The organism is Micromonospora sp. NPDC005203 (assembly GCF_042872705.1).
Taxonomy (GTDB): domain Bacteria; phylum Actinomycetota; class Actinomycetes; order Mycobacteriales; family Micromonosporaceae; genus Micromonospora.
Genome location: NZ_JBIAKV010000024.1, coordinates 1 through 51376, shown reverse-complemented (window position 1 = coordinate 51376; position 51376 = coordinate 1). Strand labels below are relative to the sequence as shown.

Below are 51376 nucleotides of genomic sequence, written 5' to 3'. Positions count from 1 at the left end.
CAGTGCTTACAGACATCCGACATCATCAACCACCGAAAATCGGTACGACCCTCGACACCCGTCCCCCGGCCCGGCGGCTGCGCCCCCGGCATCCCGAGGAACTCCGGTCGCGGCCCGGCCGACATGCGCGCCGCCGCCGCGGGCGACCCGGTGGGCAACCCCGGGTCGGTCCCGGTGTCGACGCTCGTCAGCGCGCCGAGCGCCGCCGTCGCCGGGCTGACCGCCGGCCCGTCCGGGTTCTGCTCGAACGCGGGGGTCGCCAGGCCGGCCCGGCGGGGCTGCTCGACGAACGCGACGTGTCGCCACGAGTTCGCGGTCAGCGCGCCGGTGTTGTCGTACGACATGCCGAGCAGGTCCAGGCCGCTCTCCGGGACACCGTTCCACTCCTTGCAGGCCACCTCGCAGGCCTTGCAACCGATGCAGACGCTGGTGTCGGTGAAGAACCCCATCCGCGGCGGCGCGTTCTCGTAGCCGGCGTCCGACGCCGGATCCAGCGGGCCGTAGAGGGCGTTGGCGTGGGGCATGGGTCAGATCTCCTGGTCCGGGCCGCCGTCGGCGGAGTCGGTCGTGACCTGCGGTGGGTAGTGCGGGTTGAGGTCCCCGGAACGCCGCCGGTAGTCGACGACGAGTTCCTGGAGCTGGAGTCCCCGGGGGCGTCGCCCCGGCTGGATGTCGCAGGTGCCGACCTTGCTTTCCTGGATCAGGACGTTCGGGTCCAGGCTGATCCCGAACAGGTCGTTCGCCGAGTCGCCGGTCACCAGACCCTCGAACCCGAAGTGGTACGGCAGCCACACCTGGTGGATGATCCGACCGTCCACCCGCAGCGGGGTGAGCCGGTCGGTCACCAACACCTTCGCCTCGATGGCGGCGCGGGCGGTCACCAGGTGCGCCCACCCCAGATGGGTCAGCCCGCGCTCGACCGCCAGCTCCGGTGACACCTCCACGAACATCTCCGGTTGCAGCTCGGCAAGCGTCCGGACGGTCCGACTCATCCCACCGGCGGTGTGGTGCTCGGTGAGCCGGCTGACCGTGAACACGTACGGGAACACCTGACTGTGTGGCTCGGGTGGGCTCGGGTTGAGCGTGTTGATCGGGTGGGTGTAGACCTTGCGGGTCGGGTTGGCCTGCTGCCGGTAGAGCGGGTTACGCACCGGCGACTCCACCGGCTCGTAGTGGGTGGGCATGGGTCCGTCGAGCACGCCGGTGGGCGCGTACAGCCAGCCCTTGCCGTCGCCCTGGAGGATGAACGGGTCGTCGCCGGCGATGCCCGCCACGCCCGAGGCGTCCCTGTCCGGCCGGTACGACGGCGGTTTGGTCTTCTCGAAGTCCGGCACGTCGTAACCGGTCCACTCGGACTTCTCCGCGTCCCACCAGACGTAACGTTTGCGCTCACTCCACGGGTTGCCGTCCGGGTCGGCGGAGGCACGGTTGTAGAGGATGCGCCGATTCGCCGGCCACGCCCACCCCCACTCCGGGGCCACCAGGGACTGTTCCGCGCCGGGTTTGCGGCGGGCGGCCTGGTTGACGCCGTCGGCGTACACCCCGGTGTAGATCCAGCAACCGCCCGCGGTCGAGCCGTCGTCCTTCATCTCGGTGAAGGACGACAGGGGTCGGCCGGTCGCCACGTCGTACCCGTTGATCTCGCGCAGCACCGCCTCGGCGCTCGGCTCCGCGTGCGGACCGTGCGTGGGGTAGCTCCAGTTGAGGTCGAGCAGGGCACGGTCGCGCGGCTGGGTCGACGACGCCAGCCGTTCCCGGACGATCCGCCCGAGGTGGTAGAAGAACCACAGCTCGGAGCGGGCGTCGCCCGGCGGCTCGACCGCCTTCTCCCGCCACTGCAACAGCCGCTGCGTCTGGGTGAACGTGCCCTCCTTCTCCACGTGCGAGGCAGCCGGCAGGAAGAACACCTCGGTGCGGCACTCCCCCGTCAAGATCTCGCCGGTCTCGATCTCCGGAGCGTTCTTCCAGAACGTGGCGCTCTCGATCTCGAACAGGTCCCGGACCACCAGCCAGTCCAGGTTGGCCATGCCGAGGCGCTGCGCGCGACCGTGCGCGGAGCCGACCGCCGGGTTCTGACCCAGCAGGAAGTACCCCTTGATCTTCCCGTCGATCATGTCGAGCACCTGCTGGTAGGTGCCGTGGTCGCCGGTCATCCGCGGCAGGTAGCCGTAGCAGTAGTCGTTGTCGGCCGTGGCCGCGTCACCCCAGTACGCCTTGAGCAGGTTGACGCCGTAGGTGCGCGCGTTGCCCCAGAAGCCCTTCTGCCCGGGGTGCGCGATGCTGTCCACCCACTTGTCGAGCGTCGGGTGGTTGGCGTGGTGCGGCATCGGCAGGTACCCGGGCAGCAGGTTGAACAACGTCGGAATGTCGGTGGACCCCTGGATGCTGGCGTGCCCGCGCAGCGCCATCACGCCGCCACCGGGACGACCCACGTTGCCCAGCAGCAGTTGGATGATCGCGCCGGTGCGGATGTACTGCACCCCGACGCTGTGCTGCGTCCAGCCCACCGAGTAGACGAGCATGCCGGTGCGGTCCCGGCCGGAGTTCTCCGTCCACGCCTGAGCCAGTTCGAGGAACTTCTCCTGCGGGATCCCGCAGACCCGTTCCACCATCTCCGGGGTGTAGCGGGAGTAGTGCCGCTTGAGGATCTGGTAGACGCAGCGCGGGTCCTGCAACGTCTCGTCGCGCTCGGTCTGCCCACCGACCGGTGCGCCGTGCGACTCGTTCTCCAACCCGGCCGCGGTCTCCCGCTGCGTCTCGCTGTCGCGGGTCGTCTGGGTCTGACTGTGTCCCTCGTAGCGCCAACTGGCCTGGTCGTAGGTGGCGTTGTCGTCGTTGAAGCCGGAGAAGATCCCGTGCATGTCCTCGGTGTCGACGAACTCGTCGGTCACGATCGTCGCGGCGTTGGTGTAGGCGACGACGTACTCCCGGAAGTCCAGCTCGTTGTCGAGGATGTAGCGGATCACCCCGCCGAGCAGGGCGATGTCGGTGCCGGCCCGAATCGGCAGGTACGAGTCAGCCAGCGCGCTGGTACGGGTGAATCGCGGGTCGACGTGGAACACCTTCGCGCCCCGGCGCTTGGCCTCCATCACCCACTGGAAGCCCACCGGGTGCGCCTCGGCCATGTTCGAACCCTGGATGACGATCACGTCGGAGTTCGAAAGGTCCTGCTGGAACTGGGTGGCGCCGCCGCGACCGAAGCTGGTCCCCAGACCGGGGACGGTGGCGGAGTGTCAAATACGGGCCTGGTTCTCGATCTGGAGCGCCCCCATCGCGGTGAACAACTTCTTGATGAGGTAGTTCTCCTCATTGTCCAGCGTCGCCCCACCCAGGCTGGAAAACCCCAGCGTCCGGTTCAGCGGCCGACCCTCGACGTCGACGTCCTCCCAGGTCTCGTCCCGGGCGGCCAGGACCCGATCGGCGATCATGTTCATCGCCGTGTCGAGGTCGAGGTCCTCCCACTCGGTGCCGTACGGCCGGCGGTAGCGGACCGTGGTCTGCCGCAGCGGGCTGGTCACCAGGCTCCTGCTGGCCGAGCCCTTCGGGCAGAGCCGACCCCGCGAGATCGGGCTGTCCGGATCGCCCTCGATCTGGCTGACCTGGCCGTCCTTGACATACACCCGCTGGCCGCAGCCGACGGCGCAGTACGGGCAGACGGACCGGGCCATCGAGTCGGCGGTGTCGGTGCGGGAGGTGAGCGCCCGGGATCCGTCGGACTCGGCCGCCGTACCCCGGCCGAGCGGGTCGGTGCCGGTGAGCTGGCGGTAGACCGGCCAGCCCTCGATCCAGGTCCGCACCCCCATCGCCGTACCTTCCCGACTAATCACACCAAATGTGAACAGCCTGACAGTAGACGAGGCACCGACCCGATCGCAGCGAGATCACCAACAGTCATGCCTTCCCCGGCCTTCGTCAGCAGGCCGGGAAAGGCATGGTGGTGTACGGCGAGGGTCAGTTCGGCTGGAGTTGCCCGACCCGGTGGTCACCGAAGGCCCGGTAGCGGCGCAGCTCCCAGAGCAGCCAGCCGATGCTGATGATCGCCAGCACGACGAAGACCAGTGAACCGGAGAACGTGTCCCACAGCGTGTGCAGAACGACGACACCCAGGAACGTGCCGAGGAAGCCGAAGAGCCGGCCGACGCTCGGGCTGGCCAACAGCGCCCACAGCGCGCCGGCGGTCAGCCCGGTCCAGGCGGTGTGCCCGGCGGGCGCGGTCAGACCACGGATGAACAGGGTCTGCTCCACCGCGCCGATGTTGCCCTGCGAACTCAACAGCGCGGAAAAGGCGTACCCCATCGTCTCCAGCGCGGCGAAACCCATGCCGGCGGCGATACCGATGATCAACCCGTCCGAGGGCACCCGACGCCGATGCTGGGCCACCACCGTGAACAGCAGCACCACCGGGACGATCAGCTTCGCCGACTCCTCGATAAGTGCCACGAACAGCATGGGCAGGGCGCCGAGGCCGCGCAGGGTGTCGTACTCCAGCGTGCCGGCGACCACCGTGCCGATCACCCCGCCGAAGAACGCCGACGTCACCAGCACCGACGCCGGCACCTGCCATCGACCGGTACGCGCCTGCGCGAACGTCAGGAACGTCAACGGCACGAGCGTCGCCCCGAGCAGGATGAGCGCCGGTACGAAGTTCGGATTCTTGGTGCTGACCAGCGTCCGCAGCACCGCCAGGTAGAGAACCAGCCCGACGACCAGCACCCCGACCCACGCCCACCGGCGCCAACGATCACTCATACCGCGCAGTCTGGCGGATCCAGGTTACGAACACTAGCCACGGCCCCGAGATCCGGGGCGACTCCCGCGCGGGCCGCGAAGACCGTGAACGACAACTACGATCTCCGCACATGCGTCGCATGGCACCGTCACTGGCACTCGCAGCCCTGCTGGCCCTGTCCGCCTGCACCCCCAAGCCCGAGGAGACCGCTGACGTCGACGTGGCCGTCTTCCTCGCCAACGACGTGACGATGGCGCAGAGGAGCACCGTGGAGCAGCGGCTTCGATCGATGCCGAGCGTCACGCAGGTGTCCTTCGAAACCCGAGAGCAGGCGTACGAGCGTCAGAAGGCGGACCTGTTGGACAAGCCCGACCTGCTGGCGGCCCTCAAGCCGGAGTACGTGCGTGAGCTTGTGCACGCCACCGTCACCGACGCGTCGATCGCCGAGGCGGTCATGGCGGTCATGGCGGAGGTGGACGGCGTGGAGGACGCGACGCTCAGGATCGCGAGCGTCGACCCTCAGCCATCGCGGATCGGCGTCATCGTTCGGCTGAAGCCGTCGGCGACCGGCGAGCAACGGGCCGCCGTGGAAAGGACCGTCCGAGCGCTGCCGACCGCGAAGTCGATCAAGCTTGAGGACCGCGACGCCGCGTACGAGCGCCTGCGCAAGCGGTGCCAGGGCAAGGGTGACCTGTCCACGCAGCTCAAACCGCAGCTGACGCACGAGTCGTGGCGGTTCGAGATGCCCCTGAACAGAGAAGGATCCGCAGTGGGCGAGCTGATCGGGCTCGACGGCGTCGACGGCGTGACCCTGGCCCCGCTGGCGATGCTCTGACGCCTGCCGGGAGGTTACCCGGCGCGAGATCCGGCATGGGTGGCAAGCCAGTTTGGCGGCAGGGGGATCGTGTGGAACCACTCGCGCGATATCTGGCCGTAGAACGGCGCCTTCAGCACCGGTGTTCCCCCGCCGAACCGGGCGGCGGCTGCGGAGGCTCGCCGGACGTTGAACCACCAGCCGCCCCTCCCCCGGGACATGACGATTCGGCCACCCTGGACGATGCCCACGTGACGGGTCGTGGGTGGCAGATTACTTGTCGTCCACACCCGACCCTGGAAGTAGACGATGGCGTCGATGTTTGACCACTTCTCGCGCATCGCTGGCCGGCCGAAGTCGTCCGGGCCCAGGTAGACGCCCTGCTCGTCGATGGCGAAGAGCAGCTCGCGCCGCATCGCACTGCTCACTCGACGACGGGCCGTGGCGAGGAAGATGACCTCGAAGAGCACCCCGAGGATGAAGAACAGAAAGCGGACGCGCAGGTCCTGGAGGCCGATCACGATGGCAGTGACCGGCAACAGGCTGTACAGCGCCAACGTCAGTGCGGTCCGGGTCCGGCTCCGCCGAACCACGTACGCCGAGGCGGCATCCATTCTCATGGCTACAAGATACGGTGGCGATCACGAGCCGCCCGGCCGCGGCCGGCGGTCCCACAGCACCAGGCCGCTGAGCAGCATCGCGGCGCCCAGCCCGACCATCGCCAACGCCGCTGCCGTGTGTGCGCTCCCGCTGAGGTGACCGGCCACGATCCACCCACTGTCGATCCCGAACGCCAACGGCATCACCCCCTGCGGGACCACCGGGATCCACCCCACCGTGAGCAGTCCGAGTGCCCACGCGGTCGCCGTGTTCTCCCGGTACCACCCGGCGTCCCAGGTCAGCGGGAGCACCGTCTCCGGTGGTCGGGTCCGCTGGCCGGCCGCGGCGAGCACGTCGGTCCCGCGTCGGGTCAGGCGTTCGTCGGCCAACCAGACGCCGCCCCACCAGGCCGCGGCGCCGCTGAGCAGCCCGACCAGGGGCAGCAGTGGTGCCACCTCCGGCGGACCCCAGATCACCAGGGCGAGCACCGGCGCGGCGGCCACCAGTCCCGACCCGGTGGCGACCAGCACGCTGACGATGTCGGTGGGGTTGTCGGCCGACGTCGGGTGCCGTGGGTCGGCTACCGGCCGCACCCGCAGCAGCGACACCCACACCGGCACCGAGGCGCCCGCGCCGAGCAGAGCCGGCAGGGTGGAGAGCGCGGCCAGCGGGTCGACGTCGGGCGCGAGGAGCACACCGACGACGGCGAGCAGCACCCCGATCGGGGTGACCAGCATCAGCCAGGCCAGGGCCCGACCGCGGACCTCGGCCCGTTCGCCGCCCGGTGTGGTGAACGGCAGCCACAGCGCGGTGCCGTCCAGTCCGACCAGTCCGGTCGACATCGCCGCCGCGCCGAGCACGGCGAGCGACCCGGCCCACGGCAGCAGCAGGTACACGTCGGACAGCAGCGGTAGCCCGGCGAGCAGCGCCCCGTACACCACCGCGAACGCCAGATACTGCAACCGCAGCGGATGCCGCATCCAGGCCCGCAGCTCGCGGCCCGCGACCGCCCGCGTCGCGGCCGGCACCCACGCCCTCCAGCCGCGCTCGGGACGCCCGTCTCCGGCCGGTGACGCCGCCGCGGTCGTGCGCCGCGCGGCCGGCTCGTCGCCGTCGCGCCGCACGAGCGGGAACGCGGTGGTCCGGCGCGGCCGGAACGGCACGCCCGTCGTGATCACCCTTCGCACGAGCATGAGGTACGCGGCTGCGCCGAGCGCCACGATGCCCACCAGGGTCGCCATCAGGCGCACCCCCTGCCCGCCTGGTCCGGAGGCGGCGGCGACCGGCCAGGCGCTCGGCACGTACCCCATGGCCCGGACCACCTCGTCCGGCGCCCCGACGAGCAGGACCGACACCCAGGGGAAGACCGCCCAGAGCGACCCGGCGACACCCATCGCCGTACCGGTGAGGATGCCGGTGAGCAGCGCCCCGACCGGACCGCCGGCGTGGCCGACGATCTCCAGTGCGATCGCCGAACCGATCAACCCGAGCAACCAGAGCAGCAGCGCGCCGACGGCGGCGACGAGGACCGCGACGAGGCCGTGCCGAGCGGCGTGCACCGGCAGCGCGGCGAGCGCCACGAGCGAGACGGCCGGGCCGATGCCGATCGCCGACGCGGCGAGCAGACCGGTGGCGGCCGGGACGCCGCCGATCGGCTCCAACCGTAGGTGAGCTGGGCGTACCCGGCCGCGCCCGCCGCCGAGCAGCAGCGGCAACACGATCCAGCCGAGCACCCACGCCCCGACGAGCAGGGCGAGGGTGTGCTGGTCACCGCGCAGCGCGTACCGGATCAGCCAGACGGCGGCGAGCAGACCGGCCAGGCCGGCCACCGTGGGTCCCGGATGCTCGCGCAGCGAGCGACGCAGCATGGCCGCGCGCATCCGGGCCGGCACCGCGATCGTGTGCAGGGTGCCGGCGTGCGCGGCGTGCGGTTGCGCGCTCATCGTGCCTCGGTCAGCCAGTCCAGACCGGCACTGCCGGAGGCGTCGGCACCGACCAACTCGACGAACCGTTCCTCCAGGCTGCCGCCGGCGGCGACCTCGGCTACCGGCCCAGCGGCGGCGACCCGGCCCTGATGGATCACGGTGACCTCGTCGCACATCTGCTCGACCAGCAGCATCGAGTGGGTGGACAGCACGCAGGTGCCGCCGCCGCCCACGAACCGACGCAGCACCCGGCGGATGGTGGCCGCGGAGACCGGGTCGACCGCCTCGAACGGTTCGTCGAGCACGAGCAGCCGGGGCGCGTGCAGCAGCGCCTGGGCGAGGCCGAGCTTCTTGCGGGTGCCGGTCGAGCAGTCGGCGAGTGGTGTGCCGGCGCCCTTGGCCAGACCGAGCACCTCGATCAGCTCGGCGGCGCGTTCGGTGGCCGCGACGCGGTGCAGTCCCCGCAGGCCGGCGCTGTAGCGCAGCAGTTCGGCGCCGGTGAGGCGTTCCGGGAAGTCGAGGCCGTCGGGCAACACCCCGGTCAGCGCCCGGGTCAGGCCGCGGTCGCGCAGCGCGTCGTGCCCGAGGATCCGGATCTCACCGGCGTCCGGAGTGACCAACCCGACGGCCATTCCGATGGTGGTGGACTTGCCCGCACCGTTGGGACCGACGATGCCGTGGAACGTGCCCGAGTGGATCGTCAGGTCGATGTCGTCCACCGCGCGATGCGCCCCGAAGGTCTTCACCAGGCCGCGAATCTCCAGTGCTGGGGTGGTCACGCGCCGAGCATAGGGGACCCGATTGTTGCATGGTGGACCGATTGAGGCTCAGACGACGTGCGTCAGACGGCGGCGGGCGATCGACGCGGCTTCGGCCTGGCGCCGACCGGTCACGCAGTACACGTCGCCGGAATTCGTCAGGTGTGGCAGGTCGCGCAGGTGTGCCGCCATGTCACTCGCGGGCAGCCACCTCTCGAACGTCATCGACTTGTCGTCGCCCAGCGCGACGTCGAAGCCGTCGAAGCCGAGCACGGTCAGGCGATCGAGACACCGACCGGCGACCGCGCGCGCGATCGTGGTGAATTCGAACGAGAGCGCCGGCAGTGGCCCACTGAGGCCGGTCAGCACCTCGTCCTCGAAACCCTCCACGTCGATCTTGGTGAAGCGTGGCGTGCCGTACTCGTCGATCAGGGCGTCGACGGTGACCACCGGGACCTCGATGGACGAGTCCCACACCTCGCCCTCCCACCCGCCCGCGCCCCGGGCCGCCCGCACGAACTCGGGCGAGGCGGTCGACACGGTGGGGTTGGCGGAGTTCACCTGCAACCGGGTACGGCCGGGGGCCGCGCCACACGCGGCGTCGACGAGCCTCACCTGATCGTCGTCGGCGTAGATCGCCCGCAGGGCGCGCAGGCACAGCGGCTGCGGCTCCACGGCGACGACCCGGGCGCCGAGGCGGCGGAAGCTGCCGATGTGGTCACCCACGTGGGAGCCGATGTCGAAGACGAGATCCCCACCGGTGACGAACCGGGAGTAGAAGGCGTCCATCCGCGCGTCGCGTTCGGGATCGCCGTAGTAGACGTCCAGTGAGCGGTGCAGCGGGGACATCGCCGGGTCGCTCCGGAGCGCGGCGATCCTGGTGTCGGCGGTAGCCGTCATGCGTCTGGGTCCAGTCCGTTAGTGGGGTGCGACGGGGGCCGGGTCACGGTCCGAAGGCGGTCAGGAACCGGTCCCGGAAGGTGTCCATCCGCCAGACCGGCGCCTGCGGTCCCGGCTTGAGGCCGTCCTGCCAGCCCCACCCGGAGATCCGGTCCAGCACGGCCCGGTCCTTGGTGATGATCGTGATCGGGACGTCGTGGCTGGCGTCCTCACCGGTGACGACCGCGGCGGGCTGGTGGTCGCCGAGGAAGACGAACACGAGGTCGTCGTCCCCGTAGGTCTGCACGTAGGAGATGAGTGTGCTCAGCGTGTACTCGATGGACGTGCGGTAGTCCGCCCGGATCTCGGTGGTGTTCCGGCGCCGGTCGTCGTCCGACCCGTGCGCGGCGGCGGCGCGGTAGACCGACCCGTCACCGACGGCGGCCCAGTCGAGCATCGGCGGAACGGGGGTCCAGGGCGCGTGGCTCGACACCAGCGCCAGCTCCGTCATCACGTTGCCGTCCGGCTTCGCCTGCTCCAGGCGCTGCCAACTGGCCAGGGTGTACTGGTCCGGCATGGTGCCGAAGCTGAACTTCGGGCCACGGTACGCGAGCGCCCTGGCGTCGTAGAACCGCTGGTAGCCGAAGAACGACCCCTCCGGCCACGCCCTGCTGACGGCGGGCATCACTCCCACGGTCTGCCAACTCGCCCGCCGGAAGGCGCCGTTGAGGGTCATCCGGTCACTCGCCAGCAGGGTGCGGTGACGCTGGTCGTTGTCGATCCAGAGGCCGGAGAGCAACGTGTCGTGCGCGAGCCAACTGCCGCCACCGAACGTCGGCGAGGTGAGGAAGCCGCTCCGCGCGGCGAAGCCGGCCGCGCCCAGCCGGCTGGTGCCGCCGTCGAGGACGGCACCGACCTGCGGCGCGAACTCCGGGTCCTCGACGGCGTCGCGGCCGTAGCTCTCCACGAACGCGACCACCACGTTCTTGCCCCGCAGCGCGGTCAACAGCTGGTCGCCCGGGGTGTCACGGAACGGGTCGGCCTCGATCAGCGAGGAGAACGTCTTCCGGTCGTCCAGACGCAGGCGCACCTGGAAGCCGTGGCCGTTGGCCAGGGTCGTCGCGGACGTGTCGGCGACCGGCACGGCCGGCGTCACCCGCACGTCGAACGCGGCGCAGGCCACCCAGATGACCACGAGCGCGGCCACCACCCGGGTGGTCCCGGTGCGGTGCCCGACCACCAGCCGCCGCACTCGCCGCACCGACAGCGTCACCAGGACGGGCAGTCCCACGAGCACCACCGCCAGGAGGGCGGCGACGCCGATCGCGGCGGGCCGGCCGTACGACTCGCTGAGGAAGGCGAACCCCTCGTCGAGCAACGCCCAGTCGAGCACCGGGTCGAACGCCCGACTGAGCGCGGCCGTGAACCCCAGGTCGAGCACCTTCAGCAGGCCCAGCAGGCCGAGGGCCACGCCGGCGAGGGTGGCGACCAGTCGGCTGCCGCGCTGCGGCAGGGCGAGCAGGAGGGCCACGACCAGCAGCGCCTCCAGGGGAATCCGGACGAACGCGGCAGGGGTGAGACGGCCGAAGTCGTACGGCATGGTGAGGACGACCAGCACGAGCAGCGTGGCCAGGACGGCCGTCAGCCCGGCGGCGACGGAACGCCTCGCTCGACCCGCGCCCGCGGTGCCATCGTCGGCGGTGCCACCCGGGACCCCGTCCCGCATGGCCTTTCGTCTCTGGCTCGGCAGCTCACGTACTCGCGTCAAGAGCGACAACCCGGGCATCCTTCCATGGTCAGTGCGCGGTACGGGCGGCTCAGACGCGGGCGATGTCACCGCGGGTCGCGGTAACCGTCGGGCGGTGGCTGCTCACGTGGACCATCGTCGCCGCTACGCCCAGGATGCTGTGGAGCGGGGTGCGGCGACGGTGCCGGGTCACCCACAACCACCTGACGTCGCGGCCGAACGACTCGATCAGCAACGCCAGCGACGCCATCAGCACGACTGTCGTCAGCAGTCCGGGCAGCGCGTCCGCCAGGGCCACCAGCAGCACCACGCCCTGGATCGCCGCGACGACCTTGCGCCAGTAGCGCGGCGGCAGGGACCCGCGCATCCAGCCCAGCACCCAGCTCGCGGCGACGAAGACGTAGCGCATCGCGCCGATCGCGAGCACCCAGCCGCCCACCGCCGGAGCGACGTGGAGGCAGAGCACCAGCACCAGGAACGAGTCGATCTCCATGTCGAAGCGCGCGCCCAGCTCACTCGTGGTCCCGGTGCGTCGGGCCGTGTACCCGTCCACCGCGTCGAGGGCCAGCGCCACGGCGGTCAGGGCGACCATCAACGCGATCGGTGCCGGCCGGGTGAGCGCGTCCGCGGCCAGGGCCGTCACGCCGCCGACGAGGATCGCCCGGCTCAGGGTCACCCGGTCCGCCGGGCTCAGACCAGGCGCGGCCGACCGGGACATCCCCCGGCCGAGCAGGACGCACAGGCCCATCCCGTACGCCAGGCCGGCCGCCCATCCCGCCACGCCGAGGCCGACCGTGCCGGACAGCACCGCCAGGAGCGCGATCTGCACGATCAGTCCGAGGACCGGACCGGTTCGAACCGTTGACATCGTGCCTCCGCGACTCTGGTGGGGTGACCTCACCGGGAACACGGAAAATATGACCGATAGGTTCATTCTGAAACGCCCGCGGCACGGCCGGCTTGGCGGACGCGGGAGGAGATGCCTCCGCCGAGGTCTGCCGACAGGCGCCCCGGCCGCGACGAGGGAGATTCATGACCGCGTATGTGCTTGCTCATCTGCGCCGGGCACCCGTCCATGCCGAGGTGCTGGAATACCTGGAGCGCATCGATGCCACTCTGGTGCCCTTCGGTGGCCGGTTCATCGTCCACGGTGGACCCGTCGAGGTGCTGGAAGGTGGTTGGTCGGGCGACCTGGTCATCGTCGAGTTTCCCGATTCGGCCAGTGCCCGATCCTGGTACCACTCGCCCGCGTACCAGGAGATCAAACCCCTGCGGACGAGGCATCTCGAGGGCGAGTTGATCCTCGTCGAGGGAGTCGAGGCCGACCACCGCTCAGCGGAGTTGGCTGCCGTGCTCCGACGAGCAGTCGGTTCCTGACGTCGGGGTCAGGTCCTCGGCGGGGCGCGGCCCTCGGGTGCGGGCACCACGCGGAACTGGTCCCGGTCGGCGAGCGACCGGGACCAGTGGGTGACGCCGTTCAGGAGGCGGCGATGCCCTCCATGCCGATGCCGTTCTCGAACTTCGGCAGGCCCTCCACGGTGGTGACGAGCTTCAGCGAGCCGTCCTCGTTCACCTCGTAGCCCTGCACGTTGCCGGCGGTGGCGTTCTGGACGTACAGGAAGCCGTCGCTGGTGGTCATGTCGATCGATCCGCCGTTGGTGTCGGCGGCGACGTTCTTGACCACTTCGAGTTTGCCGTCGTCGTTGACCCGGTAGGAGCTGATGGTGGAGCTGCCGGCGTTGGCGACGAAGAAGTAGTCGCCGACGCGTTGGATCCAACACGGCGCCAGCTGACCGTTGGGCACCGACGACCCGACCTGGTCGAGCGTGCCGTCGTCCTCCAGCTCGAACCGGCTGACCGCGTTGGCACCCGACTCGGTGACCAGCAGCGAGTCCTCGCTGTCGAAGGTGAAGCCGAACGGGGTGTTTCCCGCGTCGCTGATGACGGGGTTAGGGGCCAGCTCGCCGTGGCGACCGATCTCGTAGCTGAACATGACGTTGGCGCCCTTCGTCGACACCAGGACGAACTCGCTGTCCGGGTCGATCTTGACCTGCGCCGGGGCGGTGCCGAATGCGGGCGGGTTGCCGTTGTGCAGCCCGAGCGACCGGTTGGCGTCCTCGATCCGCGACAGGCGGCCCTTGTGCAGCTCGAAGCCCTGCACCGAGCCCTCACCGCCGGCGTTGAGGACGTAGACGAGGTCGCCGCGGGCCGCGATGCTGACCGGCAGCAGGCCCCCGGACCAGATGACCTGGAGCTTGTGCAGCTTGGTGCCCTCGACGCCGAAGACGGTCACCGTGTTGCTGCCGGCGTTGACGGCGAAGAGCAGCCCCTTGTGGTAGATCAGGGAGCCCTGCGAGGCCAGCGCGTCGAGCGGCGCGCCGATGGTGAAGCCGCCCAGCCCGCCGGTCTCGTACTCACCCGCCTTGGTGAGACGGCCGTCCTCGTCGCGGTCGTACACCTTGATGGTGTTGCCCTCGGCCTTGTTGGTCTGGACGAAGACCGCGCCCTCGTCGTCGCCGTGGTGGTATTCACCTCCCTTGCGGTCGTCGTGGTATCCAGGGCCACCACCGTCGGCGAGAGCGGTCCCGGGGGCTGATCCGACGCTGGTCAGACCCGCCAGGAGGGCTGCCGCGAGCGCAACGCTGCGCTTCATCACTGACTCCTTTACGCACACGAAGGGAGGAATACGAGTTTTCCTCTGCTTCGAAAGCTATCGGAGGATGTAGTCATGATGAGCACCTTTACCCTAAAGCGGTAATTTCGTGCCGTTACCTAAAATGAGCAGACGTACGTGCCCGGATGGCATATCGAAAAGCGGACGGTGATGGCGTGCGCGGGCCACCGGATGGGATGCTGCACGGGTGACTCGCCGACACGCCGTCCGGCTCGGGCTGGCGATCGCGCTACTCGCCGGCTGCTCCGAGGCGGCGTACCCGCTGCCGGATCGAAACTCGGCCGACGTTCGGGCTGAGGAGGAGCGGCTCGCGACGCTCCTGCCCGGCGAGCTGCTGGGCGGACTCGGCACCTGCAAGGTCCGACTGCTCGGGCGCGACGGCTCTTCCTCGTATGCGTGGGCGCACTGCGACGCGGCCCCGGGGCCCGAGGGCGGTGGGAGCGTCTCCGTGCCGGTGCGAGTGGACGGCGATCGCGTGACGCAGCCCGGCGACGGAAGCGAATACTCCGCGAGTGTGCGCCGCATGTTCCCCGAGCGGCTGGCCAGAGTTGTTCTCGACGATGACGGCAAGCTGCGGCCCTGACGGACTCGGATGGCGACGACATCGCTGCCGTTTCGCGGATCTGGCGCGGCGCGGGGAGGTTCGGGGCCGACTTTCGCCTCCTACCCAAGGAGGAGGCCCGCTCCGACCGCCGGCCGCAACCGGGGCTCGCAGTCGGATGCTTTCGACCGGACCGGCCGCGAGCATCTACAGACATGACTACCGTGCTGCGTCGGGCGACGCACTGGAACCGCCCACTGATGGTCCTGGTCTGCGTGATGGCGGTGCTCACCGTCATCGCCGCGGTCGGCGTTCTCGCCGACTCGCGCGTCCTCATCGGGGCGCCGATCTGGCTCAAGCCGTTCAAGTTCGGGGTGTCCTTCGTGCTGTACGGCGCGACGCTCGCCTGGATGCTCTCCCTGCTGCCCCGACGCAGCCGGGCCACCGAGAGGGCGGCCGTCGTCATCGTCGCGGTGGCGGTCGTCGAGAACGCGTGGATCGTCAGTCAGGTGCTCCGCGGGGAGGCCAGCCACTACAACGTCACCACCCCTCTGAACATCGTGTTGACCGCGTCGACGGGCCTGGCGATCATGTTTCTGTTCGTCGCGCACCTCGTCATCGGTGTCGTCGTCCTGATCCAGCGGATCCCCGACCGGGCCGCCGCGACCGCCGTCGGGTGGGGGCTCGGCCTGTCCCTGCTGGGCATGCTCATGGCGGTACCGATGATCCTGCCGATGCAGGACCCGGGCATCGAAGGGATCGGCGGGGCGCACAGCGTCGGCGTGCCCGACGGCGGTCCGGGGTTGCCGATCGTCGGCTGGAGCACCACCGGCGGCGACCTGCGGATCGGGCACTTCGTGGGGCTGCACGCCCTCCAGGCGCTGCCGATCCTGACGATCCTGCTGACCCGGTTCGCCACGCGGCTGGACCAGCGCACCCACGTCCGCCTGCTGGTCGTCGCGGGCAGCGCGTACGGCCTACTCACCCTGCTGTTGACCTGGCAGGCGCTGCGCGGACAGCCGCTGCTGCGCCCGGACGCCAGCACTCTGGCCGCGGTCGCGATCCTGGTGGTCGCGACGACGGCCGCCAGCGGGCTGGTGCTGGCCGGCCGACGCCGCCCGGAACTGGCGTTGGCCGCATGACCGAGACGCTGTTCTCGCTGACGTTCACGGTGGCCGCGCCGTTCTGGGCACTGATGATCCTGCTGCCGCGCTGGTCGTGGACCGCCCGGATCATCGCCTCGCCGCTGATCGTGCTGCCGGTCGTGGTGATCTACGCCCTGCTGGTGATCCCGGCGATGGGCGACGTGCTGACGGCCGTGGGGTCGCCGACCCTGGACGGGGTGCGTGAACTGCTCGGCACCCCCACCGGGGCGGCGGCGGGCTGGGCGCACCTGATCGCGTTCGACCTGTTCGTCGGCCGCTGGGCGTGGCTGGACAGCAGGGAACGGGGGGTGCCGGCGCTGGTGATGGCCCCGGTGCTGCTGCTGACCATCCTGCTCGGACCGCTGGGCCTGGCCGCGTACCTCGCGGTCCGGCCCCGGTGGCGGCGGCCGGCGGCTGCCACCACCGACCCACAGCACCTAGGCTGACCACCGTGGGATGGCCGGCGCGACTGTTCGACATGCGGGACACGCTCGTGGGGATGGTGCTGCTCGACCTCGGCGGGGTCTGCTATCTGCTCTTCGTCGCCCACTCCACCCGGACATCACCCGCGACACAGTGGACGCTCGCGGTGCTCGCGTTCGCGGTGGCGCTGGCGACCCACCGTTGGCCGGTGCTCAACCTGCTGACCCAGGCCGTCCTGCTGGTGGTCGCGATCGGCCTGGTCGACGACTTCACCATCAACCAGGTCGGTGCCAGTTGGGCGCTGCTCGAGGTCACCATGCGGGCACACCGCCCCGGGGTCATCTGGCTCTCCGCCGCGTTGCTTGTCGCGGTCGACCTGACCGGCACGATCGGCGACACGGGCAACCAGGTCGCCTCCGGCGTCGTCGGACTGGCCCTGGAGGTTGGCGTGCCGGTGCTGCTCGGCCTCGTCATCCGCACCAACCGTCAGTTGAGTCGACAGGCCGTCGAGCGCGCCGTGGCCGAGCAGCGCCAACACGCGTCGGAGACCCGCGCGGCCCGCGCCGACGAACGCACCGCCATCGCCCGCGAGCTGCACGACGTCGTCGCCCACCATGTGGCGTCGATGGTCCTGCGGGTCGGCGTGGCCCGGCACGTGCTCACCGACCTGGACCCTCGGGTAAGCGAGGTCTTCGACGACGTACACGGCACCGGCACCGCGGCCCTGGCGGAGCTGCGCCGGCTGGTCGCGGTGCTGCGCAACCCCGACGGAGTACGCGGTGACGCGGCGCTGACCGCGATCGAACCCTCCGCGCTGCCGGCGGCGATCGGCACGTCCATCGACCGGGCCCGGCAGGCCGGCATCACCGTGGACGCCGACCTGGACCCGGCGATCGGTTCGCTCGACGCGGTCCGCGGCATGGCGGTCCTGCGACTGACCCAGGAGGCGCTGACAAACGTGGCCAAACACGCGGGGACGTCCGCGCTCGCGCACCTCGTGGTCGCCGTTCGCGACGGTGCCGTGCACTGGGAGGTGACCGACAACGGGCACGGTGGGACGCCGGTGGGCGCTCCGACAGGTGGCGGGCACGGCATCACCGGGATGCGCGAGCGCGTCGAGGTCCTCGGCGGTCGGCTGGAGGCCGGCCCGATCCCGACGGGGTGGCGGGTGCGTACCGTGCTCCCGTCCTCCGGCGCCCAACCGCCCGCCCCCGTGGTGCCCCGGGACCGCACGTCCCCCGCCGGTGCGCCCGCACCGGAGCCGGCGTGATCCGGGTGCTGCTGGTCGACGACCAGCACCTCATCCGCGCCGGGCTGCGGATGCTCTGCGACGCCCAACCCGACATCGAGGTCGTCGGCGAGGCCGACAACGGCCGGGAGGCGATCCCGCTGGCCGGGCGGCTGCTGCCCGATGTCGTCGTCATGGACCTGCGGATGCCCGGTGTCGACGGGATCACCGCGACCAGCCGGATCCTCGCCGACCGCCCCAGCACCCGCATCCTGGTGCTGACCACGTTCGGCGACGACGATCACCTCTACCCCGCCCTGACCGCCGGAGCCTGCGGGTTCCTGCTCAAGGACGCGCCCCCGACCGAACTGCTCGACGGCATCCGGCGGGCCGCCGTCGGTGACAGCCCGTTCAGCCCGGAGGTGCTGCGGCGTCTCGTCCAGCGCGCGGTGCACGCCCGACCCGAGACACCACGGCAGGCCCAGGGTCTGACCGCCCGCGAACGGGACGTGCTGGACCTGGTCGCCGAGGGCCTGTCCAACACCGAGATCGCCGAGCGGCTGCACATCGGTGTCACCACGGTCAAGACCCATATCACCAGCCTGATGACCAAGACCGACAGCCCCAACCGGGTACGCCTCGCCCTGTTCGCGCGCGGCGTCCGACCCACGCCCTAACGGCCGCAGGCGTAGCCCTGCATCCCCCGGGGATTCGCGCCGGCGGACAGCACACCCGTCGCCGGATCCCGGGTCACCGCGCAGAGCCGACCCAGGCTCCACCCGTCGGTGACCCGCACCTCGTGCCCGTACGCCCGCAGAGCCGCCCGCACGCTCTCGTCGAACCGGTCCTCCACCACCAGGACGCCGGGCTCCATCTCGCGGGGATAGAACGACTCCGGCAGGCTCAGCGTGTGCCACGCCGGCGCGTCGATCGCCTCCTGGAGCGGTTGGCCGGCGACGAGGTGCCGCAGCAGGAACGGCACCTGCCACTGGTCCTGCTGGTCACCGCCGGGGGTCCCGCAGGCCAGCACCGGCTCGCCGTCGCGGTGCACCATCGTCGGGCTCAACGTCGTACGCGGTCGACGGCCCGGCGCCAACGAGGACGCGAGCCCCTCCTCCAGCCAGCACATCTGCAACCGGCTGCCCAGCGGGAAGCCGAGTTCCGGAATGGTCGGCGAACTCTGCAACCAGCCACCACTGGGGGTCGCGGAGATCATGTTGCCCCAGCGGTCGACCACGTCCACGTGGCAGGTGTCGCCACGGGTCACCCCGTCCGCCTGCACGGTCGGTTCCCCGGTCGTGGGATCCGTCGCGTGTGCTCGCCGCACGGTGTCGGGTCGGACGTGGGCCGGCAGGCGTGGCCGCGAACCGTCCGGTCGCCCCGGCCGCAACTCCGCCGACGCGCGATCACCGATCAGGGCCGCCCGCTCGCGCGCGTACTCCCGGGAGAGCAGCGCCGCGCCGGGCACGTCGACGCCGTCGCCGTACCAGGCCTCCCGGTCGGCGAAGGCGAGCTTGAGCGCCTCGACCTGGGCGTGCACCCCCGCCGCGGTCGCCGGGTCGTACGCGCCGGGATCGTCGAGCGCGTCCAGGGTGGCCAGCGTCTCCAGCAACACCGGACCCTGGCCCCAGAAACCGGTCTTCGCCACCGAGTAGCCGTGCCAGTCGAGGGTGACGGGCGCCTCCCAGGTCGCCGAGTACGCGGCCAGGTCGTCGCCGGTGACCAGCCCGGCGTGCGGCCGTCCACTGGAGTCCTGGAACGGCCGCCGGCTGAACGCGTCGATCGCCTCGGCCACGAAACCCGTGCTCCAGGCCCGGCGCGCGGCCTCGATCTGCGCCTCCCGGTCCGCGCCGGCCGCCTGTCCCGCCTCGACCAGCCGGCGCAGGGTGTCCGCGTACGCCGGGTTGGCGACCAGCTCCCCCGCCTCCGGTGGCCGGCCGCCGCGCAGCCAGAGGGCGGCGGAGGTGGGCCAGTGCTCCTCGAACAGTGACCGGACGGCCGCCACGGTGGCACCGACCCGACCCACCAGCGGGTGTCCGGCGGCGGCGTAGCCGATGGCCGGCTCCAGCACCTCGGCGAGGGTACGTGTGCCGTGCTCGCGCAGCAGCAGGAGCCAGGCGTCCACGGCGCCGGGTACGGCCGCCGCGAGCGGCCCGGCGCCCGGGACGAGGTCCATCCCGAGGGACCGGAAGTGCGCGATCGTGGCGCCCGCCGGCGCGGGACCCTGCCCGCACAGCACCTTCGGCCTGGGGTCCTGCGCGGTGGCCACGATGGCCGGCACCTCGCCGCCCGGTCCGTTGAGGTGCGGTTCGACCACGTGCAGGACGAACCCGGCGGCGACCGCCGCGTCGAAGGCGTTGCCGCCGCGTTCCAGGATGCCCATCGCCGACTGGCTGGCGAGCCAGTGCGTCGAGGAGACCATGCCGAAGGTGCCCCGCAGCGTGGGCCGGGTGGTGAACGTCATGATCACACCTCACTCGGATCCACGGTGCGAACGCAAGACCTCCGGGTCCACCCGCGCACCGCCCCGCCCGGTGCTCAGTGCGCGGGCTCAGGTCCGGCGGTACTCAGTGCGCGGGCCGGTCCGGCTGCCGCGGAAGAGGCTGAGCAGGACGACCAGGGCGAGCACCGCCACCACCGCGCTGAAGATCTCGGCGGCAGGACGCAGACCGGTGCCCTGGATCAGCAGGCCCACCCCGACGGCGGGCACGCCGAGCATGGCGAACAGGATCGCGAAGAAGGTCGACACCGCCTCGGCCCGGTGCTGCGGTTCGGTCTTCATCGTGATCGTCGCGATGCCGTCGCCGACCGCCACCCCGGACGCGACCCCGATGATCGCCGCGCTGATGACGAGCGTCCCCAGCAGCGCCATCCACATGCTGAACGCGAGCAGGCCCGCCCCCACGATCAGACCGACGCAGGCGCTGGCCAGCGCGGCGCGCGAGGACAGGACGCGGGTCAGCAGCTGCCCGAACGCGGCACCGGCGAACGCCACGAAGACCACGAGCGCGGCCAGGGTGTGCGAGGTCTCGTGCAGGACCATGCCGAGGAACAGCCCGCTCACCGACGTGAGCACCCCGAGCGCGGCGAACCCGGCGCCAGCGGTGATCGCCGAACGGACGAAGGCGCCCCGGATGTTCGCCGGCACGTGCAACCGTTGCACCCGCAGCGTCACCGGCGAGCGTTCCCGCACCGTCTCCGGTACGCCGCGCAACGCGAAGATCGCGGCGACCGCCAGGAGCAGCACGATCACCCAGGGCAGCCGGAGCGGGTCGGGCGCCACGTCCGCCACGATCCCGGACAGCAGGGTGCCGGTGGCGAGGCCGCCCAGGTTCGCGAAGATCGAGACGGTCGCGGCGCGCTTCGGATGCCGAGGGCTGATCAACTCGGCCAGCGCCGCGGTCGCCGCGCCGATGATCAGCGCGGCGGAGAGGCCGGCCAGGATCCGACCCACAATGATCATCGCCAGGTCCACGGCGGCCAGGAACACGGCGTCCGCGACGACCGAGAGCAGCAACGCGACGAGGATGACCGGGCGTCGGCCGATCTGGTCGGAGAGCCGACCGAAGACCAGCAAGCCGACGACCACGCCCAACGCGTACAGCGCGTAGACCACTGTCACGGTGAGCGACGCGAAGCCGAACTCCGTCTCGTAGAGCGGGTAGAGCGGAGTCGGTACGGTGGTGCCCACCAGCGTGATCCAGAAGGCGAACGTGACCCGCACGGCGCCGGACGTGGAGCCCGACCGTGTCGTTGCGCCATCGGCACGGCTGGCGTTGGACATGATCGGTCCCTTCGGGCTCGGACGCCCCTGCTGCGGGCCATCGCGGCTCCTGCCCCCCGTGCAGCATGGGTCCTGGCCCATCGCGCAGGTGCGACAACAGCCCCAAAACCCCTCATCAGGTGGCGCGGGCCTGCTCGGTCCAGTGGAGCTGATGTCGTCACCGATTCAGCGCCACAGGCCGTCAACTCGCCGGCCCGCCCTCGCGCCGTCCGGACGGCCGAGGGTGGTACTCGGGGCGGAGCTTCGCGCTGGCGAACGCCCCCTTCACCGCCGCGGAGAGCGCCGCCATGTCGTACGCGCCGTGGTGCCGCCGGCCGTTGATGAAGAACGTCGGGGTGCCGGTGACGCCGCTGAGGTCGGCGGAGTCGACGTCCTCGGCGACCCGGTCGACGGCCATCCGCTTCACCATGTGCTCCCGGAACTGGTCCGGGTCCAGGCCGAGCTGAACGGCGTAGCCGAGCACGTCGGCAGGGTCGAGTGCGTGCTGGTGCGTGAGGAGCAGGTCGTGCATCTCCCAGAACGCGCCCTGCGCCCCCGCCGCCTCGGCGGCCTCGGCCGCGAGTTGGGCGTGTGGGTGGACGTCGGTGAGCGGCAGGTGCCGCCACACGTACCGGATGTTGGCGAAGTCGGCCAGCAGTTCCCGGACCACCGGCTCGGCGTGCCCGCAGTAGGGGCACTCGAAGTCGCCGTACTCCACGACCGTCACCGGCGCCTCGACCGGCCCCCGCATGTGGTCGCGCTGCTCGTCGACCGGCAGCATCAGGTCGACGATCCCCTCGGTGACGCCCAGCAGCGCCCGGGTGCGCCGTGCCGGCGACATCCGCCCGGCCGAGCGGAACACCAGCCAGGTGACGAGGGACGCGCCGAGCGTCGCGACGAGGATGCCGAGTTTCGCCTCGTCCAGGGCGGGACCGCTGAGCGCGTGGGTGGCGATCAGGAGGGCGACGGTGAACCCGATGCCGGAGACCGTGCCGACCCCCGCGACGGCGAGCCAGCCCACCGGCGGGCGGAACCGGTTGCCGCTCAGCCGGGCCACCAGCCACGACGTGGTCAGGATCCCGGCCGGCTTGCCGACGACGTACGCGACCACGACGCCGAGCGTGACCGGGGAGGTCACGGCCCGGGCCAGCAACTCTCCGTCGATCACGATCCCGGCGTTCGCCAGTGCGAAGAGCGGCACGACCACGTAGCTCGCCCACGGATGGTAGAGAGCCTGCAGCCGCTCGTTCGGCGACACCGCCGAGGTGAGCCCGGCGTGAGCCATCCGGGCGAGCTGCGGGGTGGGCTGTTCCCGGAAGAGGCGGAACTGGTCGGTTGCCCGCTGCAGGTCGCCGCGACCGGGGGCATAGGCGTAGGTCAGCAACCCCATCAGCAGGCCCACCGCGACCGGGTCGACACCGGATTTCGAGACGGCGACCCAGGCCGCCAGCCCCAGCAGCGCGTAGATTGGCCCGAATCGCACACCGCACCCCCGCACCAGCAGGACGACGGCGAAGATGCCCACCGCGACGAGCAGCGCCATCGGCGATGGGTGCTTCGGGTAGGCGATCGCGAGCACCACGATGGCCAGCACATCGTCGACGACGGACACGGTCAGCAGGAAACCCCGCAGCCGATCGGAGAAGCGCGGCCCGAAGATGGCCAGCGCGCCGAGGGCGAGCGCCGTGTCCGTGGCCATCACCGCCCCCCAACCCGCGGCGGTGGGATGCCCTGCGTTGATCGCGAGATAGATCCCGATCGGCAGGAGCATCCCGCCGAAGCCGGCCAGCATCGGCAACGCCAGTCGACGCCGCTCGCGCAGCTCGCCGATGTCGAACTCGCGGCGCAACTCCAACCCGGCCACCAGGAAGAAGAAGGTCATCAGGCCGCTGTTGACCCAGGTACGCAGGTCGTGTGACACGGACCAGTCGCCTAGCTGGACCGACAACGACGTGCTCCAGAGCGACTCGTACGACCGGACGTGCAGATTGGTCCACGCGAGAGCCACCACCGCGGCGACCAGCACCAGCCGGGCACCGCCGGTCTCGGTACGCAGGAACGCGCGCAGCGGAGCGTTGAACCGCCCCTCCCAGGCGGTCCGGCCGCTCCATCCCCCCAGTAGCCTGCTGTTCGTCACGGGGACAATCCTTGTCGATCTGATCCCGATGCGGCGGTGAATCGTCCGCCCGGTCCGGCGGCGGCACGTCCCCTGTTCGAAGCCTGCGGTGTCCAGCGGCAGTACAGGCGTTGTCGTCGACACCCACGCCCGAGCAGTCCACGGCGGCGCGCTCCCACCAGCGCCGGAGTGGGGCGGCGAACCGGTACGATGCGCCCATGAGCTCAGAGGCGGTTGGCAGGTACATGCCCCCGGTCGTGACGCTCGATGACCTGACGGCGATGATGGCCGCAGACGAGAACCACCGGTATGAAATCAGCCCAGAGGGAGTCGTCTCGATCATGCCGCCGCCGGGGTACAACCACGCGATCATCGCGACCCGGCTCATGGTGTGGCTCGCTCAGGGCGGTGTCCCGGCGGAACACATTGCCCAAGCAGTCGGGCTACGCGTACCGGGTCGTGACGGCGGCGTCGGCGGACGCATTCCTGACCTCGTGGTTTGGAGCAAGGCTCAGGCAGACGGTGTGTGGCTGCCAGTCGCCGACGTGCTCCTTGTGATCGAGATCGTTTCGCCCGGCTCCGAGGGTGTCGACACGGTGACCAAGCGCAGTGAGTACGCCGCCGCCAGCATCCCCCAGTATTGGGTGGTCGACCAGGATGCGGCGCAGACCGTCACCATGCGCCGCCTCGACGGCGACCAGTACGTCGCCCACGCGACCATGCCGCTCGCCTGGGTCCTCAACACCCGCCCGGACGAGCACGGCCTCGGCTGAACGAGTCGTGACCCTCGTCAGGCGCGGGTGAGGCGACCGTCCTGGTCGACGCGGAGGCGACCGCTGGTCACGGCGACGTGCAGCCCGTACCGGAGCAGTTTGTCGATCTTTTCGGTGCGGCGGCGGTAGCCGAGCCGTTCCAGGCCGGCGCGCAGCAGCCGCTCCTCGTCCATGTTCGGTACGCCCTGGAGTACGTGCACGAAGGCGTTGGCCACCTCCTCGGGTGGCACCTCCTCGAACGCGCGGTCGTTGCTCGCCTGCGTGACCCGGTACGCGTGGTACGTCCGCGGGTCGGCGTCCTCGGGCCAGGCGTACCGGCTCACGCTCGGGTGTGCGTGCAGGCGGCCGGAGTCGACCAGCGACAGCACGGCGACACGCCGGTCCTCCCGGGTCCGCAGGAAACCGAACCGGGCGAGGGCGAGGCGGGCGAGGCGGTGCTGCTCGATGGGTCCCTCCGCCTCGATGATCTCGCGGAGCGCGTTCCGCATCAGCTCCCGTACCCGCCGGTCGGTGGCCAGGAGGTCGAGGTCGGCCTGGTCGCCGAGCGACGTGGGCACGTAGGGCACGAACGGGCTCACCGTGATGGGGTCCCCAGCGGTGGTCACGGCGGCGAGTGCGCTGACCGGTGGCGCCGAGACATCCGGGACGGGCTCGTCGTCCACGGCGAGGCGCGGCTGGGGCAGCTCGGCCGTCGGTGTCGGGTGCGGCGTTTCCACGTCCACCTCGGAGCGCGGCTGCGGCAGCGCGATGGCCCCGGGCGGCGCGGCAGCCGCCGACGAGTCGGGTTCCGGTTCGACGGTCGCGGGGGCGTCGGCCCGGGTGACCGCCTCGTCGACCCGGTCGAGCAGCGCCGACCGGTCGTGGATCCACGCCGGCAGCCAGAACCGCACGACCTCCGGCCAGCCCATGATCGAGCGCAGGAGCGCGGGCGCCGAATCCCGGTCGGCCACCGTCGGGCGTGCGCTCCAGTCCGGGCCGTCGAGCATGACGGCCACCTGCCACCGTGGTGCGCCTGGTCGGCGTACCGCGATGTCCACCGTGAAGTCGGAGAGGCCGTGCGAGGTACGGACCTCGTGGCCGCGGTCGCGTAGCGCCGCGGCCACCTCCTCGCGGATCCGACTGCGCCGCTCGGTGCGGTCGGTGGCGAGGTCGCCCAGGCGCTCCGCGCCGGCGGCGGCCATCTCGCAGTACGCCCGCAGGTGCTGGGTGCCCAGCGCGGACGTGCGGGACAGGTCGATGTCGGACGGGTGGAAGGACGAGTAGAGGACGACCTGGCGGCGGGCGCGGGTGATGGCCACGTTGAGCCGCCGCTCGCCGCCGGCCTGGCTCAGCGGGCCGAAGTTCAGCGGGAGCTGACCGGTCTCCGGGTTGGTGGAGAAGGCCAGGGAGAACAGGACGACGTCGCGCTCGTCGCCCTGCACGTTCTCCAGGTTCTTCACGAAGATCGGCTCCGCGACCGCCCCGGCGAGGTGCTCGCGGATGATCGGATCGGCGCTCTCCTCCAGCAGGTTGAGGATGAGGTCGCGCTGCTGGATGTTGAAGGTGACCACGCCGACGGACGGGGTGGCGGTCGCCGGGTCGTGCAGCCGCCGGGTGATGTCCGCGAGGATCGCCCGCGCCTCGACCTCGTTGGTGCGGGATCCGCCCCGGTCGTACTGGCCGTCGACGCGCCGCCAGCTGACGCCCGCCTCGCTGGCGGCACCGGGCGACGGGAGGCTGGACAGTTTGTTGTCGTAGTAGTAGCGGTTGGAGAAGGCGATGAGTGACTCGTCGTGGCTGCGGTAGTGCCAGGAGAGCCACCGTTGCGGCAGTCCCGACTCGACGGCCTCGCTGAGAATGCTCTCCAGGTCCTCCGGCACGGGGCCGTCACCCTCGTCGACCTCGTCCGTGCTGTGGCTGGCCTGCATGATGCTGCTCGGTGGCATCTGCCGGGAGTCGCCGACCACCACCACGGCGCTGCCCCGACCCATCGCGCCGATCGCCTCCGCCACCCGGATCTGCGAGGCCTCGTCGAAGATGACCAGGTCGAAACGTTGGCTCCCCGGTGCCAGGAAGTTCGCCGCGGACGCGGGGCTGACCAGCACGCACGGGGTCAGTGCGAGCACCGCGTCCGGGTACTGCTCGAACAGTTCCCGGAAGGACCGCCCGCCGCGCTTGCGGCGAAGCTCCGCCGCGAAGTCGGCGAAGCGGCCCCGCCGGTCGGACGGGCTGAAGGGGCGGCGACGGACCAGCACCGACGGCAGCCGCGTGGGCAGCGCGGACCGCAGCTCACCGGCGGCCGCCTCGAACTGGCTGATCTCGTCGTCGTGCAGGTCCGCGTCGAAGTACTGCAGGCCGCCGGCCCGGACCCGCTCGGCGAGGGACGCCGTCGCGACGCCCCGCCGGTAGACCTCCTCGGCGAGACGCGCGGGCACCTCGGCCCGCAGCAGTTGGTCCTGGTAGTCGGTGAGACCGGCCGAGGCGAGCACGTCGGCGTGGACCAGGACGGTCGCCCACCGGCGCAACGGGAACAACTCCTCGCTGCGCAACTCGTGCAGCCAGGCCGCGCCGTCGCGCTGCCAGGCGTCCACCCAGTGCGCACTGGCGGACCACCGGGCCAGCTCGGCCGCACCGCAGCGCAACACCCCGCGCCAGGCCCGCCAGCGCGAGGCGAAGCGGTCGAGGAGCACCGCGTCGACATCGGTGCACCCGCCGTCGAACAGCTCCCAGGCTCGCGGGTGCCGGGTCAGGAGCGTGCGGCCCACCCGGGTTGCCTCGATCGCCTCGGTCAGCCGCTCCTGCGCGTCGGGGTCGGTGGGCTGCCACCGCGACAGCCGCAGCCCGCCCACCGCCACGACATGCTGGTGGAGGGCCGCCGCCTGCGCCTGGGCGGCGACCAGCCGACCGGTGGTGATCTCCACCCGATCCACGTCGAGCGTCGCGCCCGCGACCAGGTGCACCGCCAGCAGATCCGCGACGGCCTGCCGCCGCTTGCGCTTGCCGAACAGCTTCTTCGCCGCCTCCTGGGCTGCCGCGTGCCAGGCGGCCAGCTCCGGTCGAGTGAACACGTCCGGCCGGAAGGTGGCCAGCTCACCGGCGAAGCCCTGCCGGAAGGCCGCCAGGTCCGGCTGGAGCCGGGCCACCGCCTCGTCCCACCGTCGGTCGCCGGCGTGCAGGGTGGTCTGCCGGTCCGGCAGCAGTCCGCGTACGGCGAGCCACGCGCCCGCCTGCAGCTCACTCACGGTCTCCGGGGCGGGCAGTGTGTGCAGCAACTCGACCAGGTGTGGGTGGGCGGCGAGGTCGGCACGGAGGCGTTCGAGCTCAGCGGCGATCTCGGTGACCGCGTCGCCGTGCAGCCCGTCGAGGGTGCGGCAGCCGCTGAGCGCCCACGGGTGCGCGGCCCGGAGTCGAGCGGATCGTGCGGCCGCCGGGAACTCCCGCAGGGTCGTCTCGACCTGCGCGCGCGCCGGGGCGGGTGCGTGCAGGTAGGCCACCGGAATCGGGGCGACCGGTCCGTCGGCGTACGCCAGGGTCTGCTCGTAGGCCGACCAGAGCGACATCCCGACGGGGTTGCTGGTGTGCACCTGGGCCGGGTACTCGGCCAGTGGGGCGAGCCGCGTCCGGTAAGCCGTCTCGACGGCCGTCCACGTGCCGTCACCGCCCTGGTCGTACTGGTCCAGCGCGTCGCGCAACTGCTGGCGGATCGCGTTGAGGGACTGCTTGCGCCCGTGCAGGTCGAGCGCGAACGGCCCGAGGCCGATCTGCTTGAGGCGACGCTTCACCACCTCCAGTGCGGCCTGCTTCTCGGCGACGAACAGCACCGACCGGCCCGCGCCGACCGCCTGGGCGATCATGTTGGTGATGGTCTGGGACTTGCCGGTGCCCGGCGGACCCTCCAGGACGAAGGAGTGGCCGCGCTCGGCGCGCACGATGGCCTGCATCTGCGACCCGTCGGCGGGGATGGGCAGGTGCAGGTCGGCCTCGTCGACGGCGATCTCGACGTCGTGCTCCGGGCGGGCGGGGTCGTCGAACGTGGCGCCGGAGGACTCGACCAGGTGCCGGACGACCGGGTTCTTGAGAAAGCGTGGCCAGTGGTCGGTGAGGTCCCGCCACATCTGGAAGGTGGAGAACTGCAACAGGCGAAGACTGGCTGTCTCGTCGATGCGGTAGTTGAGCCGGTTGTCGAGCAACCCCGTGTTGATCGCCGCGAGGGTCTTGGCGATGTCGATGCCGTGCTCGTCGAGGACCGGTCGCTCCAGCTCCGGGATCCGCACGCTGTGCTTGACCCGCAACCACTCGACCAGGCAGTGGTTCGGACTGGCGACCCCGGTGCCGTCGATGACGATCGCGTACGGGCGACGGCCGCTGCCGCCGTCGATGCGCACCGGCAGGAGGAACAACGGCGCGTACGCCTCTCCCCCGGTCGTCTTCGTGTGCACCAGGGTGCCGATGGTCAGGTAAAGGTGGTTGCTGCCGGTCTCCTGCTCCATCGTGCGCGCCTCGCGTTGCAGCGCGCGCATCGCGGTCTTGTAGCGGGCGTCGGTGACCGCGCCGTAGACCCGCCGGTCGGTACGCAGCTCCCGGGTGAGGATCTCGGCGTCGAGGTCCTGTGCCCGACGCGTCCCGGCCAACTCGTGGACGTGACTGATGGCGTCCTGCGGGATGACCTGCACCTGGCGACCGTCGTGGATGAGGTCGTCGAGCAGGGCCAACGCACCCGCCGGCACGTGCAGGTCCAGACCACGGCCCCGCTTGGGCAGGTTGAGCAGCGGATTACGCAGGCTCAGGTCGAGCAGCGACTTCTTCCACTGCTGGACGCGCGCCGGCGACCCGTCGGACTGCTGCGGCACCTCCTCGCCCTCGTCCGCGAACTGGCGCAGCCGCGCGGCGGCGACGCCGGGGGGCAGGTCGAGGGACGCTGGTGTCTGTGGCGTCGCCTCGGCGGCCGTTTCCTTGAGCAGCGGCGTGGCGACCAACTCGTCGGTTGACGGCAGGGGGCGGATCCCCGAGCGATGGGCCAGGTGCACGTCGATGACGCCCTGCATGCGCTCGCCGTCGCCACGGAAGTGGCCGAGCCCGACGCGTACCGCCTCGGTGAAGGTCGCCGACCGCGCGCCCGGCCCGATGCGGGTCAGCTCGACCGGCACGGCCCGGCCCGAGTCCACCATGGAGATCAGCAGGTTGGTCTCGGTCACCGCGGCCGAGCCCAGCCGTTCCTCCTCCAGCAGGAAGCCACCGAAGGCGTGCCCCGCGCTGACGAAGATGAGCGGGTGCAGCCCGGCCGCCTCCAGACACGCGGCGTACGTGACGGACAGGTCGAGGCAGTTGCCCAGTCGACCGTCGAGGACGGCTGCGGTGGTGCGTACCTTCTGGCCGGTGTTCTCGAAGGACGCCGGCAGGGTCTGGTAGGTGATCTCCAGTTGGCGCAGCGCCTCGTAGACGGCGCCGGCGATCAGCGCGGCCCGCTCCGAACCCTCCTGATAACCCGGTAACGAGCCGGAGCCGGTCCTTGCGAGCAGGAGTCGGGCGGCGGCGCGCAGGACCGCCTCGACGGCCTGAGTGTTCGGCTGCACGAAGGCCGCCAGGCTGTCGTACAGGGCGGGGCTGTTGAACCACTCGTTGTGCGCCAACACCCTGGACGGGGCGACAAGCGTCAAGGCGGTCTCACGTGCCTCGACTGCGTTGTCGGCTGCCGCGGCTGCGTTCTCGGCTGTCTCGACGGTGAGGCGGTAGTCGACCGGGAACGCCTCGCCGGTGCGGTACAGCAGCGTGCGGTCGGGTGTGAAGTCGCGGAAGTCGTCCCAGCTCGTGCTCGCCCCGGGCCGCAATGGCTGGGTCAGCGTCCGTGCCCACGGCTCGGTCAGCACGCCGTCCGGGCCGCGCAGTTCCAGCGTCACCGTGACATCGGTCAGCGGCACCGCGCCCCGGTTGACGAGCGTGAGGTGACGGACCAGCGGCACCCGGTTGTGCACCAGGGCGGCGTTGATCGCCGGCTGCACGAGCAGCCCGACCTCGAGCTGGTCGTCGTCGGCGGTGAACTGCGCGAAGACGCTGTCGGACATGGCGTTTCTCCAGGTGGGGAGACCGGGGAGAGCCAGCCTAACGGCCACCCGACCGGTGGAGAGTGCCCCGGCCGTACGACGATCTTGGAAGTCGTCCGTCTGAGGCGGTACGTGCGCCCTGACGACGCACCAGCAGCACCTGGTCTACCGGCTCACATGCCGACAGGGCACATCATGACCGGGCCGGAAGATTCGGCAGCTTGAACAGGTCTCGAAGCACTCCGCGCTGCGATGGATCCATCCGCGCCCAGTCCCCTTCGCGCAGCATCGCTGGGGTGCTGCCGAGAGCGGTCGCCACTTCGCCCAGCGTTCGACGCACGCAATCCCGATCGGTGCGGTAGAAGCCCATGGCCGCTCCCCCACGCTGGCGGCGGTCAAGAAACCTGACCAGCGCAACGCTGCGCGGGCGGATGAGTAACACCATGTCAGGCTGCACAGGCGAGCTCGCGTCCGTCGCGGACTCGCTGATGGCGATCGTGCCGTACCTGCCCCTGCCCCCGGCCACGCTGTGCATCCGGTAGCCGGCCTGCGCCAGTGCGGTCTCCTCTTCAGTCCACTCGACCCTTTCCTCGGGGCCGACCCAGACGTCGTACGGCTCGTTTGGCTCGAACGGCGGATCCGGATTCCACAGCACCGGACCGCCAGGGGCACGCACCGGTACCGTGTCCGCCCAATCGAGCCACGCGTCGTCGATCTTGGTTGCATTCGCAGCCATCGCGTCGATGAACTCTCGAGCACCGGCGACGACTGCCGCTTCGGTGGTCTGGATCGCCGCCTCGACCGTACGGTCGGTGTGGGCACGCAACGAGAGGTTGGCTGATCCCACGAAGGCGGTCCGACCGATGACGAAGACCTTCGCGTGCAGGGTCTCGTGGGCATAGAGCAGGACGCCCAGGTCATACCAGCTCCGCAGCAGCCGAGCGGAGGTAGCGCCGCTGGCGATTGCGTTCCTGCTGCCGTTGACCACGATCAGGTCGCCTGCTTTCACCGACAGCAGGTCGGTTGCCCCGTCACCCGCATAGGCGACGGCAGCCCTGACCTTCCTGCCCTCGGCCTTCTGACAGATCGTGTGCATCACCTGGCTCGCTATGAATGGCACACCGCATCATGGTCCGCCCAAACGGCCGTGTCCATGGTGGTCCGTCGCCGGCATCGCTCCCTTCACCAACGTATGCGGCGGGAGCAGCGGCCGTCGTGGCCGTCGCGCAGGAGGCAGCGCCGGCCACCGGGCAGCCGCAGGTCGCAGAAGACCCGGTGGCGGAGGAACTGCTGGTCCTCCTCGGAGACGGTGGTCTCCCCCGGGTCCGCCATCGGCAGCACCAGCATCCATCGGCCGATGACCCGGGCCAGGCGTTGCGCGGCGGACAGGTCGTCGGCAACTACGGGCAGGTGAACGACGTAACGCCGGCTCATCAGGCCCGACCCTCCTCAATGCGGGCACCGACGTGGTCGGCCTGCGAGCGACGCAGGCCGGCCTTGATCCGGGCGGTCTCACGGCGGCTCTCGGCGAGCGCGGCGTAAACGGCGGCCATGTCGACGGCGACCCGGTCGAGGAAGGCGTACACGTCGTCGGGGTTCAGACCGCGACGCCCGAGCCCGGTCGGCGCGAAGCGGCGCTCACGCACCTGCCACGGCAACAAACTGGTGTACGCGGCGGAGCGGTGGGTCGCACCAGCGCTCGGCGGCTCTGGTCGCTGGTTTCTGGGGTTCATGTCTGCCTGCCTTCCGCTTTCGGAGGGGCGAGGGTGTTCGAGAAGCACCGCGGCCGTTCGGGGGGGACCGCCGTGCTGTGACCAGCCTGCGACAGTCTGCCGGCGGAGGTGCAACGTTCCAGGCCGCAATTTCTCTGCTGTGCATTGACTTTCTTTGCTGAGACCCGTAGGAGTTGCAGGAGAGAGTCACGCAGTGTTGCGCGTTGGAACCAGGGAGTGTGGGGATGCCCGAAGACATTGGATCGACCGTGCCGCGCCGCCAACTCGGTCGACTGTTGCGGCAGTTCCGCAACGAGGCCGGCGTGACGCTCGACGCCGCCGCCGAGGCCCTCGAATACAGCCGACAGAAGATCTGGCGCCTCGAATGCGGCCAGGGGTCGGTGCGGGTGCTCGACGTCAAGGCCATGTGCGAGCTGTACGGGGTGTCGCCCGAGATGACCGAGGCGATGCGCGAACTCGCCGCGGAGACGAAGTCAAAGGGCTGGTGGCACGCGTACGGCGACGCGGTGCCGAACTGGTTCGAGCTGTACGTGGGGCTGGAATCCGCCGCGGCTCGACTGCGGGAGTACGGCGAGACACTAGTTCCCGGGCTGCTCCAGACGCGCTCCTACGCCCATGGGCTCTTCCAGCCGGGCAGTCGGCTAAGCCTCGAGGAGCGTGAGCAAGCAGTCGAGGTGCGGCTACGACGACAGGCGTTACTTAGGCGTCGACTGCCGCAGCCCCCGCGCTTGGACGCAGTCCTGTCCGAGGCGGTTCTCCGCCGAGTTGTCGACAGCTATAGCGTGATGACCGAGCAGCTCAACCATCTGCTCGAAGTCTCCGAGCAGCCGAACGTCTCAGTGCACGTGGTGCCGCTCGCCGCCGGGCCGCACCCTGGAGCGGTCGCCGGCTCGTTTGTGATCCTCGATTTCCCGACGACCAACGGGGGTCGGACTGCACCCGAACCCTCGGTGGTCTACAGCGAGTCGCTGACCGGGGCGCTCTACCTGGACAGGCCGGATGAGCTGACGGCCTACGAGGACACATGGAGAGGGCTGGTGGCCCTCGCGCTCGGCGAGGCAGAATCAAGAGACATGATCAAGAGGATCCTCGGGGAGATGCGGCATGACTGATCTGACCGGCGCCGTCTGGCGTAAGAGCACCCGCAGCGGTGACAACGGCGGCAACTGCGTCGAGGTCGCCACCAACCTCCCCGGTGTCGTCGCTGTCCGCGATTCGAAGGACCCGGTCGGACCAACCCTGTCGTTTTCGCATGATGCTTGGCGACGGTTGCTCTCCACCGCCACGGGTCGGACAGACTAATCAAGATCCGATTCGAGCGATCATCACTTCTATCCCAGCGCACGAGCTGGCCTGGCTGGCGGCAAAACACGCCGCAGCCAGCGATGGATGCTGCCCACAGCGCCGATGCTCATCTGGACAACCGCCAGCCAGGTCAAATTCATCCAGCCGTCGAGCAGCAGGGCCACGCCCAGCACGGTCAGACCGCTGCTCTCCACCAATACCAACCAGACGGGCGTGCCAGTCGAATCACGGGCCCCTCCTGCGCGACGCAGCAGGGTCACGCCGCGCCACAGGCCGAGTCCTCCGAACAGGAGATCCAGCCGGCAAGCGTTGCTACCCATTCAGGCACAGCGTGCTGCGTACCCTCCGGTGGGTCGTGCCCGGCGAGGAACCCCTGCTGGCCATCGCCGATGTCAACCTAGACCGCCGCGACAAGCGGGGCCCAGTCCTGGACATCATCACGACGGACGAGAACATCAGGCTCACCTTCGACGACTGGGCCGGCAAGAGGCAAGGGTTGGACGACAGCCGTCGGCTCGCCAATCTCCTGGCCGCCGCGATGGATCTGCCCGAGGCCGAGCGGCGTACCGACCCGCTGCTGAGCGGCGGTTCCTCGACTGATCGGGCGATCACCCGGTAACCGGCCGCGACCGGATCGGCCTACATCTGGTCCACTGGCCGAACCCAAGGGCCGAACCGGTACGTGCAGGCGGCGGCACCCTGCTCGTTTGGATCGGTGCTTTCCCGGTGGCCGTCCGCGATCGACCACCGGGAACGCTGGTCAACCCGCCCGATAGGAGAGGTAGTAGCCCTCGTACGGCCAGCTGTGGAAGTTGTTGAGTTCGGACGCAGCGCCGGTGCAGTCGGAGGTCCGGTAGCCGGAGACGGAACCGAAGCCGTTCCAGCCGATCGCCCAGATCGCCTCGGCCGGGACCGGGCGGCAGATACCGTCGGGCGTGGCCTGCCTGCCTACGATGATCTGTGTGTAGGCCTGGTAGAAGACGAGGCCGGTGTCGGGAACCTTGAGCGTCTCGACAGCGGCTGCGGGCGACGCCGGTATCGTCACGGCCAGCGTGGTGATCAAGGCGGCGGCGAGACCCGCAGCGATTCGGCTGGTAAATCTGCGCATGGGCTTCCCTTCCTAACGGTGTTCAGGGACGGGATCGGAGCTCGATCAGCTCAGGGAGAGATTTACTTGCATCGATTATGTTCCCCGTGTCAAGCAACCCGCCGCTGACCACTGTCACTCAGCGTCCCGAACGCAGGGCTGGCTGCGAACTGGTCGCCTGCCACCCGAGCCGGGGGGGCATTCGGAGGTGGCCGGATCGGCCGGCTTCCCGGCTGGCGCCTGCCGTCAGTGACCGCAGGCGCCACAACCTGCGGTGCGGGAGCAGCTCGTCGCCCCTGCCCCCTGGCCGCCGACCGGTGGTCCCGCTGTCGTCGCGAGCTGCGGCGATCGTGACGCATTGCCCACCTTGTCGCGAGTGACATGGCCGTCCAGCTGGGCGGCGGCGCGGGTCCTTGACGGTGCAACTTTCCCACGCTAGCGCAAGTTTAATTCATTTTCATCAATGAAAATGGGTAGCCGGGCTGTTGAAACCCTTCGCCATCGCCGGGGCCATCGCAGGTGTGTTGGCTTTTGCCCCCTGCCTCGGCGGCACCCCAGTCGGGGGCCGGCGTCTACCCGCCCGGGAACTGCCAGCCGGGCACATTCTGCGTCTGGCCCCACTGGGATCACCCGAACGGGGTTCCTACGGCGACTCCGTCCCTGGTGACCACTACGGAGTGGAGCGGCAACATCACGGGTTTCAACTACTACAACTACACGAACCGGAACGCCGAGATAAGCTGGTCGTTCACCACCCAAGGAAGGACTTTCACCGGCACGGACTGTGCTCCTCCTGGTGACGGATTCTTCTACGTTCCCATGACCGTGACGAAGGTGAGTTGGCGGACGCACGTCTGCTGAATCCCGCCGTATTCTGCATTCCCGGATTCGGTGCTCCCGCCTTTCCGGTGGTCTTCGTACCGGGACGACCACCGGAAAGCGGGCGGAGAACCCTCCTCGGGTACGGGTCGTCGAAGAGCCTCTCAACCCTTGCCTTCAATGGGAGTTGCACGTGCTGCAACTGCGGCACGAACCGTCGACAATTGTCCGACAGGCGACGGAGTTAATTGCGCCGGATAGCCGACACGGCGATTCTCCGACTACCGGGCTAATCTGCCTTCGTCGGTCAACCAAGGCGGTCAGCCCTAAGGAGAATGTCGTGTTCATCGTGGCGACGCAGGATCCGAATACCCGCGGCCAATCTGAAGGACCCGGTTCGGGTGCGGCTGCCTGGGGCGCCCTCCTGCCCATCGACGCCGGCCTCACGCAGGCCGGGGCGGATCGGCAGTTGGCCACCTACCTGGCCGGGGTGCAGGCGGGCGAGCCGCTGTGCATTCGCGCGCACGGCAACGACGAGGAGATCGGCGACGCCGAAGCCGGCGCCAAGGACTGGGGTTGGACGTACAAGAAGCTGGCCCGGATGCTTGCCACCCACCTGACCGCCACCCCGAGCGTCGTCCTGATCCGGTCGTGCGCCGAAGAGGTGACCAACTTCCCCACTCAGATGGCGGTCCGCCTGGAGTCGAACTGGCCGGGCGCGAACCACCTCGACGGGGTGGTCATCTACGGCTACAACACGCCGGTCAACATCAGCACGCCCATCCCCTCGCCGCAGCAGCTGACCAAGAACGTGCAGGTCCAGCCGGTCATCGTCTCATTGTGACCAGCCGCCGCGCCCAGCAGATCATGCTTGGCCGGTCAACCCGCTACTGACTGTCGAGGCTTGTAGATCAAGACGCGTCGAGCAGGAGAATCGCGCCGATCTTGCACTTCCTGTCGCCGATTTAAGCGGGAATGCACCCTAATGTCGGGGCAGAAAGTGCAAGATCGCGATGCAAGCTCGGTTGACGAACAGTCATTCTGCCTCACGCAACGGCGTTGATGAGGAGGCGCAGCCGCAGCGGGTAGGGTCCCAATCATGACGATTCCCCACCTCACGGCAGCCGGCGGCACCACCCTGCCGGCGATCGGGCTCGGCACGTACCGACTGAACGGCTCGGCCGGTGTCGACGCGATCGGGCAGGCGATCCGGGCGGGTTACCGGTTGATCGACTCGGCGGTGAACTACGAGAACGAGGGCGCGGTCGGCCGGGCGGCACGTTCGGCGGGTGACGTGCGGGACGAGCTGGTCGTCACCTCGAAGCTGCCGGGGCGGCACCACCGCTACGACGAGGCGCTGACCACCATTGCGGAGAGTGTGTTCCGCACCGGTCTCGACCACGTCGACCTGTACCTGATCCACTGGCCGAACCCCAAGACCGACCTGTACGTGCAGGCGTGGCGGGCGCTGATCGAGGCGCGCGAGCATGGCCTGGTCCGGCACATCGGGCTGTCCAACTTCCTGCCGGAGCACATCGAGCGGCTGGTGGCCGAGACCGGGGTCGCCCCGGTGGTCAACCAGATCGAGGTGCACCCGTACTTTCCGCAGCAGGAGGCGATCGACTACCACCGGGAGCACGGGATTCTGGTGCAGGGTTGGAGCCCGCTCGGCCGCGGCAACGACCTGCGGGAGCATCCCGTCGTCGTGGAGATCGCGACCGCGCACGGTGTCAGCCCGGCACAGACGATCCTCGCCTGGCACGTGGCCCGTCAGGTGATTCCGCTGCCCAAGGCCGCTTCCCCGCAGCGGCAGGTCGAGAACCTGGACGTCTTCGACATCAAGCTCACCGACGGCGAGGTCGAGGCCATCACCGCGCTGGGCCGCCCGGACGGGCGGCTCGCGGACCAGGACCCGGCGGTGTACGAGGAGTTCTGACGAACCCGATCCGCTGACTGTGGGTGGGGTGGGGTGGGAGAGCATGGCGCATGCTCGACGGACTTGACGACATCGATTGGGCGCAGCTGAGTCACGCCTACGGGGCGGCCGACGACGTACCCGATCAACTGCGCGGGCTGCTCTCGCCTGATCCGACCACCCGGGGCGAGGCCCTGGTCGACCTCTACACGAATGTCTTCCACCAGGGCAGCCGGTTCGAGGCGAGCGCGTACGCCGTGCCGTTCCTGCTGGAACTGCTCGCCGATCCGGCCACCCCGGACCCGGCGGCGGTGCTCGGGCTACTGAGCGCCCTGGCCGTCGGGTACGGCGAGCGTTTCCTGCCGGAAGGCTTTCCGGTGGCCGAGTACCGGCGGGCCGCCGAGGGCGGACGGGAGCTGCTCGCCGCCAAACCGCCACCGTGGACCGGCACGGACAAGTCGAAGAAGGAGTACGTCGAATACACGTACGTCGAGTCCCTGTCCGCGGCGGAGCGCGGTCGGCTGAGGGCGTACGTCGAGGTGGCGACCTACGATGCGGTGCGCGCCGGGGTTCCGCTGTTGCGCACCCTGCTGACGCACTCGCATCCACGCGTGCGCAGAGCCGCGGCGTACGCCCTCGCCTGGTTTTCGCAGGAGGCCGACGGCAGTGTGTCAGCGCTGGCCGGCGCGGTCGACGCCGCTGCGGAGCCGGGCGTCGGGTCGACCCCCGGCGAGTTGGCCACCATGTTGGTGGCCTCGGGGCTGCTGGGTGCCGCGCCAGACGTCCGCTGGTTGGCCGATCCGCGCCCGGTTATTCGTTGGGCCGCCGCGATCGGTCGGGCCCGCGTCCTCGGCACCGTGGCCGACCGGGCGACGGTCGAGGAGCTGTTGAACTGGGTGTCAGCGCTACCCGACGACGCCGGCACCGGGCCGGTCGAGGACGAGTGGGTGCCGTTCCTCGACGGTGATCGCGGCCGCTACACCGCGCTCGCCCTGCGGCAGCTCGGCCCGCAGCACGAGGACCGCGCCCTCGACGCGCTGCTCGACCGGCTGCCCACCGTCACCGGCGAGCAATCGTTGACGGTGTTGGGTGTGGCACTGCGCCTCGCGTTCCCGGACGGTCCGAAGGCGGCAGGGACGCCGGTAGCGGCGTTGCCGACCCGGCAGCGACGACTCGCCGAGGTGTTGGGCCGGTCGACCGAGCCGTGGCTGATCGACGGGCAGGAGTTCGGCAATGTGACAATGCTCGTCGGACATTACGGCCTGCCGAGAAGCCGCGAGGCGATGCTGACGTACCTCGGACGCGTTCCGTAGCCCGCCAGTTTCCGGTTGCCGGTTGTCGTGGTTCACGGCCGCGCATGGGCGGCCTGTCGTGGCCGCCAGGGAGCGTCACCTCCCGACGGACCGGCGGCGCGTCGACCGTTGTGACTCGAACGAATATTTGTGCCTGTGAGCCATCAGGCTCAACGAGACATCCGCCGCCAACCAGCGATCGTCCGGGTCGCGCAGCGAAGCGGCGGGCCGACAGCCACCCATTGGGACGACAACGAGGCGGCGGGCCGACAGTCGGGGGCCGAGGTCCATCGCCCGGGCCGGCTACGACCCGGGCGACGATCTCACCTAGACGAGCCCGCCGAGCGCCGGGTCGCTGATGCTGTCCGTGCCGTTCTCGACATGACCCGCGCAGCGGTACGCGAATTCGACGTCACCGACGACGGAAACCGTCAGGTCGTACCAGCCGTGGGTGCGGGCGAGCGCCCACGTCGCGCGTTCGGTCTCGCCGGGGCGCAGGGACAGCTTCACCGGGCGGGAGTTGTACCCGTCCCGGACGGTCACCTCGACCCGCCGCGACCCGCGGTTCTTGAGCGTGAGGGCGAGCTTGTAGTCACGCTCGTCGTAGGCGGGGGTGACGTCGAGGCGGGACCGGCCGTCGGTGAACCGGCGGAAGAACCCGTTCGGGCCGTGCACCGACAGGTCGTAGGACGACTCGACCGGCCAGGTGTCGGTCAGGTGCTTGCCCGGCTCGACGGTGTAGCTGCGCGGGGCGTCCGCGCTGCCGGCCTGGCGGACCTGGAAGACCGCGGCGACCTTGCCTGCGTTGCGGAAGTCGATCCGGAGCGCGCCGTCGTCGACCCGGGCGTCGGCGTGCAGGGTGTACGGGATCGCGCGCGCCGGACGTACTCCGTGCTCCTGCTTCGGTAGCCGCTGGTCGGCCGGCGGGACCGGCACCTCGTCGGGGTGCCGGATCAGCTCCTCGGGCTTGAAGTCGTCGGTGTCGGGCAACCTGACCTCGCGCGAGCGGTTCGGGTGCCGGAAGTCGAAGGCCGTGGTCAGGTCACCGACGACGGCGCGCCGCCACGGGGTGATGTTCTGCTCGATCAGGTCCGGGCGGCCGTGCCCGAACCGCGCCTCCAGGAACTTGATCAGCGAGGTGTGGTCGAAGACCTGCGAGTTGACGTAGCCGCCCCGCGTCCACGGTGAGACGATGACCATCGGCACCCGGATACCGAGGCCGTACGGCCCGGCCGGGTGGTCGGCGTCGCCGGGGAAGATCTCGTTGGTGGTCGGGACCGTCGACTGCCCGTGCTCGCGGGTCTGCGGGGGCGTCGGCGGGACCACGTGGTCGAAGAAGCCGCCCTCCTCGTCGTACGTGACGAAGAGCGCCATCTTGCTCCACACCTCGGGGTTCGACGCGAGGATGTCGATGACCTGCGAGATGTACCAGGCGCCGAAGGCCGGCCCCCAGTTCGGGTGCTCGGTGTACGCCTCGGGCGCGGTGATCCAGGAGACCTCCGGCAGGCGTCCCGCCTCGACGTCGGCGCGGAAGTCGGCGAGCAGCGCCTCCGGGTCGCGGCCCTGGGTCCTGATCTCCGTGCCGGTCTTCGCCTTCTCGGCCAGCGGCGTTCCGGGCTGCGCGTTCTGGTACTGGTGGAAGTAGAGCAGCGAGTTGTCGCCGTAGTTGCCGATGTACGGGTCGTTCGTCCACCCCCACGACCCGCCGGCGTTGAGGCCGGTGCCGACGTCCTGGTAGATCTTCCAGGAGATGCCGTTGCGCTCCAGCCGCTCCGGGTACGTCGACCAGTCGTAGCCGGCCTCCGCGTTGGTGATGACCGGGCCGCCGTCCTTGCCGTCGTTGCCGACCCAGCCGCTCCACATGTGATAGCGGTTCGGGTCGGTCGGCCCCATCAGCGAGCAGTGGTAGCTGTCGCAGACGGTGAACGCGTCGGCGAGCGCGTAGTGGTAGGGCAGGTCCTGGCGGGTGTGGTAGGTCATCGCCGTGACGCCCTTGTTCGGCACCCACCCGTCGAACCGGCCGTCGTTCCAGGCGGCGTGGCCGTCGTTCCAGCCGTGCGGCGGGTCCGGCAGGAAGGTCTGACCGAGATCCTTCACCTCGGGGCGGAACGGCAGCAACTCGTCGTCGCCGTTGGGTTGGTGCCAGACGTCCTTGCCGGACGGCAGTGTCGCCGGATGGGGGTCGCCGAAGCCGCGTACGCCGCGCATGGTGCCGAAGTAGTGGTCGAAGGAACGGTTCTCCTGCATCAGGATGATGACGTGCTCGACGTCCTTGATCGAGCCGGTCCGGTTGTTCGCCGGGATGGCGAGCGCCTTGCTGAGGTCCAGCGGGAGCGCCGCGCCGATCGCGGGAGCGCCCATCGCCTTGAGGAAGGTACGTCGATCTACCGTGCCCATAACTCCGCCTTTTGTGCGACCTGTCGAGAAACTGGCGACCGGACGCTATCGTCGACGGGTTGACGGCAGATGACAGTAGTTAGTTCGTTTTACGACCATTCGACGACCGGCTCCGCGCCGCACTCGGGCTCATCCCGTGCACCCGTTTGAAGGCGGCGCTGAAGCCGAAGGCGTCCGCGTACCCGAGGTGTCGCGCCACGGCGGCGACCGTCGCCGTGGATTCGGCAAGCATGTCGGCCGCCAGGGTCATGCGCCAGTCGGTCAGATAGGTCAGCGGCGGTTCGCCGACCAGTGCGGTGAACCGACTGGCCAGTGTGGACCGGGAGACTCCCGCCTGCGCGGCGAGGCTGGCCAGGCTCCACGGCCGGCCCGGCGCGTCGTGCATCGCGCGCAGTACCGGACCGACCGTGTCGTCGCCCAACGCCCGGTACCAGCCGGGAGCCTCGGCCTCCGGTTGGTCGAACCAGTCCCGCACCGTGCACACCAACAGCCAGTCCAGGAGACGGTCCAGCACGACCTGCCGGCCGGGCCGACAGGCGTCGAGCTGCGCGTCCAGGTAGTCGCGTAGCGCGGCACAGTCCTGGTCGTCCGGGACGACAAGCACCGGCGGTAGCGCGCTCAGCAGTCGCTGGGGCACCAGACCCCGAACGTGGTACACCCCGACCAGCAGCACCAGGCGTTCGGTGGGATCCGTGCCGCCCTGGGCGGACGTGTCGGTGCGGCCGCGCCGAACGTCGCGCAGCTCACCGGGCTCGAAGCTCGACCGTGGCTCGGCCGAGAAGACGAACGGCGCCGGGCCGCGCACGGTGGCGGCCTCCCCGACCCGGACCAGGCGGGGCTTGTCGCTCTCGGGGTGGGAGATCCACCCCTCGCCGCGCATCGGAACGCAGAGCGTCAGTGGGGCGCCGTCGGTGAACCGCAGTGCTCCCGGCGGAGTCAGCACCGACCGGCCGAAGGCCGCACCTTCGGCGTGCACGCCCCGCAGCAGACTGTCGAACGGGTCCATGACATCGACGATAGGTCGCCGACGACGGGGCTCGGACGATCGGACATGCGCGGCGTACGACAGCACATGTACCGGTGCGCGGCGGCCGGGTTGACTTGTGGTCATGACGACAGACGCGGCTTCGATCCTCGTGCTGGCCGGGACCGGTAAGACCGGTCGCCGGCTGGCGCAGACGCTGCGGGCGGCGGGTCAGCAGGTCCGGGCCGCCTCCCGCTCCGCTGAGGTGCGGTTCGACTGGTCGCGGCAGGCCACCTGGGGGCCGGCCCTGGAGGGGGTCTCGGCGGTCTACCTGCTGGCTCCGGAGGACCCCGCGCTGGCCGCCGGCTTCGTGGCGCAGGCTGTCGACTCGGGTGTCGGCCGTTTCGTGGCGCTGTCCGGGCGCGGGATCGACCGGGTGGGCGACTTCTCCCCGGGCATGGTCGCCGCGGAGGAGGCGGTGCGGACGTCCGGCGTCCAATGGACGATCATCCGACCGAACAACTTCAGTCAGAACTTCAGCGAGGACCTGTTTCGCCAACCGCTGCTCGACGGTCGGCTGGCCCTGCCGATCGGCGACACCCCGGAACCGTTCGTCGATGCCCAGGACATCGCCGACGTGGCCGCGACGCTCCTGACGTCACCCGGTCACCACGAACAGGTGTACGACCTGTCCGGTCCACGCGCGCTCACCTTCGCCGAGGCGGTGGCGACGATCGCCACGGCGTCCGGGCGTTCGATGCGCTACGTGGAGCTCACGGCGGAGCAGTACCAGGCCGACCTGCTCGCCGAGGGTTATCCGGAGGAGGCAGCCACGGCGCTGAACAGCCTGTTCGCGGGGATGCGGGCGGGACATCTCGCCGAGCCGACCGACGGGGTGCGTCGGGTTCTCGGACGTGACCCGCTCGACTTCGACAGCTACGCCGCTCGGGCCGCGGCGGCCGGAGCCTGGTTGTAGCTCCGGGAGCGTGCGAGCGGGGTAACGGGTGATCTGCCCGCATACTCCGAGCACCCCGACGTACGGTGAGATCGTGCCGACGAGAGACGTACTCACCAAGGCTGACCTGGCTGAACTGCGCCGCTCGGCGCTCGGGACGGCCGACCCGCTGGGTGTCGCCGCCGACGTCGCCGAGGCGGCGGAGCAGGGTCGGCTGGAGGATCCGGACGACGCCGGGGACGCCCTGACCCTGGCCGCCGAGATCGCCGAGATCCGGGCGAGACCCGAGGCCGCCCTGCGCTACGCGGAGCAGGCTCTGGCGGCGTACCCGTCCGGGGACGACCCGCGCGCCGGGTCCGCCCGGGCGTTGCGGGCCCGGGCGCTGTTCCGGGCCGGCGGTCGCGACGACGAGGCGATGGCGGAGTTGACCACGCTGCGCCCGTCGCTGCTCACGCAGCCCGACGCCCCCGCCTACCTGAGCGCCGCGCTGGACGCCGGCGGTCGTTCGGCGACCGCCGAGACCTGGCTGAGCGAGGCGGTCGACACCCTGCTCAACGAACGCGCGAGCGCCGCGTCCGGACCGGCCAGCACCACCATCGACCCGGTGGTCGATCTGGGTCCGCCGGACGCGCCCGGTGTCGTCTTCTTCCTGCTGCAACAGCGGCACCGGGTACGCCGGAACCTGAACCTGCCACACGATCGGCAGGACGACCTGGCGGACCGGTTGGAGTCCCAGCTGGTGCGCCGGGCCGGAGAGCGTCGGGACGCGGAGTCGGACCTGCTCTTCTGGCCCCGGGCCGAGCTCGATCGGCTGCTCGCCGAGCACGCGACGCTGAGCGAGGTGTACGGGCCGGACTGGGACGCGCATCGGGGCCGGCTGGAGAAGGAGCTGGTCCGGCTGAGGGACGCCGGTCAGGCCGGGCTGGGCGTGTTCCGCGCCACCGTGGACGGACTGAACGCGTTCGCCGCTCGACGAGACGGCGACCCGAGCGACGCGGCGGTCCGGGCGGGGTACGCGGCCGAGGTGCAGGCGCGACCCAGCGCGCGGATCGCCTGGCCGCCGGAGCGCAACGACGCGTGCTGGTGCGGCTCGGGCCTGAAGTACAAGAAGGACTGCCTGCCGCGCTCCCGGTAGCCGGGGGCATCGGTGTCGTCCGGCTCAGCGGCGTGTTCGACGCCGTGGTCGACTTCGACCAGGTCACCCGCGGTCCGCACGACCCGCGGGCGCTTCTTTCGATCTTCGACAGCGGTGAACACCTCCATCCGAACGACAGGGGCATGCAGGCGATGGCCGAGGCTGTCGACCTGGCCGTGCTGCGGTGCGAGCGCTGAGCCGATACTGCGATGCGACCGCTGAACCGCTACGGTCCATCTCTGGACGATCGACGTCCACCTGACGCCTCCGGAGGAGACGCCGATGTTCGAGGAGTTCATGGGCATCCCCGCCCACCCTCTGGTGCTGCACGCCGCGGTCGTGTTCGTCCCGCTGCTGGCCCTCCTGACGGTCGGCTACGCGCTCGTCGCGCCCATCCGGCCGCACACCCGGTGGGTGCTGGGGCTGCTCGCCGTGGGTGCGCCGGTCGCCGCCCTGCTGGCGAAGCTCTCCGGGGAAGCCTTCTTCGAGCGCATGCAGAAGGCCAACCGGATCACCCCCGAGTTCCTCCCGAAGATCGAGGCGCACCAGGAGTTCGGCGACATCACGTTCTGGGCGACCCTCCTGTTGGCGATCGTGGCGCTGGCACTGGTCCGGATCGTCGCGCCGCGCTCCGCCGACGCGAGCGCCACCGACAACCGGCGGCCCGGCCGCGCGCTGACGGTGGCGTTGCAGGTGCTGTCGGTGGTGGCCGCCGGCATCGTCGTGTACTACGTGGTCCGCACCGGCGACTCCGGCGCGAAGGCGGTCTGGGAGGGACAGTGACCCCTCAGGCCACCTCGTCGCGTACCCGCACGGACACCGCGACGAGCCAGCCGGAGATGAGCACCGCTCCGACGGCGAAGCGGAGGCTCGCACTCTCCTCGCTCCAGGGCAGGGCGGTGAGCACGAACGCGACGACACCGCTGGCCGCGCTGGAGAGCGCCCATCCCCGGTGGCCCTGGCCGGCGAAGCGTCGGGCGATCAGCAGCCCGGCCCCGATGAGCGACAGGAACGCGGCCGCACCGCACACCGTGTGCAGGATGCTGCCCGTGCTGGTCTGCTCGGGCAGCCCGCTCGGGGCGCCGGGCGGCCAGCCGAGCGCGGGATCGGGGACGAAGAATCCGCCGCCGACCATCGCCACCCCGTAGACGCCGACCAGCACCGGCACCACCGTCCCGGCCCGACCCGGGCGCAGTGCCCGCCACAGGCCCACCGCGAAGGCGACGGCCAGCACGCCGGTGCCGGCGAACGCGATGACCTGCAACCAGCCGAGGTCACCGAGGGTGAGCGCGCTCAGCGCGTGCCGGCGCAGATCGAACCCGGATCGGGTGAACGCCTGCCCGAACGACAGGGCGGGGAAGAGAACGCCGGCGATCGTGCCGCAGCCCAGCAGGAGCCGGGTTGGACGAAGACGGGTCTCGGGGACGATCGTCCGGGACGTCATGGGCGTGCCTCTCGGATCGGCGTCACGTTTCACCGTCACGACGAACGAGGCCACTGCGGATCGACACCGCCCGGCGGTGAATCCGGCGGGGTGCTGGTGCGGCCCGGTCGTAAGCTCGGGCCGCACCAGCAGCGGTGACCGTCAGCCGGCGTGGTACGCCCGGATGATGGTCTGGTCGATGCCGCTACCTCCGTTCGCGGCGGCCTTCACGCGCAGCGAGACGGCCTGCCCTGCACTGGCCTTCGGCAGGGCGACCCGGTAACTGTCGCCGCTCGCGGTGACCCGGGCCGACGTCCAGGTGACGCCGTCGTCCGTCGAGGTCCAGACCTGCAACGACGTCACCTTCTGCGCCTTCACGCCGTGCGCCTGCCGGACGGCCAACTCGGCAGTCGCGCCGGTGACGTGGTTGGTGGTGTCCATGGGCAGGGCGTAGTCCAGCGCGAGCAGTGGCAACGGCACGCTCCCCGTCCCGTCCGGCCCGGCGGACCGGAACGTCCAAGAGGTGCTGACCTTCGTCGAGATCGGCAGGATCAGGCTCGTGTCGACGTCGAGGTTCAATCGGTAGTCCGCCATCCGCTGCGGCACGGTGAAGTCGGCGAGCGGCCTGTTCCGCTCGTCGACGAGCTTGCCGTCGCGGTACAACGAGAGCTTGCGGTTCACGCCGATCGAGTCGCCCTGGAGGCAGTCGGCCCGCTGGTGCTCGTCGGTGAGGGTCACCAGGTCGATGTGCAGGTTGCCCCGGGTCCGCGACGGCGCGGTGGCGCAGCTGTGGCCGACGCCGGCCGGGTCGTCGTACCAGCCGGAGTGCAGCGGCTGCCGCGCCCAGACCTTGGCCTGCCGGCTGCCCGGCTGGTAGCTGCGGGGTGCCTCCTGGGCCGACAGGCCGCCGTAGACGCCCTCGTCGGCCCAGCGATAGCCGGGCGACAGGTAGTCGGTGCGGTACGGCGGCAGGTTGCCCTCGTGGGTCTCCGTCACCCACACCCCGTCCGGAGTGAAGCCGGTGCGGATCAGCTGGGTCGACATCCCCTCCGAGTCCGCCTGGTGGAACCGTTCCTCGATCCGGGCGAGTTTCGCCTGCTCCGCCGCGTTCACCCGGAACGCGGGATCGGCCGGTACGCCGAACGGGTACTCGTGCACCAGGTTGTAGCGGTACGGCTTGGCCGTGCCGGCCGGTGCGTCGAGGTTGACAGCGGCCCAGCTGCGCAGCGATCCGACACCGGGCTTCGGCAGGGCGGAGGCGCGGACGGCGGTCGCGGTTCCGTACCCGCTGATCTGGTTCCACACGGACAGCCCGTTCGCCGCGGTCTGCACGTTCGTGAGATCGATCTTGGTGGCCTTGGTGGCGACGCTGTCGACGGTGGCCGTCACCGGCTTGGCGCGCGCCGGGTCGAGCGTCACGCTCCGGTTGCCGGTCACGTTCAGGTCGGTCTCGCCGACGAGCGTCGTCTCCAGCACGTCGCTGTCGACGTAGTAGGCGACCGAGGCGCCGAGCATCGAGTACCGGCCGGCCGGTACCCGCAGCGTGAAGTCGTCGCCGGGCGCACCGCCCGCCCCGCCGTAGTAGATCACCGGGTCGGTGAGGTTGGTGATCGCGAGGTTGATCCAGCTCTCCGCGCCGTCCTTCAGACCGGACAACGGCTTGGTGTGGATCGTGAGGTCATAGCTGGGCGGCTCGACGTAGAAGCTCACCGGCGTGGTCGCGACCACCGTGCGGCCGGTGCGGGCGGTGACGGTGGCGAGGTAGAAGCCCGGCCGGGTGGCCAGCGCCGCGCGGTTGACCCGCAGGGTCGCCCCGGCGGTGCTGCCACGCTTGACAGTCACCCGGTTCGTCGACAGCGACGCCGCGCCGCGCGGCACCGGCTGGCCGTCGTGGTTGACGACCGCCACGTCGAGGTCGAGGACCGTCGTCGCCGGGGTGGCCGCGCCGGTCCAGCTCAGCGTCGCCTCGCTGGTCCCGGACTGCGGGTACGCGAACGTGCCGAGATTGACCACCGGCTGGTTGCTGGTCGGGCCACCGAGGGCGCGGACCGCGTTGAGCCGGCCGGCGCCGACGGCGTACGCGTCGATGCCGGTCAGCGGGTCGGCGGCGCCGACCAGGGCTGCCTTGAGCTGCGCACCGGTCCAGTCCGGATGCCGCTGGGCGAGCAGCGCGGCGGCGCCCGCGACGTGTGGGCTGGCCATCGAGGTGCCGCTGATCGCCTCGTAGTGCTTGTCGATCGGGTCCTGGAGGTTGGTGCCGGCGGCGCGCGCGGCGACGATGTCGACACCGGGCGCGACCAGCTCGGGCTTGGCCACGTTGCTCATGACCAGCGGCCCCCGGCTGGAGAAGTCGGCGAGCTCGTCGTTGCGGTCCACAGCGCCGACGGTCAGGGCGCTGGCGGCCGAGCCGGGCGAGGAGATGGCCCCGCCGCTGTTGCCGGCGGCGATGACGAACAGCGCACCGGTCTGCTTGCTCAGGCCGTCGACGGCGAGCGAGAGGGGGTCGTTGCCGTCGTCCGGGTCGCTGCCGCCGAGGCTCATGTTGATGACGTCGGCCCGGGCGGCGGCCCACTCCATGCCCGCGATGATCCCGGAGTCCTCGCCCGAGCCGCGGTCGTCGAGGACCTTGCCGATCACCAGCTTGGCGTCCGGCGCCACGCCGCGACGCTGCCCGGGTGCGGCCGCGCCGGTGCCCGCGATCGTCGACGCGACGTGCGTACCGTGGCCGTTGTGGTCGACGGCGTCACCGCCCTCGGCGGTGAAGTCGGACCGGTCGGTGACCCGGCCGACCAGGTCCGGGTGGGTGAAGTCGGCACCGGTGTCGAGCACCGCGACCCGGACGCCGGCACCGGTGTAGCCGGACTTCCAGGCCTCGGGTGCGGCGATCTGTCCCAGGTTGCGGTCGAGGTCCCGCTGCTGTCCACCGCCGGTCAGCGCGGTCGCGCGGACCTTGCGGTCGAGCCAGACCTTCTTCGCGCCGGCGAGCAGCGAGTTGGTCGCCAGCTTCGCGGTGGCCGGGCTCTTCTTGGGTACGCGGCCGGCCACCGCGCCGATGCTGGGCAGCGGCAGTACGTCACCGAGCGCGGCGACCCGGGCGGACGCGGTGGCGGGCTGCACGATGAGCGGCAGCTCCGTGGTGTTGTCGTCGTCGTACCCGTCGGCGACCAGCGTGGTGACGTCGAAGAGGTCGGGGTCGAGGACCGCGCCGATCTGGGACGCGACGCGGGCGGGGATGACGTGCAGGTGACCGTCGGGGCCACAGGTCTGGCGGATCACCGCGTTCTCGTCGGCCGGTCGGACCGTGGCCTGCGGGCATCCCGAGGCATTGCTGCGGACGGTCACCACGTCCCCGGTCAGCAGGGTGACGGTGTGGGTCCTGCCGTCGATCGAGGTGGCGGGTGCGCCGGTCCGGCCGATGCCGCTGGGTCCCGCCGTGGCCGTGCCGCCCGGTAGGGCGGTAAGCGTCGTGGCCGTGACGGCGACGGCCAACAGCCACCGTGTTGTCCTGAGCATGCTGCTCCTCGTCTAATGTGGACGAAAGCGCCTCTTCGGGCGACTTCCCGCAAGATCATATGCACATGTAGGTGATCTTCAGAGGTTTCCGACGACAGGTTTTCCGCTGGTGGGACCCGGATTTCCGCAGCGTGTCAGCGTCCGGCTCGGTTCGATGACGTTTCGATTGCCGCCCACCTCGTCCAGAACTGCACATTGTGAATAGAGCGCACATCCCCCTCCGAAGGCATCGACGGGACCCGGGCCCGGACCTAGCATGGCCACGAATGGATCTTCGAGACAGCTCCCTGCCGAGACCCGGCACCCAGCCCAACCGAAGGGAGACGCGCATGCGTCGACCCCGCCATCTGGCACTACTGAGCGTCGGCGTGTCCGGCGCACTGGTCCTGACCGCAGCCGCCACCGCGACCGCGGCCCCGCCCACGACCACCACGCCCACCGGCATCGTGGTCAGCGACGGCATGACCCAACCGGTGTTCTCGCTCGCCGACGCGATCGAGGAGCGGGTGTTCGTCCAGACCCCTGTCGACACCGATCACGACGGTCGGCTCGACCGGGTGGCAATCGACATCTCCCGCCCCCGGGAGACCGGCACGCAGGGCTTCAAGGTGCCGGTCATCTTCGAGCACAGCCCGTACCGCAAGGGCACCTGGGGCGACGTGCCGTACCCGAGCGTGCTGGTCGACGACCTGCCGCAGAACGGTCTGGCCGACCGGTCCGGGCGGCGGGCGCTCGGCGCGGGCACCCAGCGCGCCCAGGCGAAGGCCAACCTGCCCGGCTCGCTGGACGACTACTACGTGCCCCGCGGCTATGCGGTGGTGCTCGGTCAGAGCGTCGGCACCGGCGACTCCGACGGCTGCCCCACCAGCGGCGACCAGGCCGAGACGCTCGGCACCAAGGCGGTCATCGACTGGCTCAACGGCCAGGCGTTGGGGTACGACGCGAACGGCGCCCCGATCACCGCCGGCTGGACCACCGGGGCGGTCGGCATGACCGGCGTCTCCTACAACGGGACTTTGCCCAACCAGGTGGCCACCACCGGGGTCAAGGGACTCAAGACCATCGTGCCGGTCTCCGCCATCAGCAGCTGGTACGACTACTACCGGGCCAACGGTCTGGTCGTCGCTCCCGGGACGTTCCAGGGTGAGGACCTCGACATCCTCGCCCAGTACACCGCCGGGCAGGCCCGAGCCGAGGGGCCCTGCGCGGACGAACTGGCCACCATCACCGCGGAGCAGGACCGGGTCACCGGCGACTACTCGACGTTCTGGCGCGACCGCGACTATCTCGACGCCCGTAACGTCAAGGCCAGCGTCTTCGTCGTGCACGGCCTCAACGACTGGAACGTCAAGACCGAACACTTCGCCGGCTGGTGGGACCAGCTCGCCAAGCGCGAGGTGCCGCGCAAGATCTGGCTGCACCAGGGCGGGCACGGCGGGCCGGGCAGCAGCGCGTCGGTGACCCTGCCGAGCGGGCAGACGTGGACCTACAAGCAGACCGAGAACCGCTGGTTCGACTTCTGGCTGTGGAACGTGCGCAACGGCATCATGGACGAGCCGACCGCGGTGCTCCAGCGCGAGGACCGCGCCTACACCACGTACGCCAACTGGCCCGACCCGGCCGCGCGTGCGGTCGGGTTGCGGTTCGCCGCCGCCGACGCCACCGCCCCGGGCGCGCTCACCACGGGCAAGCCACCGAAGGCCACAATCGAGCAGAGCTTCGTCGACGAGGGCCGCACCATCCACCCGGACACGCTGGTCGCCAACCCCGACACGGCGAGCGCGAACCGGCTCGCCTACCGCTCCCCCGCACTGACGCAGGACGTCCGCATCTCCGGACGTCCGGAGATGCGGCTGCGGATGGCGATCGACAACAAGCCGGACGCGAACCTCACCGCGTACCTGGTCGACTACGGCCCCGCCGGGTCGACCGCCGCGCCGACCGTGGTGACGCGAGGTTGGATGGACCCGCAGAACCGCAAGAACGCCGCCCGCACCGAGCCGGTCAAGCAGGGCAAGCTGTACGACTACCGGTGGACCCTGGAGCCGAAGGACTACGTCTTCCCGGCCGGGCATCGGATCGGTGTGGTCGTCTTCTCCAGCGACCAGGAGTACACCCTGCTGCCGTTGGGTGGCACCAAACTGCGGGTCGCAGCGAACGACAGCGAACTTCGGCTGCCGGTGGTCGGCGGGCGGAACGTCCTGGGGTTCTGATCCCGTCCTCGCATCCAGGTGGGGCGGTCCGAAGCGTTCGGGCTGCCCCACCCGCACGTCGCGACCGCTCCGCCTGCCCTCCGGCGGCGGGATAGGCGCGGACCCTCCTGATCCACTCGGCTTCCATGATGTCGGGGTGTTCCCGGCGCCCGGACACCGCGACTTTCAGGAACCCGAGTCGATCACCCCGCCTCGTCCGCGGTGTCCGTATCGTCGGATGGGCGGAGTGGGCGTTTTCTTTCGGTTTGGTGGTTGGTGTCGGGTGATCGGGGCCACCCCGGCGGCGGAATCGGCGGCCGGGCCGGGTCGTTATACCTGGCAGACCACCGCAACAGTCCGGGTCGTGGTGCGCCGGCCGCAGGAACCGCCGCCGGCCCCTCCCACCGGAGGCAGCCGCCGGGAACATCCGGCGGGCCGCCCCGGTTACATCCCCCGCACGGCCGAGCACCACCACCGGCCAACCCCCGGGCAGGCCGCATGCGCCACCCCC

At 70.5% G+C, this 51376-nt stretch carries 39 protein-coding genes and 2 pseudogenes; 19 read left to right on the top strand and 22 right to left on the bottom strand.

Annotated elements, in window-relative coordinates; all coding sequences use genetic code 11:
- The 3 genes and pseudogenes from ACFYPM_RS31255 to ACFYPM_RS31245 form a co-directional block, all read right to left on the bottom strand.
- A pseudogene (locus tag ACFYPM_RS31255) lies at positions 1-524 on the bottom strand (4Fe-4S ferredoxin); the annotation flags it as partial.
- A 3-nt stretch (positions 525-527) separates the two neighbouring features.
- Positions 528-3803: a formate dehydrogenase gene (fdh, locus tag ACFYPM_RS31250; protein WP_387204704.1), complete on the bottom strand. Its 3276-nt coding sequence runs from the start codon at positions 3801-3803 to the stop codon at positions 528-530.
- 148 nt (positions 3804-3951) lie between these two features.
- The gene (locus tag ACFYPM_RS31245; protein WP_387204701.1) at positions 3952-4749 is read right to left on the bottom strand and encodes a PrsW family intramembrane metalloprotease; all 798 of its coding nucleotides are present in this window, start codon (positions 4747-4749) and stop codon (positions 3952-3954) included.
- 110 nt (positions 4750-4859) lie between these two features.
- Between ACFYPM_RS31245 and ACFYPM_RS31240 the strand changes: the two genes are divergently transcribed.
- Positions 4860-5564: a permease-like cell division protein FtsX gene (locus ACFYPM_RS31240; RefSeq protein ID WP_387204698.1), complete on the top strand. Its 705-nt coding sequence runs from the start codon at positions 4860-4862 to the stop codon at positions 5562-5564.
- A gap of 14 nt (positions 5565-5578) precedes the next feature.
- On the opposite strand, the gene ACFYPM_RS31235 is transcribed toward ACFYPM_RS31240, so the two are convergent.
- From ACFYPM_RS31235 to ACFYPM_RS31215, 5 genes and pseudogenes are all read right to left on the bottom strand, one after another.
- Positions 5579-6163: a hypothetical protein gene (locus ACFYPM_RS31235; RefSeq protein ID WP_387204695.1), complete on the bottom strand. Its 585-nt coding sequence runs from the start codon at positions 6161-6163 to the stop codon at positions 5579-5581.
- 21 nt (positions 6164-6184) lie between these two features.
- The gene (locus ACFYPM_RS31230; protein WP_387204693.1) at positions 6185-8086 is read right to left on the bottom strand and encodes a hypothetical protein; all 1902 of its coding nucleotides are present in this window, start codon (positions 8084-8086) and stop codon (positions 6185-6187) included.
- On the bottom strand, positions 8083-8847 hold the full coding sequence (locus ACFYPM_RS31225; protein WP_387204690.1) for an ABC transporter ATP-binding protein: 765 nt from the start codon (positions 8845-8847) through the stop codon (positions 8083-8085). Before ACFYPM_RS31225 ends, ACFYPM_RS31230 begins: the two co-directional genes overlap by 4 nt.
- A gap of 48 nt (positions 8848-8895) precedes the next feature.
- Positions 8896-9726: an FkbM family methyltransferase gene (locus ACFYPM_RS31220; protein ID WP_387204687.1), complete on the bottom strand. Its 831-nt coding sequence runs from the start codon at positions 9724-9726 to the stop codon at positions 8896-8898.
- 43 nt (positions 9727-9769) lie between these two features.
- Positions 9770-12320, bottom strand: a pseudogene (locus ACFYPM_RS31215) (CDP-alcohol phosphatidyltransferase family protein).
- Positions 12321-12484: 164 nt separating this feature from the next.
- On the opposite strand from ACFYPM_RS31215, the gene ACFYPM_RS31210 reads away from it, so the two are divergent.
- Positions 12485-12829: a DUF1330 domain-containing protein gene (locus ACFYPM_RS31210; protein WP_387204684.1), complete on the top strand. Its 345-nt coding sequence runs from the start codon at positions 12485-12487 to the stop codon at positions 12827-12829.
- Between the two features lie 100 nt (positions 12830-12929).
- Here the strand turns inward: ACFYPM_RS31210 and ACFYPM_RS31205 are convergent, their stop codons facing one another.
- Positions 12930-14105, bottom strand: a complete 1176-nt coding sequence (locus ACFYPM_RS31205; RefSeq protein WP_387204681.1) for a lactonase family protein — start codon at positions 14103-14105, stop codon at positions 12930-12932.
- Positions 14106-14313: 208 nt separating this feature from the next.
- Between ACFYPM_RS31205 and ACFYPM_RS31200 the strand changes: the two genes are divergently transcribed.
- The 5 genes from ACFYPM_RS31200 (at position 14314) to ACFYPM_RS31180 (ending at position 18140) form a co-directional block, all read left to right on the top strand.
- Positions 14314-14709, top strand: a complete 396-nt coding sequence (locus ACFYPM_RS31200; protein WP_387204678.1) for a hypothetical protein — start codon at positions 14314-14316, stop codon at positions 14707-14709.
- A 173-nt stretch (positions 14710-14882) separates the two neighbouring features.
- Positions 14883-15809, top strand: a complete 927-nt coding sequence (locus ACFYPM_RS31195) for a hypothetical protein (protein ID WP_387204676.1) — start codon at positions 14883-14885, stop codon at positions 15807-15809.
- Positions 15806-16258: an ABA4-like family protein gene (locus tag ACFYPM_RS31190; RefSeq protein ID WP_387204673.1), complete on the top strand. Its 453-nt coding sequence runs from the start codon at positions 15806-15808 to the stop codon at positions 16256-16258. Before ACFYPM_RS31195 ends, ACFYPM_RS31190 begins: the two co-directional genes overlap by 4 nt.
- 5 nt (positions 16259-16263) lie before the next feature.
- Positions 16264-17505, top strand: coding sequence for a sensor histidine kinase (locus ACFYPM_RS31185; protein WP_387204670.1), 1242 nt, complete (start codon positions 16264-16266; stop codon positions 17503-17505).
- The gene (locus tag ACFYPM_RS31180; RefSeq protein WP_387204667.1) at positions 17502-18140 is read left to right on the top strand and encodes a response regulator; all 639 of its coding nucleotides are present in this window, start codon (positions 17502-17504) and stop codon (positions 18138-18140) included. The genes ACFYPM_RS31185 and ACFYPM_RS31180 overlap by 4 nt, the downstream gene beginning before the upstream one ends.
- On the opposite strand, the gene ACFYPM_RS31175 is transcribed toward ACFYPM_RS31180, so the two are convergent.
- The 3 genes from ACFYPM_RS31175 to nhaA all read right to left on the bottom strand — a co-directional run bounded on the left by ACFYPM_RS31175 (position 18137) and on the right by nhaA (position 23363).
- Complete coding sequence (locus ACFYPM_RS31175; protein WP_387204664.1) at positions 18137-19927, bottom strand: gamma-glutamyltransferase family protein; 1791 nt, start codon at positions 19925-19927, stop codon at positions 18137-18139. The two genes, ACFYPM_RS31180 and ACFYPM_RS31175, sit on opposite strands and share 4 nt — an antisense overlap.
- 87 nt (positions 19928-20014) lie before the next feature.
- Positions 20015-21247, bottom strand: coding sequence for an MFS transporter (locus tag ACFYPM_RS31170; protein WP_387204661.1), 1233 nt, complete (start codon positions 21245-21247; stop codon positions 20015-20017).
- Positions 21248-21428: 181 nt separating this feature from the next.
- A complete protein-coding gene (nhaA, locus tag ACFYPM_RS31165; RefSeq protein ID WP_387204658.1) occupies positions 21429-23363 on the bottom strand; it encodes a Na+/H+ antiporter NhaA in 1935 nt (644 codons plus the stop codon).
- Positions 23364-23560: 197 nt separating this feature from the next.
- On the opposite strand from nhaA, the gene ACFYPM_RS31160 reads away from it, so the two are divergent.
- Positions 23561-24115 carry a Uma2 family endonuclease gene (locus tag ACFYPM_RS31160; RefSeq protein ID WP_387204655.1) on the top strand — a complete coding sequence of 185 codons (555 nt, stop codon included), beginning with the start codon at positions 23561-23563 and terminating at the stop codon, positions 24113-24115.
- Between the two features lie 17 nt (positions 24116-24132).
- Here ACFYPM_RS31160 and ACFYPM_RS31155 read toward each other — a convergent pair whose 3' ends face one another.
- The 4 genes from ACFYPM_RS31155 to ACFYPM_RS31140 form a co-directional block, all read right to left on the bottom strand.
- Positions 24133-30156 (bottom strand): DUF4011 domain-containing protein, encoded by a 6024-nt coding sequence (locus ACFYPM_RS31155; protein ID WP_387204652.1) that lies wholly within the window; start codon positions 30154-30156, stop codon positions 24133-24135.
- A gap of 172 nt (positions 30157-30328) precedes the next feature.
- Positions 30329-31234 carry a hypothetical protein gene (locus tag ACFYPM_RS31150; RefSeq protein ID WP_387204650.1) on the bottom strand — a complete coding sequence of 302 codons (906 nt, stop codon included), beginning with the start codon at positions 31232-31234 and terminating at the stop codon, positions 30329-30331.
- An 83-nt stretch (positions 31235-31317) separates the two neighbouring features.
- Positions 31318-31569 carry a hypothetical protein gene (locus tag ACFYPM_RS31145; protein ID WP_387204648.1) on the bottom strand — a complete coding sequence of 84 codons (252 nt, stop codon included), beginning with the start codon at positions 31567-31569 and terminating at the stop codon, positions 31318-31320.
- Positions 31569-31868, bottom strand: coding sequence for a DivIVA domain-containing protein (locus tag ACFYPM_RS31140; RefSeq protein ID WP_387204645.1), 300 nt, complete (start codon positions 31866-31868; stop codon positions 31569-31571). Before ACFYPM_RS31140 ends, ACFYPM_RS31145 begins: the two co-directional genes overlap by 1 nt.
- A gap of 224 nt (positions 31869-32092) precedes the next feature.
- Here ACFYPM_RS31140 and ACFYPM_RS31135 point away from each other — a divergent pair, with 224 nt between their 5' ends.
- Positions 32093-32980, top strand: coding sequence for a helix-turn-helix domain-containing protein (locus tag ACFYPM_RS31135; protein WP_387204642.1), 888 nt, complete (start codon positions 32093-32095; stop codon positions 32978-32980).
- Positions 32973-33170: a DUF397 domain-containing protein gene (locus ACFYPM_RS31130; RefSeq protein ID WP_387204639.1), complete on the top strand. Its 198-nt coding sequence runs from the start codon at positions 32973-32975 to the stop codon at positions 33168-33170. The genes ACFYPM_RS31135 and ACFYPM_RS31130 overlap by 8 nt, the downstream gene beginning before the upstream one ends.
- Positions 33171-33199: 29 nt before the next feature.
- On the opposite strand, the gene ACFYPM_RS31125 is transcribed toward ACFYPM_RS31130, so the two are convergent.
- Complete coding sequence (locus tag ACFYPM_RS31125; RefSeq protein ID WP_387204636.1) at positions 33200-33493, bottom strand: hypothetical protein; 294 nt, start codon at positions 33491-33493, stop codon at positions 33200-33202.
- 11 nt (positions 33494-33504) lie between these two features.
- Between ACFYPM_RS31125 and ACFYPM_RS31120 the strand changes: the two genes are divergently transcribed.
- A complete protein-coding gene (locus ACFYPM_RS31120; protein WP_387204633.1) occupies positions 33505-33792 on the top strand; it encodes a hypothetical protein in 288 nt (95 codons plus the stop codon).
- 141 nt (positions 33793-33933) lie between these two features.
- On the opposite strand, the gene ACFYPM_RS31115 is transcribed toward ACFYPM_RS31120, so the two are convergent.
- A complete protein-coding gene (locus ACFYPM_RS31115) occupies positions 33934-34236 on the bottom strand; it encodes a hypothetical protein (RefSeq protein WP_387204631.1) in 303 nt (100 codons plus the stop codon).
- Between the two features lie 1183 nt (positions 34237-35419).
- Here ACFYPM_RS31115 and ACFYPM_RS31110 point away from each other — a divergent pair.
- From ACFYPM_RS31110 to ACFYPM_RS31100, 3 genes are all read left to right on the top strand, one after another.
- Positions 35420-35923 (top strand): hypothetical protein, encoded by a 504-nt coding sequence (locus ACFYPM_RS31110; RefSeq protein WP_387204628.1) that lies wholly within the window; start codon positions 35420-35422, stop codon positions 35921-35923.
- A gap of 255 nt (positions 35924-36178) precedes the next feature.
- Entirely contained in the window at positions 36179-37015 is an 837-nt protein-coding gene (locus ACFYPM_RS31105) for an aldo/keto reductase (protein ID WP_387204625.1), read from the top strand.
- A gap of 50 nt (positions 37016-37065) precedes the next feature.
- Entirely contained in the window at positions 37066-38307 is a 1242-nt protein-coding gene (locus tag ACFYPM_RS31100; protein WP_387204622.1) for a HEAT repeat domain-containing protein, read from the top strand.
- Positions 38308-38613: 306 nt separating this feature from the next.
- On the opposite strand, the gene ACFYPM_RS31095 is transcribed toward ACFYPM_RS31100, so the two are convergent.
- Together ACFYPM_RS31095 and ACFYPM_RS31090 are read right to left on the bottom strand one after the other, a co-directional pair.
- Positions 38614-40683, bottom strand: a complete 2070-nt coding sequence (locus tag ACFYPM_RS31095) for a phosphocholine-specific phospholipase C (RefSeq protein WP_387204619.1) — start codon at positions 40681-40683, stop codon at positions 38614-38616.
- Positions 40684-40762: 79 nt separating this feature from the next.
- On the bottom strand, positions 40763-41689 hold the full coding sequence (locus tag ACFYPM_RS31090; RefSeq protein ID WP_387204616.1) for an AraC family transcriptional regulator: 927 nt from the start codon (positions 41687-41689) through the stop codon (positions 40763-40765).
- Positions 41690-41792: 103 nt separating this feature from the next.
- On the opposite strand from ACFYPM_RS31090, the gene ACFYPM_RS31085 reads away from it, so the two are divergent.
- The 4 genes from ACFYPM_RS31085 to ACFYPM_RS31070 all read left to right on the top strand — a co-directional run bounded on the left by ACFYPM_RS31085 (position 41793) and on the right by ACFYPM_RS31070 (position 44520).
- Complete coding sequence (locus ACFYPM_RS31085; RefSeq protein ID WP_387204613.1) at positions 41793-42623, top strand: NAD(P)H-binding protein; 831 nt, start codon at positions 41793-41795, stop codon at positions 42621-42623.
- 73 nt (positions 42624-42696) lie between these two features.
- Entirely contained in the window at positions 42697-43737 is a 1041-nt protein-coding gene (locus ACFYPM_RS31080) for an SEC-C metal-binding domain-containing protein (RefSeq protein WP_387204610.1), read from the top strand.
- Positions 43738-43769: 32 nt separating this feature from the next.
- A complete protein-coding gene (locus ACFYPM_RS31075; RefSeq protein WP_387204607.1) occupies positions 43770-43934 on the top strand; it encodes a hypothetical protein in 165 nt (54 codons plus the stop codon).
- A gap of 85 nt (positions 43935-44019) precedes the next feature.
- The gene (locus ACFYPM_RS31070; protein ID WP_387204604.1) at positions 44020-44520 is read left to right on the top strand and encodes a DUF2231 domain-containing protein; all 501 of its coding nucleotides are present in this window, start codon (positions 44020-44022) and stop codon (positions 44518-44520) included.
- Between the two features lie 4 nt (positions 44521-44524).
- Here ACFYPM_RS31070 and ACFYPM_RS31065 read toward each other — a convergent pair whose 3' ends face one another.
- Together ACFYPM_RS31065 and ACFYPM_RS31060 are read right to left on the bottom strand one after the other, a co-directional pair.
- Positions 44525-45181: a DUF998 domain-containing protein gene (locus tag ACFYPM_RS31065; RefSeq protein ID WP_387204601.1), complete on the bottom strand. Its 657-nt coding sequence runs from the start codon at positions 45179-45181 to the stop codon at positions 44525-44527.
- A 141-nt stretch (positions 45182-45322) separates the two neighbouring features.
- A complete protein-coding gene (locus ACFYPM_RS31060) occupies positions 45323-48673 on the bottom strand; it encodes a S8 family peptidase (RefSeq protein WP_387204598.1) in 3351 nt (1116 codons plus the stop codon).
- Positions 48674-49002: 329 nt separating this feature from the next.
- On the opposite strand from ACFYPM_RS31060, the gene ACFYPM_RS31055 reads away from it, so the two are divergent.
- Positions 49003-50886, top strand: a complete 1884-nt coding sequence (locus ACFYPM_RS31055; RefSeq protein ID WP_387204595.1) for a Xaa-Pro dipeptidyl-peptidase — start codon at positions 49003-49005, stop codon at positions 50884-50886.
- Positions 50887-51376: the final 490 nt, after the last annotated feature.

Coding starts and splice junctions, on each gene's coding strand:
- ACFYPM_RS31195 (WP_387204676.1), top strand. CDS start 14,883: ATGACTACCGTGCTGCGTCGGGCGACGCACTGGAACCGCCCACTGATG.
- ACFYPM_RS31065 (WP_387204601.1), bottom strand. CDS start 45,181: ATGACGTCCCGGACGATCGTCCCCGAGACCCGTCTTCGTCCAACCCGG.
- ACFYPM_RS31060 (WP_387204598.1), bottom strand. CDS start 48,673: ATGCTCAGGACAACACGGTGGCTGTTGGCCGTCGCCGTCACGGCCACG.
- ACFYPM_RS31145 (WP_387204648.1), bottom strand. CDS start 31,569: ATGAGCCGGCGTTACGTCGTTCACCTGCCCGTAGTTGCCGACGACCTG.
- ACFYPM_RS31175 (WP_387204664.1), bottom strand. CDS start 19,927: ATGACGTTCACCACCCGGCCCACGCTGCGGGGCACCTTCGGCATGGTC.
- ACFYPM_RS31090 (WP_387204616.1), bottom strand. CDS start 41,689: ATGGACCCGTTCGACAGTCTGCTGCGGGGCGTGCACGCCGAAGGTGCG.
- ACFYPM_RS31240 (WP_387204698.1), top strand. CDS start 4,860: ATGCGTCGCATGGCACCGTCACTGGCACTCGCAGCCCTGCTGGCCCTG.
- ACFYPM_RS31160 (WP_387204655.1), top strand. CDS start 23,561: ATGAGCTCAGAGGCGGTTGGCAGGTACATGCCCCCGGTCGTGACGCTC.
- ACFYPM_RS31235 (WP_387204695.1), bottom strand. CDS start 6,163: ATGAGAATGGATGCCGCCTCGGCGTACGTGGTTCGGCGGAGCCGGACC.
- ACFYPM_RS31135 (WP_387204642.1), top strand. CDS start 32,093: ATGCCCGAAGACATTGGATCGACCGTGCCGCGCCGCCAACTCGGTCGA.
- ACFYPM_RS31095 (WP_387204619.1), bottom strand. CDS start 40,683: ATGGGCACGGTAGATCGACGTACCTTCCTCAAGGCGATGGGCGCTCCC.
- ACFYPM_RS31130 (WP_387204639.1), top strand. CDS start 32,973: ATGACTGATCTGACCGGCGCCGTCTGGCGTAAGAGCACCCGCAGCGGT.
- ACFYPM_RS31100 (WP_387204622.1), top strand. CDS start 37,066: ATGCTCGACGGACTTGACGACATCGATTGGGCGCAGCTGAGTCACGCC.
- ACFYPM_RS31070 (WP_387204604.1), top strand. CDS start 44,020: ATGTTCGAGGAGTTCATGGGCATCCCCGCCCACCCTCTGGTGCTGCAC.
- ACFYPM_RS31125 (WP_387204636.1), bottom strand. CDS start 33,493: ATGGGTAGCAACGCTTGCCGGCTGGATCTCCTGTTCGGAGGACTCGGC.
- ACFYPM_RS31205 (WP_387204681.1), bottom strand. CDS start 14,105: ATGAAGCGCAGCGTTGCGCTCGCGGCAGCCCTCCTGGCGGGTCTGACC.
- ACFYPM_RS31085 (WP_387204613.1), top strand. CDS start 41,793: ATGACGACAGACGCGGCTTCGATCCTCGTGCTGGCCGGGACCGGTAAG.
- ACFYPM_RS31230 (WP_387204693.1), bottom strand. CDS start 8,086: ATGAGCGCGCAACCGCACGCCGCGCACGCCGGCACCCTGCACACGATC.
- ACFYPM_RS31220 (WP_387204687.1), bottom strand. CDS start 9,726: ATGACGGCTACCGCCGACACCAGGATCGCCGCGCTCCGGAGCGACCCG.
- ACFYPM_RS31170 (WP_387204661.1), bottom strand. CDS start 21,247: ATGTCCAACGCCAGCCGTGCCGATGGCGCAACGACACGGTCGGGCTCC.
- ACFYPM_RS31140 (WP_387204645.1), bottom strand. CDS start 31,868: ATGAACCCCAGAAACCAGCGACCAGAGCCGCCGAGCGCTGGTGCGACC.
- ACFYPM_RS31210 (WP_387204684.1), top strand. CDS start 12,485: ATGACCGCGTATGTGCTTGCTCATCTGCGCCGGGCACCCGTCCATGCC.
- ACFYPM_RS31105 (WP_387204625.1), top strand. CDS start 36,179: ATGACGATTCCCCACCTCACGGCAGCCGGCGGCACCACCCTGCCGGCG.
- ACFYPM_RS31190 (WP_387204673.1), top strand. CDS start 15,806: ATGACCGAGACGCTGTTCTCGCTGACGTTCACGGTGGCCGCGCCGTTC.
- ACFYPM_RS31155 (WP_387204652.1), bottom strand. CDS start 30,156: ATGTCCGACAGCGTCTTCGCGCAGTTCACCGCCGACGACGACCAGCTC.
- ACFYPM_RS31055 (WP_387204595.1), top strand. CDS start 49,003: ATGCGTCGACCCCGCCATCTGGCACTACTGAGCGTCGGCGTGTCCGGC.
- ACFYPM_RS31245 (WP_387204701.1), bottom strand. CDS start 4,749: ATGAGTGATCGTTGGCGCCGGTGGGCGTGGGTCGGGGTGCTGGTCGTC.